Raw genomic sequence first — 57671 nt, 5'->3', positions numbered from 1 at the left:
TACCGTTGGGAACTCCAGACCTTTGGCGCTGTGCATCGTCATCAGGACTACAGCGTCACTACGGTCCTCTTCATCATCATTCACACTATCAATATCTGCGATAAGTGCAAGATCCGTGAGGAAGGAGACAAGCGACTTGTCCTCGTTATTCTTTTCAAACTCCATCGTCACGGACAAGAACTCATCGATATTCTCTAGTCGCGAGCGAGATTCGAGAGTGTTTTCATTTTGCAGCTCCAAACGGTACTGTGACATCTCCAGTATTTTTTCCGTCAGTTCTGTTACGGACAAGAACTCCACCATACGGTGCAGAGCTTCAATCATATCGTAGAACTCTACTAGCATATTCCGCGTCCGTCCGGCAAAGCCCAAATCATCTACAGTTTGCAGTACGCGGAAAATAGAAACACCACGCTCACCAGCCGCAGCTGCCAGCTTACCAACCGTTGTATCCCCTAATCCCCGCTTAGGTACATTAATAATACGCGTCAGGCTGATATCATCATCAGGGTTAGATAACAGGCGTAAATAAGCGAGCAGATCTTTGATTTCTTTACGATCATAGAACTTAATCCCGCCTACGATTTGATACGGAATATCAGATTTAATTAGAATTTCCTCGATTACCCGTGACTGGGCATTCGTACGATACAGTATCGCATGATTCTGGTAGGCTTGACCCTGTTTCACATTTTTGCTGATTTCTCCGGTTACAAAGTAACCTTCATCATGCTCGGAGTCCGCCCGGTACACCTTAATCTTGGCGCCTTCCTCGGAATCGGTCCACAGCTTCTTCGGCTTACGTCCACTATTGAGTGCGATCACACCATTGGCTGCATTCAGGATATTAGCAGTTGAACGGTAGTTCTGCTCTAGAAGAATGGTCTTCGCTTCTGGATAGTCCTCTTCAAAATTAAGAATGTTCGTAATATCCGCTCCGCGCCAGCGATAAATCGACTGGTCACTATCCCCTACCACACAAATCCGGTGATGGCTATCAGCGAGCATACGGCACAACATATACTGCGCTCTGTTCGTATCCTGATACTCATCCACGTGGATGTATTTGAATTTCTTTTGGTAGAAATCAAGTACCTCGGGAACTTCCTTAAACAGTTCGATGGTCTTCATAATCAAATCATCAAAATCAAGCGAGTTATTGCTTCTTAGACGTCTTTGATACATCTTATATACCTTTGCAACTAAGCCTTCAAAATAATCGCCAACCTTCTGCTCATACTGCGCCGGAGTGATCAGTTCATTCTTGGATGCGCTAATGATAGCCTGCACAGCTTTTGGTTCGAATTTCTTCGTATCAATATTCAGTTCCTTCATACAGTTACGTATTACGGATAACTGATCTGTAGAGTCCAGAATGGAGAAGTTGGAGGTAAAACCAATCCGCTCGATATCCTTCCGCAAAATCCGAACACACATAGAGTGAAAGGTGGATACCCAGATATCTCTTCCCTCAGGTCCGACAAGCTTAGATACACGTTCCTGCATTTCCCGCGCGGCTTTATTCGTAAACGTAATCGCCAAAATCGCCCAAGGCGGCGCCTTTCGATTGGCAATCAGCCAGGCAATTCTATGAGTCAACACTCTCGTCTTCCCACTGCCCGCACCAGCCATAATCAAAAGTGGCCCTTCAGTAGTTTCGACAGCCTGTCTTTGTGGAGGATTCAGTCGACTTACTGCGTCTTGTATGCTAATAAGTTGCATGTGTAACATGCTCCTTTCTAAATATAAAATCACAAATCATAAGTAGTCCTAAAAATAACCACTAAGCATAAACGCCTTTGGCGTCATAAGGACGGTAAGTGTTTATGCGAAAATATAAGGATAATGTATCACGTGAAACTTATACTCTCTTATATTTTAATCGAATTGCTCTTGTACTGTCTTTTTTACAGCCGCAACTGTTAGCAGTGCCTGCTGTACATCACTATAAATAATATTGCCGACCACTACTGTATCACATAGAGCTGCTGCCTGCTCGGCTTCCGCCTCACAAGTAATGCCCCCACCATAAAAAAGTTGGGCTTGATCCACCATTTCGCGTACTGTCCGCACAGTCTCCATATCCCCGAACCTACCACTGTATTCAAGATAAACAATCGGCAGTGACATCAGCCTGTCCGCAACCTGAGCATAAGCAGCCGCTTCTTCAGCATCAATGGCCGTCTCAGCCCCTGTAATCCGTGCAACTGAAGAGTCACTATTCAGCACAATATAACCTTCCGTTAGAAGCGAATCCCATGGAATCATAAATCCATAGCGTTCAATAGCTCGGCGATGATGGCCTACAATCCAAGCTGGATCGGGCGTATTAAGCACCATAGGGATCATATAAAGATCAAATCCGGGAACAGCAGCTTCAAGTTCGGATACCTCAAGTGCACAAGGTAACTCAAACTGTTTTACTCTTGCTAGGAGATCCACTGTATTCTCATAGGTTACTCCTGTTGAGCCCCCTATCAGTATGGCATCCGTGCCAGATAAGCAAACGGCCTCCAAATCCTCATCCGAAATCATCCGGTCAGGGTCTAGCTTAAATACATGCCGCCAAGGTTTGATCATTTGCTGCACTGATTTCATGAGAATCATCCTTAATAGTCATTTGGGCAAGACAAAGACACTCCTGCCGCCGCAAAAGATATAGATCTAGTCTATGCCAGCACAGCAGGTGTGTCAATTTAAAGCGAACAAAAATGCGAACATTTTTTCGTATTTTTTAATGGTAAAAAGTAGTCTAAGATTTCAACGTACACCTGAGATGTTAATCAAATCCTCTTCGGGTACAAAATCAGTGTAAAAACCATCCACGCCCATACGGGCCAGTTCCCTAATTTCAGCTTCTTCATTTACTGTATGAACATATACACGAGCGCCAGCCTTCTTCAGCTTTTTAACAAAGCTCTTGGTGGCTCGGCCAACTGGCATGGTAATATCCACACCTGTTTTATTAACAAACTCAATAACTTGTTCATCCGTATCCTTGGATTGGTACAGAGTGTAAAGCAATTCTGGAAAAGAATACACCTTATTGATCTCATCAAGCATCGACTGATTATATATTTGTGGAACAATCCGATCTAATATGGCTGGATCCCGGCGCTGCGCCGCTTCTACCAACAATGTAAATTGTTTATTTATAAGTTCGGGTTTGATTTCTTTCGTATCGGTCACGATATAAGCATCTGGATAATGCTGCATCAGATCAAGCAACTTCTCGACATCGATCGGGGAGTATATATTCAGGATTGGGCTGTCCATGAATTCCTTATAATCTAGTACTACCCCTTGTTTATTAGCAGGAAGAACATCCAACTGACCTAAAAGCTTACTCATGTTGCCTGACCACTCATGCCTACCTACTAGCTGATCATCAGCCGATAATAGCAAGTCTACTTCAAATACGCGAGTTCCCTGTGCATAATTAGCGACAAAGGCCTCCCATGCATTGGTGTACGTATGACCGTTAATGCCACCCATGGCATGTGCAACGATTTTGTGCGCTTCAAAACCGCTCGCGGATTGCTCTTCCTCTTTGTTCAACGTTATTACAAGAGTCATTATTAGTGCGACAATCATTACTACGGTTGCAATAATCTTTTTCTTATTCATAGTTGTGAGTTTCCTTTGCAAAGTTTAGATTAGAAAATTAATACCCCGCTCTGCCAGTGGCAAAACGGGGTATTATTAAAATCTAAATAAGCTCAGGTCTCAATAAGCGTTTTTGTTAACGAAGCCGTTGCGAATCGTTTTGAAAATAATTCGAATGTCAAACAGTAAAGACCAGTTCTCGATGTAGAAAATATCGTGTTTGATCCGCTCCTCGATGGAAGTGTCCCCGCGGAGTCCGTTACTCTGAGCCCAACCTGTAATTCCAGGACGTACATGGTGTTTTACCATATACTTTGGAATTTCATCACGGAACTGTTCTACATAAAATGGTCGTTCTGGCCGTGGGCCAACTACACTCATATGACCCAGTAACACATTAAAAAATTGCGGAAGCTCATCCAGACTTGTCTTCCGGATAAAGGTCCCAAATCTGGTTCTACGAGGATCTTCCCGCGTACTCCATCCTGTATCCTCTTCACCATCCTGCTGCATCTTCATGGAGCGGAACTTATACATCATAAAATTACGACGGTTCAGCCCCACACGTTCCTGCCGGAATATAATCGGCCCGGGAGAGGTCAGTCGGACACCAAGTGCCACGATAAGCATCACAGGGGAAATCATAATAATTGCGAACAATGAGAACACAATATCAAACAATCGTTTTGCCATCTTATTACCCGTCATATCTAGTGGAATATCACGAACATTAATCATTGGCATGCCTGCAAAGTTATCAAAGTAAGGGCGCGCTGGTAAGTAGTCGAAAAAGTCAGGGATAATCAATGTGCGTACACCTGCTTTTTCACAGGCCGCAATAATTGAAGGATACTTCGAATGGGCATCAAGTGGCAGCGCAAGTATAACCTCATCCACAGGCAGCATCTCTAGCATTCCAGACAACTGGTCAACTGTTCCAAGAATCGGTTTATATCGTTGTTCTTCAATTCCATCCCAAGTATGATAGTCATCCAAGAAGCCAATCGCTTCATATCCAAGCTCAGGGTATTGCTCTAGATTATTGTAGAATCTTTTGCCTAGCGTACCTGCACCGATGATAAGTACAAACTGTCGGTTGAAGCCTTTTTCGCGAAAAGACTTAAGCATCTTCTTCAGTACATAACGGTACAGCATAATAGAAAGAATGTTCAATCCCATGTAAAGAGCTAGATATGTTCGGGAGATATTTATTTCTTTCACGAAAAACATCAGACCAAGCAGAATGAAAATGCCCATGATATGCACTTGGAAAATCTTAATGAATTCATCGACAAACCGTTTCTTACGCTTCGGCAAATACAGCGACAGCAGTATACCGATTAACACTGCAATTCCGCCATAAATCATACTCCAGTAAGCGTACGACTCTACAGGCAACGGGTTTTCATACTCCATCCAACCACTTCTAAACTTTAGCCACCAAGCCGCTAAAAAAGAGATCTGAATGATAATAAAGTCAGCAACCATATAGAGCTGTGTCAAAAAATTCTGATTACGCCGAATCATAAATTCACCTCAGTATTCTTTTCGTTACGTGCACCTGTTTCATTAGCGGAGTTAAGACTCTGAGCAGGTGATGGGACTGTTTTAGGAGAAGTTAAGGCATTCCGCAAAAGCGAAAGTGCGAACTTCACACCTACGCCGGCATATACTGTTCCATTTATCATACTGTTGTACTTCTTACTATAATGCTTACGATGAAATAAAATCATTGCCCGGTGGAATTCATAGACGATCTTAAACGGTCTTCGTCTGGCGCTGCCGCCTTTAAGATGTACGATAGCAGTCTTCGGATAATAATAAATCTCCCAACCAGCCTCTTTAATACGATAACACCAATCTAAATCCTCACCGTACATAAAGAACTCTTCATCCAATCCACCCACCTGGTTAATCGTCTCCCGCCGCAGCAGCATAAACGCACCAACCAGACAATCTATCGGGTAATCAAGATCAGGGTCCAGATAACCTAACTGGTAACCGTTAAACCTCGGACGATCCGGAAATAGCTTACTAAATCCAAAAGCATAATAGAACGAAGCAGACGGTGTAGGAAACCCCCGCTTGCAAGCTTTATCCAGCGAGCCATCCGGTAAAATAATCTTGCACCCTGACGCTCCTACATCAGGCCGACTATCCATAAAGGAGATCATCGTCTCTAGCGTATCCTTACGTACCACCGTATCTGAATTCAGCAGCAGCACATACCGTCCGGATGAAGCTTCCATCCCCTGATTATTAGCACGGGCAAAACCGACATTGTCGTTATTTGCGATCAACATTACACCTGGAAACTCTCTACTAATCTTCTCTACCGAATCATCATTGGAATTGTTGTCTATTAAAATAATCTCATAGGAATAGTTCGTTGCTGAGTCATACACCGACCTGAGACAATCCATCGTCAGGCGACACGTGTTGTAATTAACAATAAGTATGCTTACATCTACATTCACTGCGTAACGCTCCTGACAAATATAGTAATCTACCGACAATAATTATAACATAAAACCTCCCTGAGAAGAGGTGACGTTTCAGGGAGGTTTTTCCATATGTGGTTTAGCTTTCGTGTTTCTTTCTCTCTTTTATCGCGGCTTGTATATACTCCCGCTTCTTTTTTAACGCTGGAAGCTGAGTGAAAAAGGACTTCCACGCTGTAATTAACTGTGGCTCTCTCAGAAGCATATAGCCATGTGCGGCAAGCTCATAGGGAAGAGAAATGAAGATTGTCTTCAGCATAGTTCGAGTCTGTTCATTCTTGTAGATCATTTTGTAGCGGTTAATGTAAGATATTCGTCGGATGAACAACGGCTTCGTGTTACGACCAGACGTTTTCCAGCCACGTTCGTGATACCCGATCGCCTCAGCATCATAATATCCCCGCCAGCCGAATAACTCCGCCCTCCAAGCCACATCCACATCTTCCTTATAAGCAAAAAAGTCGTCATCAAAAAATTCGCCATCAACAATTATGTCGTTGATCATCCGCCGAGAATACATCGCAGCCGCTCCAGATACACCGAATACAGGACCCGATTGCGTCCATTGGTCAGCTGGCTCACCCGCACCGCGATCAAATGCACGGCGTGCTCTGTTCATTCGGAGACCTGTGCTGTCTACCAGCCCATGATCCGCCTTCAGCAAAAGCTTGCCTGTGGCGCTGCCGATCTGTGGATTATTCTCCATCTGTGTGATTAGTCTGGAGATATAGTCTGGAGCAAGCGTTAGGTCAGGGTTAAGGACGAGCACGTAATCTGTATTCGTGGCCGAAATGGCCTGGTTGTGGGCTGGGGCGAAGCCTGTGTTAAGCTCATTCTCCAGAAGGTCAATTGTTGGATATTGCTTTATCTCCCTTGCGGAGTTCATAGCTTCATGCCCCACCAAGAATGCAGCGGGTGAGTCCGAGTTAAACTGGTGATAGAACGTTCTGACCTTATCCGCCGAACCATCAGTTGAAGCGTTGTCCACTACGACAATTTTTTTGACCAAATAATCCTGTGCCATTACTGCCTCTATACAATCTATGATGTCGTCAGCACTGTTGTAGGTGACGATATGTACACTTACTGTTTTGTTATTCATGAGTATCCTCGACTTTGTAATTTCTTGTTAACTACACACTCCCCTCTTATTATAACGAAAGAATACAAAAAACTCCCGTATCGTTATAAACGATTTGGGAGTTTCAATTGCTACTATCTTATTCTTTTAGCTCTAACAGGAAATCTCTCAGGCCCTCACGCCAAGGTCGAATATCCTCAAATCCATTCGTACGTATCGACAAATGCTCCATCACCGAATTCCGAGGACGCGGTGCAGGTCTTGGGAACTGTTCCGTAGCACAAGGTTCAAGCTTTGCGGTGAATTTCAAACCCAAAATATCCTCAGCCTCTGCAAAGATCGCCTGTGTAAATTCAAACCAAGTACATGAGTCGCTATTTGACGCATGGTATACACCATACTTCTCAGTTTGGATAAGCTCAAGCAAGAAACGAGCTAAATCAACTGTATAGGTAGGCGAACCCTTTTGGTCATCGACTACTTGAAGCATTGGCTTTTCTTGACCAAGCTTTATCATTGTTTTGACAAAGTTATTCCCGTATTTACCATACACCCATGATGTGCGTACGATGAAATACTTAGAGGAAAGGGATTGAACTAACACTTCACCCGCACGTTTCGATTTACCATATATACTCTTAGGGTCTGTATTATCATACTCATGGTAAGGCTGTACTCCCAAACCATCAAATACGTAATCCGTACTAATGTACACCAGCTTAGCTCCAGCTTTTTCAGAAGCTAGCGCTACATTTCGACTGCCCATTGCATTAATTAAATAAGCTGCATCGATGTCACTTTCTGCCGCATCTACTGCTGTATGCGCAGCACAATGAATGACAGCATCCGGTCCATACTCACCAATAACCCGGATACACTGATCCAGATCGGTGATATCCATCTCTTGACGGTCGCAGCCCATCACTTGGTGACCATGATGCTGGAGTAGTAAAACAACATCCTGACCCAATTGTCCGGCCGCACCTGTAACAAGTACCTTCAGTTGAGCCATTACAGAGATTCTCCCAAACGATCGCCATATTGTAATTCAGCGTACTTCTGGTATTCCCCAGATTGAATGCGAGTCCACCATTCGCGGTTATTGAGATACCATTGGATGGTTTCTTTAATACCTGTTTCAAACGTATGTTTTGGCTTCCAACCCAGTTCGTTCATAATCTTGGTAGGATCAATTCCATAGCGGCGATCATGACCCGGACGGTCTTGAACATAAGTAATCAGTGAATCAGGTTTGCCAAGTTCCTGCAATACTGTGTTCACGATATGCACATTTGTACGTTCGTTATTGCCACCAATGTTGTATACTTCACCGTTCACGCCCTTGCGGATAACCAAATCAATCGCGCTGCAGTGATCCTCAACATACAACCAGTCACGGATATTCATCCCATCGCCATATACAGGCAACGCTTGATCCGCAAGTGCGCGGGAGATCATAAGCGGAATAAGCTTCTCAGGGAATTGGTACGGGCCATAATTGTTCGAGCAGCGGGTAATGTTCACTGGCAGTCCGAATGTCTCATGGTATGCACGTACAAGCAAGTCGCCACCAGCTTTACTTGCCGAATATGGACTGTTCGGAGTCAAAGGAGTTTCTTCAGTAAACAAACCGGTTGCTCCAAGTGATCCGTATACCTCATCCGTAGAAACCTGAACGAATTTAGTAACACTGTATTTTTTCGCCGCATCCAAAAGTACTTGTGTTCCAAGCACGTTCGTCTTCACAAACACTTCTGGCTCCAAAATACTCCGATCCACATGCGATTCAGCCGCGAAATTTACCACTACATCAACACCTTGGCTAAACAAAGCATCCATTGCCTGTACATCTGTAATGTCTGCTTTTACGAACTTGTGGTTCGGATGATTTTCAATTGACTTCAAATTCTCCAAATTACCTGCATATGTCAACGCGTCTACGTTAACGATTTGATAATCAGGATGTTGTTGCAGCATGTATAATACAAAGTTGCTGCCGATAAATCCGGCTCCACCGGTAACTAGCAGTTTCATTTATAGCCCACCTTTTGTTCAATGAAATGTTATGTTTATAATTCGAAGTTAAGTTCCGCGTCCATCAGTACAGGATGACGTTGATCTTTATCCGATAATATCGGACTAGAAGTCGGCCAATCAATACCTAACGCTGGATCATTCCATAATATGCCGCGATCATTCTCAGGGGAATAATATTCGTCCACCTTGTATAACACTTGGGTATTAGGGACCAACGTGCAGAAGCCATGCGCGAAGCCTTTAGGTACAAGCAGTTGGCGTTTGTTATATTCGCTAAGTATTACTCCGACCCATTGACCAAATGTAGGAGAATTACGACGAATATCTACGATTACATCATAAATAGCGCCGGTTAAGACACGAATTAACTTTGTTTGGGCCTTTGGGTTCAACTGGTAGTGTAGACCACGCAGGACACCAACCTCTGCAGAGAGGGATTGATTGTCTTGGATGAATTTGTTGTTTACGCCGAGCTTATGCATAATTTCTTCGTTATAGCTTTCCATAAAAAAACCTCGAGTATCACCGTGGGTCACCGGTTCCAATAAGCTTGCACCTTGTAATTTAAAAGGAGTGACCTTCATAACTTATAGCTTCCTCCTTACATTTTAATTTCCTGAATTTTTAAGATTATTTTCATTAAGCCTAAATAATAATTTGTAATAATTTAATATAATGTATTCAAAACCACCATTAAAGGATCATAACAGAAAACTATTTTGATTTCCCTGGTAAATATCCTTTTATAATTCCTTAACCGATTGTCTAGTATTTTGATGGGCGTCATATTTATTCATATATAAATTCAAAAGAGTTTTAATTAATAGCAAATTCCCTCGTAAAGGACTTATTTTAGTAGGAACTTTCCCTTTTGGATATGACCGTGACACTGGAATTTCTATCACCTTATACCCTAGTTTAGGGGCTTTTACAGATAAATATCCTAACAATTCATAAGTGTCAAAAACATCCCTGAACGGTTTTAATCTGTCATCTAAAAGGAGCCTTGTAGAATGTGCCCTGAATCCATTCGTCGTATCAGTATAATGAAATCCAGCCATTAATGAAATAAAAGGAGCATGCATTAGTTTAATAGCTAATTTTCTTGAGAGAGGTGTATTAACTTCAGTGCCTCCAGGCACATATCGAGAGCCCTGAACAAAATCATAACCTTCATCAAGTTTCTCAATAAAATCAGGAATACTTTCAACGCCATCCTTATTGTTGCCATCCACTGTGATAATTCCTTGATATTGTTCGGTTATGGCATATGCAAAACCCATTCGTAACTGAGCACTCAGTTTTCCTGTGTCCTGTTTTGTTAAAAGCGCTCTTACATTCATATCTTTTAAAAACGCATCATCTAAGGAACCATCTGTGCTTCCCCCATCCAAGATAATTATATCTATAACATCTGAGACAAGTTTAATTTTCTCTAACTGCTTTTTAATTTTATTCCCTTCATTGATAACTGGGATACAAACACAATACTTACTAGCCTTGGGTTTGAATTCTGAAAGTGTAAATTTCGGTATTTGCCAATCTATCTTATCCACGGTAAAATTCGCCCCCTCTTTTAGGAATAAACTTCCATAGCATATATTAGTGCTTTCTCAACACTTTTAATATTGCTTGAAGATAAATCACTTCTCATTTCAATCGATATCCAATTTTTATAATCTTGCATTTTCAAAGCATCTGCTATTCTTTTATGTTGTGTATCCTCTGAACCTATTCTATTAAGATAAGGTTCACTAATATGAAAATGATTCAGATATGGCATGCTTTTTTCTATAACTGATGAAACAAGTTCATTATTTAGTAAGAGTGCGCCCGCATCTAAATGTAGCTGAAATCCAGAGATCCCTACTTCCCTAACAAGAGCGATTCCATCTTCAGTGTTTGTTATAAAATCACAACCATACTGTGTTGGATTAGGTTCGATGCACAAAGTCACATTTTCCTTAGCAGCTATAGTCCCCAACTCATAAAAAAACGGAATTGCTATCTCAAACTGTTCCTTTTTAGTCAATGAACCAACAAGCCTATTCTTTGGAGAGCCAAAAACAAGAGAACGAATCCCTAACTGTCCGGCTAGAGAAATAATACCAGTTAGATATTCAATCATTTCTAGACGTGATTCTGAATTTGAGAATAATTTCAAATGATTCTGACCGAATAATAAGGATTGCATAGCTACTAACTCTATTCCGTTAGATTGCCAATAAGTCTTATATTTTTCAATTTCTATTGATGTACACGCTAAAGGGTTCTCCCATATTTTAGTCGGAGCAATCTCAATACCATTAATGCCCAATCTCTTAAGAAGAGTTTTAATTTCATTATCTTCTTCAACATTCCATGCAATATTGGAAATAGATAGATTCATTGGAGCAGCCTCTTCTCACATTCAATAAATACGGATATCTCTCGAATAATTTCCTCTTTCGACTTCATATATCCCTCTTCAGCTTCAGAATTAAATAAATTCGCATATTTACTTTTCATATTATAAAAAACGGGGTTTTTAACCGTTTCATTTAAAAATAAATTCCCTGTTGAATTCCGAGCAATTTCGGAGGCACTTACTGGTTCAGTGCTGAAATTAACTAATGATAGTGAGTTATTCAGAGCAATCTGAATATCATTCCATAAATTACACATATTATAAAATTGAAACTCTGACTGGTAATGTGTTAATTCCAAAGTATTAGAGTTAATTAAATCATATATAAAGTTTTTCTTTAATCCTTTGCCAAATAAGCCAGGAAGTCTAATTATTGAATAATTTTTAAAATTATCTCTTACAAACTGTTCCAAATAATATCTATGGCGACCATAAGGGTCTATAGTTTCCGGATCAATTTTCGAATCCTCATCAACATTAATAGGATTCATATACACATCAACTGTAGATATAAGGACAAACATCTCTGCTTTTACTTTTTTTAAAGATTCAATTAAACTATTGATATTATCAAGATCTTCAAGAGGAGCCTGATTAGCTTTCCATTTCACTGCAGGTGCAGCAGCGCAGACAACAAGACCATATTCTTTATCTTCTATAGATTTAATATTTGAAGAATTATATAGGTCATTAAAATTAGTCTGTGTAAGCAATGTAGTGCCAACAAAGCCTGTGTACCCCAAAAGACAAGTTTTATTCATGAAAACCCTCCTCGTTAACTAATTTGAAGTATTTCCTAAATCTTTTACTAATTCCAAGCGAGGTTTCTTTTCTTTAAACATTTCCACAGATTTTGTGCTGTAAAAAGGACGATTCTGAATTTCAATTAAAATACGTGATGTATACTCACCTATGATCCCACCTATAAAAAACAAACCAGCAAAACCAAGCGAAATTAAAATCATTAAGGTTGTCCAACCTTCAACTACCGACTGATTAAAGAAGTAGTTATACATTGCATATCCGCCCATAAACAATGAAAAGAGAAAGAACACACCCGTTAGTAAATGAGCAGCCCTCAAACCAAAGTGTGAGAACGAAACTAACGCATCCATTGCAAGTGATACATTTTCACGATTCATTTTCCTTCCTCGAGCCTTATTTACAGACTGATATTGAATCAGAGTTTTTGAATAACCGGTAAGTTCATAAAGTGCTTTCCGATACCTTACCTTCTCTTTTAGGTTCTGCATTGCATTAAGTGCGCGACGAGTAACCAATCTAACCGTTTCAGTAGAAAGTGATAGATTTAGATAGGATACTCTATTTAATAGTTGATAAAATACTTTAGACTTCCATCCTACTTGGCCAGATGAAGCTACAACAATATCAAATCCTTTATTAGTTGAGGTTTTGAACATGTCGTATAAAAGTTCCACATCAAAGTCGATTGTTAATGACTCTATTTCAAAAACAAAATCACCCATGGATTTATTTAAACCAGCCATCATAGCACGTTCTACACCATGCTTTCTTGACAAGTTAATGATAGTAGTATCAGCATAAATTGTTCTAATTGCATTGTGGGCCTTTTCCAATGTGCTGTCATTACTATAATCATTAACCAATATAATTTCGTAATTCTTAAAATGACTCCTCATTATGCGATCAAATTGGATAAGTGATTGTTCAATTTCTCGTTCGTTATTATACGCATAAAGAACGACTGAAACAAATACCTGTTCTTTCATAGTACTTCCTCCAAATCATAAATAGTATTAAACTTCCCAGAGAACACTGATATGAATCTTGGACTCTCTGAGAACTCCTTAATCACAGTCGGACGAGAGTCATCAAGTTCAGATGCACTAATTAGGGCCTTAACAGCGAATAAAGATTTTCTTTGAGTTAACTTAATTTCTGGAATTAAATACTTTTTAGCGAGTTGATGCATTCTAATCCAAGCAGAATCAGGTTGCGCTAAACAAAAGTTACAGTTTGATAATTGATTAGGAGTACAGTTAGGGTTATGTTGCTGGCAAGAGAACTCCGGAAGAGCACTGAAAGAAGACTCATGCGGAGTATGTCCTACAGAAGTTAATGAATGATAGGAACTCTCTCCAAAAGGCATTAGAGAAAAAAACGGACCATCCATTACAGTTATACCGACATTTTTAATGTTATCCGTCACTTCAGTCATAATCACTTCGCATATTTCATACTTTGTTGTAAATAATTCGAAATCAAACTTACGGAGAATTTGATTTATACTAGCATAAGTTGCATTTAAGATATTTGCGGTAGTGCTAATTGTCTTATCGGAAAATCTTAGAACAAACTGACCATTCGATTCACTAACTGTATCTAAAATCTTACTAAACATAATCTCAACATTTTTGAATTTGCTTAACTCATTTATATACCACTCACGAATCAAATTTGCATCATAGCTATACTCTAGCGTCTCAAACGTTGCTTCAACTGTCCCTGGATTAAAATAAGCATTACTATTCACCTCAATTGCAGGAATATCCACATAGTTACAAAAATTTAAGAACTGTTCAGAATTAGTCAATGAATCATTAGCAGAAATTGCGTAAATCTTCTTAAATCTATCATTAATAGCGAAAGAAAAATCTTGCACAAAGCGTTCATAATAATGCGCTGATTTCGTTGCAGTAGATACACTTCGTGGATAATGATATCCGTTATGAACTCTTGCCTGATTTATATAACTTGCTCTTTGTAGAGGTTTGTCATCAATTTCAATTACCGCGATCTTTAATTCTCTTTTAGCTAATAAATGAGCAGCATATAACCCATAGATTCCGGCACCAAAAACAACATAATCGTAATCCAACAAAGTCAATCCCTTTCTAAAAAAAGTTGAGTCCCTTACTTCACTTAAATATAACAATAGTTCCTGCGATTAATAACAGAACGCCAATCACCTTAAATCCAGTAAGTGGTTCATGAAATATTACAATGGATGCTGTAACTATCCCAACTGTCGTAAGTGCCTGGGATATTGGTGAAATCCGCCCAAGCTCACCACGAGATAAAGCAAATATATAAAACACAAAGCTTACTCCATACATAATAGCCCCTGACCATAGATAAGGAGAGGATATCATTTTATATAATGAGTTTAAATTTAGACCATCAAGACTTATTAGGTTAATCCCATACTTTAAAATAATTTGAGCGAAAATATTAAAAATCATGGCCAAAACTAACAATATAAGTAACATTATTATCTCCTATGATTTGATTTTCATTTCAATTCTAGCATTATTACGATCCATTTGCATTACACTTAATTACTTCCTCAACGTAATATTATTCTACTATTAACTATCATAGATTACTCTTTAGTATTATAAAATTTATTTTGTCCTTCCATATAAAAAGATGATTTATTAATTGTTACAGCCCCATCTGCTAAAAACTTAATTTCCTCTATTTCGTTATTCCACCATTTATAATCTGTACTTAGGCGAATTGCATAATCGTGACTCCCCTTTAACACATTAAATACATATATCCCCTTTTCTTCACTACCATCAGATTCAAGTTGAATTGAAGCACTACGGTCTTCTTCGCTTTTTATTTGTAATATTAAATAGGTAGTTTGATTCTTTATTATGTCCTGCGTATTTAATGAAAAATATGTGGTATTTATAATGGGTTTATTAAGGTATGGTGCATTTTGATAATTTTCGTTCCCATCTCTTTCTGCCCAAAGAATAGGTATATTCCCGATATTTCTAGTCCAAATTTCAGGTTGCTCATTTATAATTTCTAAGCCCTGAGAGATGTTTAACTTTTTTAACATAACATCTGTGTTATTAATATCAAGCCTAAGTTTAAAAGGCATTGATGGAAGATGGATTTCCATATTATTCTTCCCGATACTATTGATATAATAGGTCTGCGATTGAACTTCAGAAAAATCCTCATCGCTTTTCAACGTATAGAACAATTGTACATTTCCTGATTTGTTCGCATCGAAATCAATCTTGATACTTGTTGGTTTGCTCGCATCATATTTTATATCTGCAGACTTAATACCAATTAAACTTGATAATTGTCCAACTATATAAGGATCGTCTCCAGTACCCTGAACTTGCAAAAATTCTCCGTTTTCTTTTTCCGTAATAGCATTGTGATTCGATATTCCCTCTAAATTCGCATTTGCGAAATCACTAGAATATATCAGATTCCTAATTACACTACTTTCTTCTAATTTGCTGAGAAAAGTTTCTTTTTTAGATTTCAAAGAATAAATATCAAAATTAGATAACCTTATTAAAGGCTCATAATTTTCATAGATATACTCTGATATCATATAGTATTTAAAATCTACTGCTATGTTATCAATATGGCTCCACAGTTTTCCCGCAATGGGCATCAAAACAAGCGGAGGTTGTTTAGTCTTAATATCATTTAAGGCTAATTTTTGTGTTTTATCATCGCTAATCATAAGTGGAGATTGATTTGCATAAATCGGATTCTTACGTCCGACTAAAGCATAGAAATAATTAGTTGATGAAAAATCAAAGTATGTTTCATCTTTACTTAATGTCACATCAAGTATTCCTTTCAGTTGCTGAGCGTCTGAGGGTAGCTCACCATTAACGCGTGTACCATCAAATGAAATTGAATTGTCATATTGCTGTTGGTAGCTTTTAGACAGAAGTGCTTTTGATGCAATAGAAGCACTACCACTAAAATCGGTTAAATTTATATTTATTATTACTACTGTAACAATTGATGAGATTAAAAATCTCCCCACCCTGTCGATACCATTCTTGCTCATAACCACAAAAGATAATGCTGCCAAAGAAAACGTCCCTACGGTGTAAATTAAGCTACCTTCTGCAAGAGAGTGTCGTACGATGCCTCTCGAAATATTAAATAGAAAGAATATTGAGAAATATATAAACATTATAAAGTTCTGCTGATTCACTTGTAACAGATTTTTTTTCAATAAACTATATTTCAAAACAGAATATAGCACAATCACTGCTATAAATAGAGGTAAAATGTAATAACTTATTGTGTACGCTATTAGATTATTATCCCCAACATTCGCATATGCCCAATTTTGATTAGATTGGCATAGTTTAATAAACTCAATAATTCTTTCTTTTGGATTTATCCCTTTGAATAAGCATAACATCGCAAATAAAACTATTGCCGTAAATCCTGATATTATTCCAGACCATAAAAATTTAAAAATCGCTGAATATCGTTTATATGTGAAGGATATAATAAGGAACGTTGCTAGACCTCCGATTATTGCAGCCATACCTAAATCTAATCTATATAAGCACAATGCTCCAGCTGTTAACCAAAACCCAAAGCTATTTTTAAGTGAATGAGTTTCTCTAAAATATTTATATAAGCTAAACAGTAAAATTCCTGAAAGCAAATACGTTTCGCTGAATAAATAATCTAACAAAGGAAAAGTTAACACGAAAAAAAATGAGTTGATTTCTCCGATGAGAGACTTCAATAAGTAAAACATGACCAAAATCCCGAATATTTGTATATAACCATTATAGAGAAATGCTCCCCACGGCTCATAACCATTCAATAAAGAATAGATATATGCAAAAATTTGATTAGATAGCATATGTGCATCAAAGTTCTCAATTAAAGGTATACTCCCATATCTAAAAAGATGATCCACCGAAAGCCCATGATTCGACATTTCAAAATATTCATTACCTACCGTCGCCATGCGATATGGCTGCACAATCATAAGTATAAACGTAACCAATATTGCTGGAATATATAGATTATAAAGAGTTTTATTTGTTTTAGCCTTTAATTGACCAGCCTTCTGTCTTAATAGTTTAGTAGAAATAATCCACATTATTGTTAATGCGAAAATTATTACCGCTGAATACATAACAATTGGTTTATTAAAAACAATATCGAATCTCTTATTCAATATATTTAGCATCTCAAGCATAATTGATTGTACAATCCCTGAAAATATGATAGGTATGCTAGCTAGAATAAATATATTTCTACAATCATTGACTGTTATATTGTATTGTCCACTAATTAATCCTATGACTCTTTGGAAAATAAAAAGTAATATAACACACAGTAAAAACCATATAAATACAAAATAAAAAGTATCTATTTCTATTCCTAATTTCTGCATGAATTTACTCTCTAATAAATGCTCTATAATATGGAGCTTATTCGAAATCACAGTCACAAAGAGACTTAATGGTATCGAAATCAACATACACCATAGTAAATTAGTAATATCAAAATCATTGGTACCATTAAACCTTATATATATGTATCCTAATATGACTGCTCCACCCAGAAAATAAAGGGAGGAATCTTGACTAGCCGATAAAACACTTCCCACCACTCCTGCTATACCAATAAATGAGAGGTGTTTAATATAAAGAAATAGATGCGATGATTTTTCATTGTATCTTCCGGAGAACATTTTACAGGTTATGAGAAAAAGTAAAGCTGACATAACTAGTATGCCTATAATTAAGGAATAATAACTATTAATGCGAGTTGATATATTAAGATCAGACGCTGTTGCCCAAGACATTATATGATTAGAAAAATCTTTAATTTCAGGTGAATATGTTAATATTCTTTTAATAATAGGGAGTACTAGCAATAAAGAAATCAGGATACTTGAAGCACCCGCTGATGCCGCTAATTCTTTTTTATTCTCAAATAAGTTCTCCATCTTTTTGATTAGCATCTTTATAATTATCCCCTTCGACTAACTTGATAAAATTCCAAGTCAACAATCCTTAGGCTTAAATAAATGATTAATTCCCCAAGTAAGTGGAACTAGAATTTACCTTCTTTTTAGTGAGAGCTTAGATTTAAGAAAATAACCTGTATTCTCGCTATATCTACTACATTGGATTATTAAAAAATGAAAATAAAGTTTAGCTGCAGTTTAGTCGGTAGTATTAATAATAATTATGTTACATCGCAGGCGTAAAACTCCCACCTCAACTGAGAGGGAGTTTTCACTCGAATCATGTAACCCTTTTTACTATTTTACAAATTTTAAAAAATCCATAAATAAATCCTTTTGAAATAAGCCAACCCTGAATTTCAAAGTAATTAAAACAATGTCTAAACTCGAATTTTCTTTTGTTAATCAATCTTCTCTTTTCAAATCCTTCTTTAATTCCATCTATATATTCGTTTTGAAAACCTATTTTTTTATAAAATCGATATTTAAATATATGTCCTATAATTAAGAAAGGAGCATTTAAAAGCAGCTGAATCCCTAACATATTTTTATAGAGCAAGTACACATTATTTCTAGCGGATAATCTTACCTTCACAGAGTTGTATCCATTTCCAGTTGTAGCACTGCCTATGTGATAAATAATCGAATCCGCACAAAATAAATTATCATAACCTTCTATACGAGCTCTATAACCAATGTCTACATCCTCTAAATAAGCAAAAAAATGCTCATCGAAATATCCTATTTTATCAAAAGCTTCACGTCTATATATTGCCGCACCCGCACAAGAAGTGAAAATATGCCTATTATTTTGATATCTGCTAATATTGCTACCATGTCCCTCTTGATATGCCCATCCAAAAAGAGTAAGCGCATCACCCGCATTATCGATGAGATTATTAGCATGAAATTGGAGCATCTTACTTGAACAAGAGAAAGCATTTTCATTACTTTCAATACAAGTAAGAAGATTTTCAAGCCACGTCTCAGTTAAAAGAGTATCATTGTTTAATAAGGCAACATATTTACCTTTACTATTTAGAATCCCCTGATTTACCGCTGCGCTGAATCCTTTATTCTCTCCTAGTAATAAGCAAATAATATTCGGCATTATATCACGAGCGATCTTAACACTATTATCAGTAGAACCATTATCCACCAATATAGTCTCATAATCCTGATATGATTGTTTTTTTAAAGTAGTAAGACAGTCAATTAAATATTTCTCGCCATTATAATTAGGAATAACGATGGATACATTCATAATTTATTCCCTTAAAAACTTGTCGCGTTCAGACAACAGTTTTCTTATTCCCTGATCAACATTAATTTTGGACTCGAATCTCAGATATTCTTTAGCTCTCCTTGGATCAAGTACATTCCGCTTTACATCAATATCTCTCATGCTTTTGTAATCCACATGTGCTTTTACGTTAGTTATCATCTCAATCTGTTTGATTATCTCTAAAATGCTTGTACCAATTCCTGTCCCCACGTTAAAAATCGGTTTAACACTATGTTCTGTATGAATATATTCCACAGTAGACATAATTGCTTCAATCACATCTGATATTTCAATGTAATCTCTTACCGTTGATCCATCGCCCCAGACGGTAATAGTATTACCAGTTAAGATGGTATCTAAAAACACTGAAATAGCGCCAATCTTCTTCTCTGGATCTTGTCCAGGACCATACGGATTAGCTACACGCAAAATAATATTATTCATATCATAAAGTTGATTATACATTAATAGGATTTTTTCAATTGTAAGTTTCATTATTCCATAATGATTCAAAGGGTGAGAATTACTATCTTCATTTAGAAGATCCACTTCATTAAAATCTCCATAAACAGTTCCCCCCGAGGACAAGAAAATCACTTTTTTTATCCCCTTCCTCTTCACTGCTTCAAGCAACGCTAAGGTTTTTATAACATCATTCTTATAGGAGTCTGATATATTTAGCATGGAAGAGTAAGGAGATACCGTACTTATCAGATGTATAACAACATCTTGGTTCTCCAATAAATTATCAAAGCGTTCTTCCGTCAAAAAATCCCCTTCTATTGCATTGAATTCAACATCAGGTAAACTTTTATCGGTGATGTGTCGATCGTACACAGTAACATTATAATTACTTTCACACATTTTTTTTGTTAGATGCGCTCCAATAAATCCAGCACCGCCCAATATAAAAACATTCATAAGTTAAACAACCCTTTCGTTGGTTTCCCTTTCTATATAAAAAGGAAAAAATCAGAACAATCTAAAGTACGCAGACGCAAAATTGCTCATTTTAAATTGTTCGAATAATAACTTCGTATTTTTTCCATACTCAGAATATTGCTCTAAATCAGTAACCATCACTCGCATTGCATCTGTAAGTTCTTGAACTTCAACTTCTCTTTCCTTGTTAAGTTCAAGAATAATACCAGCATATTTATTCTGGTTTTCAGAGTATAACATCTTTGGAATTTCGCCAATATTAGTAGAAATTACAGGTTTATCATAAGCTAGATATTCGATAATAGAATTCGGAAGACTTTCAGATATAAAGTAACTCGGAAGGATTGCCACATCAAATACTTTTACCCATCCGATCCATTCAGATGGTTTCTTCAAGTCCATGATAAAATGAATGTATTTATAATCTTTATATTTCTCTCTCATATCATCTGCATATTGGCCATGTCCTACTAAAATTAAATGAGCCTTTTTTTCAAGTTCTTTGTTTAAGTTGATGATAGCTTTAATGCTCTCTTCCCAACCCTTTTCTTTTATTGCACGAGAAACTAGACCAAAAACGAAATCATCTTTACCAATACCAAGTTCCGTCTTATCTTTCAAACCGATATTTTGTAGTTGGTATCCATAGTAAACGTTGTGTAGCTTATTTATATTATTCACAGTAACTGATTCAAACACTTTTTTGTTTTTGTTAGTTGCATAAATAATACTAGTTGCTCGATCAAGGACAGGTTTAACCATGGCTAAAAAGTCATTATCCCAATCAGGATTTTCTATTAATGCCTCATAGCATCCGTGCATAGCCAACACCCAATTAATATTTTGATTTCCTTGAATTGCCTGATAGGTAATTTTGTCGGACCACCAAATATGGCTATTTATAACCTCAATTTTCAGGTCATCAATATAGGATCTTAGTTCATCCGGGTTGCCATTACTATTTAGAACATTTACATTTCCAGAAATCATTCCTGACATCATAGAATCTTCTAACCAGGGCCTAGCATTATACACATATACCTCTTGAAAAGAGGCGAAAAAATTGGCTAATCTAACGACCAACATTTGTCCTCCACCCACCTCAAAATCAGGAGCAACAAATAGTATTCTTTTTTTGATGCGTAAATAATTAATAGAATTAACTTTCTTTCTAGCTTCATTTTCTAAGTTCAAGAACTTGTCAGCTAACACATCGTTTTTCAATATATTTTTACTTTCATAGCCTTTACATCCTAACCTTGCATATTCATTTGAAATATGTTGAAGAAATCTATCTACTATAAATCCCGGGATCTCAAAGTTCTCTAAAATAAATAATTTAATAGCTAACATTTCTTCAAATAATTCAAGTTTCTGCTCATTTCTACTTACAATGCTACTAGAGTGTCTTCTATGATAATTCAATATATCGGAAACATAAGAGATCTTCCCTATTTTTAGCGCATATAAATATGCTAACCAGTCTCCTCCAATTTTATAATCACGTAGCATTTCTTCCAGTCCCTCAAGTGCAGATGATCTGAATAATACAGCGCTAGCGTTAGGTATGGTATTCTTAATAGCCAATCCCTCGACTACTTCTTCTCTACCTTCAATGCAATAAGAAGAATCCCATTTAGTTATTGACAGATCCTTTGTATACTCAGAATAAACATAGCCAACTTTATTAGAGTTTCCATCTATAATTTCAGATTGGCAATATGCCAAGTTCACCTCGTCATCATCAAATGATGGGATTAACTTCTCCAACATATTACTTTCACATAAATCATCAGCTTCAGCAATCCATATCAGGTCTCCAGTAGCCTCTTTAATTCCTCTGATCCATTGACCAAAACAACCCACATTCACTTCATTTTTTATGATTTTATATGGAATATTAGATCTCTTAAGTATCTTCTCTGCCACTTGTACACTATTATCGGTAGACATATCGTCCAGAAAAATAATTTCTTTCGGTTTCACTGTTTGATAAATAATAGAGTTCAATCTATCTTCAATATAATCTTCATAGTTATAATTGGGGATAATTACGGAAACCTCGTTGCTAAATGTCTTCTCACCTTGTGTCATATGTAACAATTGGTCTACATAATCCGAAAAATTCAATTCTTTTTCGATTAATTCCAGCCCAAGCTGCTTTATACTTTCATATAACTGCTCATCGCTTAAAATCCTGTAAACCTCTGACGCAAAATCTTTAGTATTCAAGTATGGGGCTGGTCTAACTCCTAACCTTTTAATAAATTCCCCCATGCCGCCGTTCCCCTCAAAAGTAACTGTAGGCGTACCATTATCAATTGCCTCTAGTACAATAGAAGGAAACGGATCTTCCCGTGAAGGAAGTAAGAATAAGTCAGCTCCCTGTAAGATCGGGGAAAGATTAGTTTGAAAATCAATTTGGTGGATATATGAGTCTACCTTTAAGATTTCCGCATCATGTTTCATCCACTTTTCGAGTATTGGTTCAACTTGCCCAACCCATACAAAATGTAGTTTCTCTCCATTCCCCCCCACAATCATTTCTTTCGCTATAGAGAAGAAAATATCAAATCCTTTACGAAGATCACCGTATCCCCCGCCTAACAGAATAGTCGAATCTGATGCAATCTTCAAATTTTCACAAAGTTTCTTTTTTGCAGTCAGTTTATCCAAAGTACCTCTACGTTTGTTATATATACCTTGAGGTCTTATATGTACCTTTTTCTCATCTACTGGAAAACAATCTGCGAAAGAATCTCTAACAAAATTATTTGGAAAAACGACCTTGTCAGAATATTGAACAGCATATTTTGCGGCTTCTATAAAATCATACGTCTTTATAGATGTGGGTAATTCATGAACAAGTGAAATAACCTTTATACCATGTTCAAACATTAATTTAGTAAGTATATTTGAAACAACAGAGTTAGAGATACAAATGTTTATTCCCTTTTCTTTAATCTCAGTAATTATTTTGCTAACTTCTTCTTCATTCTCCAAGTAGGAAAGGGAATTCTGATTGAAATTTATTATGGTAGCATACTTGGAAAACTCACTAACAAGTGGACCGCCTTTTAGTAACAGAACGATAACATCCTTATTAAAAACCTTCTTTAACGTTTTTACAATGTTAAGAGATAGGATAGATGCCCCCGCATTTTGCGCATCATGAGAAACAAATAAAACAGTATTACTTTGTTTTAACGAGATTTCGCTTTTAAAATCCTGGCCGCTCACTTGAATATTATTGTAGCTATCCACGTTCTGATAAAGTTTACTCTTCGTTTTTTGAATAGCTTGCTTTATCCCGTTTTCCTTCAATTCTTTGAAGAATTTCGCTCTCAAATGTGGTTGTTTACTAACAACCCTTCGTAACTTAGCGGTATATTGCTTCAATTTTTTCGCCTTGTACTCAGGATTGGATATTTGAATTAGTTCCAACTGACCGAGAGTAAAAGACGATGTCTCTGCTATTTCCAACGTAATAATTTCTGCATCGAAATCGCACTTTAAGAAATAAACAATAGGAGTCCCATGAAATGTTCCTAAATGATACTTTTCATGCCTTTGATTATTGCCTTTCACATGTAATATAACTTCTCCAGTAGTCTCTAGATTTGAAATATTATATACTAATTTATAATACTTTTTACTGGTTTTAAGCTTGAAGTTAATAAATACGGAGTTATTATTTTCCGAAACTAATACTCCGTGCGTATTTACAGATGCATTTTCAACTTCAAACGAATTTAGCAGAGTCGTTTGCCTTAAAATATTTTTCTTGATATGATTTCGTTCGATAATATTCTGTACTAAATTTGTAGCTTCATTCAACTTTTATCACACCAATCTCGTTTATTTAATCATTCTAGCGATTAGTTTTCCTAGAATAGTTGAATATATTTTATTGAGTTCGTTATCTTTCAAATTCAATTCTTCAGTTTTCATATTCAATTCTTCAGTTATTTGTCTAACCTTCAATTCTTCTTGTTCCCTCAAGATTAATTCTTTGTCTGACCTTTCTTCTATACTCGATATTCTATGCAATAATTCATCTATGTTTTCTTTATTCTTTCTCAGGCCTTCTTCCATAGCATCTTCTAATTGTCTATTTTTTACCTTTAAGTTTGAAATATCTAATAAAAGATCTGTATTTTCTTTCTCTATTGTCTGTATTTTATATTCAAAATCTCTTTTCATATTCTCTTTTTCTTTCTTGCCTAATCCGGTAAGTTCGATAAGTTTTCCCAATAACCAATCCGGCTTACTAAATTCATAATCTATACAACTCAGTCTAACGATAATTCTACTTAATTCCATTTGGGGTGAATCAAAAAGAATTTGTGGGTCTTCATGAAGAAACAGGAAAGTATTCCCATCTGAAAAATCTGCATTATTACTATATTTGTCTATTATTAGTTGTTCCCTATTTTTATCAATACAAACGATTTCCTCTATAGTAATGATACAATTCACATTCAATGGATCAAATCGCAATCTTTCGATCCTCTCAAATCCTATTAAATCAAATTCATATTCTCGAGAAGAACCATTTGCTCTTATCGTTAAGCTTTGTTCTTCTGTGATACCATTACCGCAATCAATATATAATTGTGAATAATAGTAATCTCCCTTAGTTACAATATTCCTTCTTGTTACAGAATTTTCTTGCTGGGGTTGTAGTTCCATAACAAATTGGTATAGATCACATAAGGGTCTATTTTTAAGGAATTTGACAACACCATTTGGTAATCCATCAAAAAAATTACCCAATTCTGTTTCACCCACGCGTTTTATAATTGCATCTTCCCACTTAACCATTAAATTGCAGGTAGATATCATATTTAGTAAACTGGTATATGTGAAAAAACGTATATGAGTATCGTCAAGTAGACCCGTTTTTCTGTATTCAAATTTGTTGTGCAACAAATCAATAATGACACTATTATGGGCAATATTGGGTACTGAAATCAATAAAGAACCTCCTATTTCTAGAAGTTCTACGCATTTATTCATAACAATCTGAGGATTGTAGAGATGTTCTAATACATCAGCAAAAATAATGTGATCAAACTTCACATTTTCATACTGCTCCAACCATTTAAAATCTTCGATATTACCTATTACTACACCTTCAGCAAAAATTGAAGCTTTCTTTGCAGCAACTTCGTCTATCTCAACAATATAGACTTTACAATTCAGTTGTTCCTTTAAATACTTTGTCATTCTTCCAGCAGCAGGACCAAATTCTAATACTGTCGATCCTGGTCTGATTTTTTTTATAATAAGTGACAAAGAGTTTTTAGACGAGATATCCAAATCGAAATCATATTTCACTATTAATCACCATCCATTTTCCATTTATGCGGAAGAACACAAATACCTTCACCTATATACGCAGCTCTCACAAAAAATTCTTTAATTCTTGCTCTATAATCAATAGGTACATGAGCATTGTTTTCAAAAATTGCTACATCAAAATAATAGCTACCACCTAATAAATTAAATTCTTCATATTCCAAGTAAATTGTATTCATACCTTTTTTGTAAGAAATTTTTTCTTTATCTAATAAAGTATTAACACCGCAGACGTAGATATCATCGATAGTATGAATGGCTACCCCGATAACTATATCTAAATCATCAGTATTCATTTCAAAATCAATCTTCAAATTAAAATTGGAGTTATATTCGATTTCATCAATTTCCTTACCATTAGTATCAATAAGCTGAAACCCTTCAATAACACCGATCATATCATCATTCAGTTTTAATTTTCCTTTATTCCCCTCATCTTCATTAGACTTTGAAGATTTTTCGCCATATTTCAGATAATCGGTATAACGATCACATATTAAGTCGGTGTCACCCTGTGCTTCGATCCTTCCTGAATTCAACCAAATAGCTCTGTTGCAATAACGCTTTATACTATTTATATCATGAGAAACAAATAAAATAGTTTTGCCCTTATCTCGAAACTCACTAAACTTTTCCATACATTTTATTTGGAATTTCAGATCACCAACTGCCAACGCTTCATCAACTATCAATATTTCTGGATCTACATTTATAGCTACTGAGAAAGCTAACCTTGCGAACATACCGCTTGAATAGGCTTTAACTGGTTGATAAACAAAATCACCTATATCTGCAAATTCCAAGATACTATTTAATTTTGCATCCATTTCCTCTCGACCAAACCCCATCATCATACCGTTCAGGTATATATTTTCAATACCTGTATACTCCAAGTTAAATCCTGCACCAAGTTCTAATAATGCAGAGATTTTCCCATTAACATAAACCCCTCCAGAGGTAGGTGATGACACTCCAGTAATAATTTTTAGAATCGTGGACTTCCCAGATCCATTTTTCCCAATTATACCAACTACTTCACCTCTATAAATTTCCATGCTAACATCGTTAAGTGCATAGAAAGGGCGATGGTAAGTCATTTTCCGAATACTCAATGACTCCTTCAAACGATGTATAGGCTTCTCATAAAGCTTGTACACTTTTGTTATATTCTCAGCTCTAATAGCCAACTCTTTGCTCATATCCCTCACCTTTTCTAAAGCACATCTGCAAAATGTGGTTTCATTCTCTTCATAATTGTAATACCAATTAAGAACAATATTGATGTGAGTAACCAAAAATAAATGGATTGGTTATATCGCTCCCAAAACCAAACCTTATTAATTAGGGCGTCACGATATCCTTCGACAATATAATATACAGGATTCACTTTAAGTATCCAACGATAAGAAGCCGGAAGCATAGTGGAACTCCACAAAATAGGGGTTAACCACATTCCAAACTGTAATATCAAGCTAATAATCTGTCCTAAATCTTTAAAGAAAACTATGAGGGAACTCGAAATGAGCGATAAACTAAAGACAAAACAAATCGTACACAATGAGTAGTACACTACCTGAGTAGCGTACATTGAAGGATTAACACCATATAGCAAAAAGATAATAAAGGTCAAGATAACAAAAAACAAATGCACAAAGAAAGAAGATGTTATTTTCACCAAGGGGAGTAACCTAATTTGAAAAACTATTTTTTTCACTAAGTAACTGTACTCCATCAGACAATTTGTCGCGCTTCCCCAAGCCTCAGCAAAAAAGAACCACGGAACAATACCTGCCACTAGCCATAGTATAAAAGGAACACTGTGTACCGAACCTGATCTAAATCCAACTTCAAAAACAAACCAATATATTAAAACAGTAACGACCGGCTGTACGAATGCCCAAATCACACCTAGATATGAACCTGCATACTTTGTTTTAAAATCATTTACAGATAAAAAATAGAGCATTTTCTTATTCCGATACAACTCTTGAAACAAATACTTAATATCAAAACGTAATTTTACATACACCAAAAAAATAATAGTTGTGAATAACGCTATACCAAAAGCAATAAACTTCTGAATAATTTGATTATCTTCTATTATCTTTCCTTTTATCTCATTTGAAGGAACAAATTCAATGTAAGGATCTTCTCCTAAAACTGAGACAGACAAATCCCCCTGATAATATTTCAAGTTTTCTACTTGATGACTGTTTTTTAAATTAATGTCTTTCATGTTTATTTCATAAGAGTGTAAGGGTGAACTAATAGATATATTGCTTATAAATACATTTCCAGGTTTCGTACCTAAATCTAATCTTAATTTTTGCACATCATCATCTAAAGGGAACTTGAGTCGTTCAAACTCCCCTACTTTATTATAATTCGCAACTACCGACTGTTCCTCACTTAACTGCTCATTATTCTGCATAAAATACACTTGGAAATAATCTTCTTCTCCACCCTTTACAGTTAGATCCAATTCCATTTTGTTAGATGGTTGAATAAAAACCATGAAAAATGCGTAAAAAATAAATAGAGCTAATAGACCAACAATTCCGAATTTCGCAAGTTTTTTTTTATTAAATCTCACTATATAGTGCCCCTCTGCTAATTATATAACAATCTCAGACATTACCTTCCGCAACATCAATTAGGTATTTTCCATAATCAGTTTTCAAAAGAGGCTCCGCCAATGCAATTAACTGTTCTTTCCCAATATATTTCATGCGAAACGCTATTTCTTCAACACAAGATATATAAAGACCTTGTCTTTTCTGAATGGCCTCTACAAAATTTGAAGCTTGTAGTAAGGAGTCATGCGTTCCTGTATCTAGCCACGCCATACCCCTTCCCATTAGTTCAACCTTTAATTTATCCTGCTCCAGATATTTTTCAATTACAGAAGTTATCTCTAATTCCCCTCTTGCAGAAGGTTCGACATTGTGAGCGATCTGCACAACATCTTTGTCAAAAAAATAGAGTCCAGGAACTGCAAAATTCGACCTTGGGTTTTGTGGTTTTTCTTCAATTGAAATAACTCTCTTATCCTGATCAAACTCGACCACCCCGTATGCTTTAGGGTCGTTTACGTAACAGCCAAATATTAAGGCTCCATCTTCTAGTTTAGAGGACTCTTGCAATATCTTAGAGAAATTAAGACCATAAAAGATATTATCTCCTAACACAAGAGATACGGCATCACCATCAATAAAGTCTGCACCTAGAATAAATGCTTCTGCTAATCCATTGGGTTCACTTTGAACTTTATACATCAACTTCATTCCTAAGGCTGAACCATCTCCTAGTAAATTTTCAAAAAAAGGTAAGTCTCGAGGAGTCGATATAATTAAAACTTCTTTTATACCAGCTAACATCAAAACTGATAGCGGATAATAAATCATAGGTTTATCGTAAATTGGAAGCATCTGCTTTGATATAGCTCTTGTTAATGGATATAATCTAGTACCTGAACCACCTGCTAATATTATGCCTTTCAAAATTGATCGCCTCATTCATTAATTATTGTTAATATTCTTTAGGAATAACTGTTACTGTTTACTAGTCTTGTAGTAAAATACTACATGTATGCTATTAATACTCATGTAATTACAGGAAAAGGAGATAATAACGTGTCGAAACCAGTATACGGTAAAAACGCCGCTCAGTCGAGAAATGTTGAAAAGATAGCAAGTCCGATATGGGCCTTGGTTGTTGCTTTTATTTTATTTTTGTGTTGGGCCCCATTTCAAGTGGGATTATTTAACGGACAACAATTAGACTTCGAGAAGCCAATCTATGTATCAGCACTACTAAGCGGCCTTTTGCTGCTAGTCTGCCTTGGCTTATACTACAAAAAATTCAAATTAGATGAACAGAGGAACTTAGTAGCTTCATCTTCTATCTTACTGCCTCTGACCTACGCTTTATCATTGTTTGTCGCAGTTTCGCAATATACGGCGATGAATATGCTGTTTATTCAGAGCATGTATGTTGCAGTCTTCATTATAGCCTTTTATCTCTTGAAGCAAAAGCAAGTAAATGTTGTCATTCAAAATGCTATATTGGTGATCGCATATTTCATTGTAGGTTTTGGACTCTTAAATTGGCTAGGCAGCAGCAAATTAGCTGGCGCTCTTGTGGGCTGGTTCTCAAACACTGTACGGAACGATATCTATTTAGATGCAGTTATGACTGATTCTAATGGACTTCGTTTGACTTCGATCTTTCAATATGCGAATACATACGCTGCATTCTTGATGGCTTTTCTATTTGTAGCAATATTCGCGCTTATTCGCTCTAAAAAATGGTATGGAACCTTGACTCATGGCTTTATGTTAGTACCGATCATTGTGTCGATCTTGTTAACATTGTCTCGCGGTGGCTTGGTCCTGCTACCTGTAGTATTCATACTTCTGCTTCTATTCCTAAAACCTGCACAGCAAATCCTTTGGATTCTGCATTTAGGAGTTGCCGGTATTGTATCTTTGCTCATTACGACACCCGTAACTAATCTAGGAATAGAGTTAAACGCAAATTTCACTTCTTCTTCCGCTTTAAAAGGTTGGGCATATCTATTAGGAGCTTCACTAGTTGTGGCTGGCCTATCTTGGGTCATTCAGCGTTTTGTCGCTCCATGGCTGCATAAGAAGCTGAGTAATTGGTCTTCACGTAAACGGACAAGCCTTTGGATTCCGCTCGGATCTGTCGCTCTAGTAGCAATTTTAGCTTTCTTACTTATCGGTACGAGTGCAAAAAGCATCTTGCCTGATAATATGGAGACTCGTCTTGAGAACATCAATTTCCAACAACATAGCGTACTTGAACGAATTACTTTTTATAAAGATGCCATGAAGGTAGTTAAAGATTATCCCATCCTTGGTGCTGGTGGTGGAGGCTGGTCCTCACTATATGAGCACTATCAGAACAACCCTTATACTAGCCGCCAGGTGCACAACTTCTTTCTTCAATTTTTGATCGAGGTTGGGATTCTTGGCTTTATCGTATTTATGGGCTTCATTTTATATATTTTCTATAAGTATATTCGTGGGTATGTTAAACGCGATAAAAATGATTTTGAGAATGGTTTCTTTTACCTAATTATTGCTCTATCCATTCTTGTGCACAGCCTGCTAGATTTCAATATGAGTTATGCCTTTATGGGAATACTCGTCTTCCTTGGACTGGCGGGCATGGCAGTTGTCATGGATAGTAAACAGCTACGTAAAAGTTGGAATAAAGCTGGACTACGGATTGGATATTCCGCTATTCTCACCGTAGGAACGGTATTCTTGATATTCCTCTCGATCAGCTATATTGGCTCCAGTAATGCTGCTCTTAAGGGTAAGAATCTAATTAGAGTAAGTACTTCATACGAAGAAATTAAAGCTCCATTGGTTGAAGCTTTAAAAACCCGTCCTAATCATCCTGAATCCGCCATCTCCTTATCTGCTTTGGATATGACGGTATTCAATCAAACGCAAGATGAGCAATTTCTTGAAGAGGCTCATAATGTATTAACTCGAGCACTAAAAGATGAGCCTTACAACAAATATCTTTTAGCTCAAATGGTGAGCTACTATGATTTAAAGGAGCAAAGTGACCTTGCATATAATGTTTACCTGGACAATGCTGACAAGTTCAACTGGGATATCAACTGGTATGATACTCTCATCAGCCGTTCCTTTGCATTAGGTCAGCAAGCCCTTAACCAAAAGGATGAGACAAAGAAACAAGAGTATTTCAATGAAGCTCAAGAAGCATACAATCACGTTCTTTCTGGAATAGAACATCTGAAGACTCTTCCACCAGAACAACTGCAAGGGCGTCCTTTCTCAGTAACGCCAACTATCGCTTTAAACGTTGGTAGAATGCAACTTTTATCCGGACAAGAGGATGCAGCCAAGACAACTCTGAAGCTTAATTCGGATCCTAATTACACGGATATAATGAACGGTGAAACTCCGTGGGATATAAATTGGTACAGTTCACTAATCAGCCGTTCATTTGATTTGGGGCAGGCAGCTTATGCACAACAAGATAATCCAGATAGAATAGAAAACATGAAAGCGGGCTTTGTCGTTGGGCTTTTGGCCTATAATCAGGTACTTGCGGATAATGATCCTTCGAAAACATTTACTCCGGATGTGACACTGAAGATAGCAAAAATGCAGTATATGTCTGGACAGATACAAAAAGCAATCTCCATCTTGAAACCGGCCTTAAGCCAAGATTTCGCAGATGCAACCAATCGTGAGATTGCTCGTTGGTACCTTGCTGCACTGACGAAAACTGGTGGCGAAGATCAGGCGATATACAATTCACTGATTGCAGCTGATCCCGCGGAAGCAGCACAAATCGAGGCCATCGCAAATTCACAATTCTAAAAAAGGAAGAAATCAAAAAAGCGTGCCGCTGTAATTACAGCGGCACGCTTTTTTCAATGATATGAGTTCTATTTAAAGCCCTGCCTTAGCAACTTCGCTATCTATAAGCTCTTTCATATATCGAAGTAAATCATCTTTAAGCTCTTCATGCTGAAGTGCATAATGAATGGTGGTCTGAATGAAGCCCATCTTCTCACCAACGTCATGACGTTTACCTTCAAAGTCATAAGCAATAATCCGCTCCACTTCACTTAATCGGGAGATGGCATCCGTAAGCTGAATCTCTCCACCTACACCTACCTGCTGCTCGCCAAGCATATCGAAGATACGTGGAGTTAAGATATATCGTCCCAAAATCGCTAGATTTGAGGGGGCTTCTTCTCTCTTAGGCTTCTCTACTAGACGATTTGCCTTGTAGACACGTTCTGCCAAAGGCGAAGCGTCTACAACACCATAACGCGATACTTCTTCCCATGGAACGGGTTGAACGCCTACAATTGAAGATTTATATTCATCATAAACATCTATCATCTGTTTGAGGCATGGTTTATCCGCTTCAACAATATCATCGCCTAGCAATACAGCAAACGGTTCATTGCCTATGAATTTACGAGCACACCAAATCGCGTGTCCAAGACCTCTTGGTTCTTTTTGACGGATGTAATGGATATCAGCCATTTCGGAGGATTTACGAACGGATTCAAGAAGTTCCCACTTCTGTTTCTCAGCTAAGTTAAATTCCAGTTCAAAAGAATTATCAAAATGGTCTTCAATCGCTCGTTTACCTTTCCCCGTCACGATAATAATATCCTCGATTCCTGAAGCAACTGCCTCTTCGACAATATATTGGATCGTCGGTTTATCTACTATCGGTAGCATTTCTTTAGGCATTGCTTTGGTCGCAGGCAAAAAACGGGTACCAAGACCTGCAGCGGGGATAATGGCTTTACGGATCTTCATCACATTAACTCCTTCTGTCGGTTACTCTTCCATCTTAAATACTCTGTATAGTAAAATGGCATATTTCCTTTAATTATAGCAGTTATAACAGATTAATGTCAGAGTGTTTGTTATATTTGTATATCTATTCCAATCAAATCGGAGAGGGAGAAATTATATAAGTCTTTTACAAGATCCCCCCCCTTTGCTAACTCTCACCTATATATTATCTAGTATATGCAAGTAACAAAGAGGACGAGATCGTATCTATAAAAAAGGGCTAAGCACTCCAGATTTACTCTGGTAGTCACCTAGCCCTATTCCTTTAACCTTTATTACTTCGCGTTAACCAATTGTCCCCGTGTAACCCCCAACTGGTTGGTAGCCTTCAAGCTCTTCCATACCTGCGTACCAGAGATCTCACCACGCAGTGCGCGACTATAGAGGCTAATTACCTCAGCCACTTGCTCTGGTGTCTCTTCCAGGAACTCCACGCGGTACGAGGATACGCCTAGATCACGGAAATTATTCAAATACTCCGCACCGGACTGTTCAACAGCATTATAGACGGTATTACGGCAGCCTTCATCCACACGAACTGGATGTGACATTCCAATACGGTCTTGCAGGGAAGCGCGATGCTCTTCACATGGACGGCCACAGTTCGTAAAGTCTGTGCCTTCACTCATGAAGGTACAGTATACACAGTGCTCTGTGTGGAACATCGGCAAATGCTGATGGATTACGATCTCCATACGAGAAGTATCGCTATGCTCAAGCAGGTCGACCATCTGTTGAATGTTCAAGTCATAGGACGGTGTTACCATGTCACAGCCTGCCTCAAGGAACAGATCCACTGCCTTATGATTGGCAATATTCAATGAGAAATCACCGATCAGGCGTGGATGCACGGCATCAGGCTGCTCTTGGCGGCGGCGCAGATAATAATACAGCGCGCCGGTGTTTCGTACTAACACGGCATCCGGCTGCAAGCGCAGGATATTGGCGTGGTAGCCATTCTCGCCCGGCATATGAATGCGCGGTGTGGCCAGCGCGATGCTGGCCCCTGCAGCCCGTACCGCATCTACCGCTGCCGGGAACTGCTTGATAAACTCGAAGTCGGCGTAGATGTTTCTCACGCCGGCCTCGAGCGCAGCCTGCACCTGCGGCAGGCTGCGGCACAGCGCGGTGAGCTCCGCTTCACCAGCGCGCTGTGGAGCGACGCCCCTGCGGGTAGCGTCGCCGTAGACCTCGATCGCCCGTTTCACGTACACGGGCGGTTTCGGGCGCTCGCCCGCAAGCAGCTCCACCGCTTGGCGGCGGATGCTGTTCAGCTCGCGCATAGGGACGATGACGTCGCCTTGCAGATGCGACTCTAGCGCGTCAAGCTGGAACACGGTTCCGCCCAGGCGGCCGAATTGTTCTTCCAGCAGCGCGGTATCCATCGGACGCTTTTGTGCTGCTTCCAGCGCAAGCTCCGAGTCCACACGGACGGTAACGTTCTTCTGAACGTCCGTCCACCAGGTGGTCAGCTTCTCGCCGACGCAGCCCTGCACTCGCACATGTACCGGGAATACCCGGTACGGCTTCTCTGTCTCATAAGTCTGGCGCAGCGCCTTGTCTAACGCAGGGTCATTCGTCTTCCAAATACGGTCACCGACATTTAGACGACGCAGATCCACATCATTACGACCGGCTACGATGTCGATGATCCAGCCTTCTCCGGCTTCACCTTCGAGCTTCACACCTTTACGACGAAGGTCGTAAACGCGTCCGCCTTCTTCTTTTTTCGTCGGATCCCCTGCATCAAACACGATTCCGTCTCCCCGCTTAAGAGGTGCATGAATACGGCAGACAACTCCATCACGAAGAATTTGTTCAACCGTTCCGAGATATACACCACGACTTTTCGGGAAAGTGCCGTCTACGAGCTTTTTATTGTTCGTTCCATCTAGGAAACCATGCGTGAAACCGCGGGAGAAGCTTTGTTGCAGTTCACGAACTTCTTCCTTCGATGGTTTGGACATATCGCCATCAAAATACCGATCAATTGCCTTACGGTACTTACTAACTACATTCGCAACGTATTCCGGGCTCTTGAGGCGCCCTTCGATTTTGAAAGAAGTTACACCCGCCTCGATCAGCTCAGGCATAAGATCAATAGCTGCCAAATCCTTAGGGGAGAGCAAATAAGTTACATCACCCATTGGTTTAACTTCTCCATCCACCATCAGATCATAAGGCAGACGGCATGCTTGGGCACATTCTCCACGGTTGGCGGAACGTCCACCCCACATTTCCGAAGTTAGACATTGACCCGAATAAGAGACACATAAGGCTCCGTGCACGAATACTTCCATCGGCAGACGGGCTTGTTCCCCAATCGTCTTAATTTGCTTCAGATTGTTCTCACGACCGAGTACCACACGTTCCAAACTGAAAGGCTTAGTGAACTCGACCGCCTCCGGGGAAGTAATCGTCATCTGTGTCGATCCATGAATCGGGAAGTCTGGTGAGATTTCACGAATCATTTTGACCAAACCTAAATCCTGAACAATCACTGCATCCACGCCAGCATCTACACAAGCGTCAATCAGTTCTTTTGCATCGGACAATTCATTTTCAAAAACCAGTATATTAAAGGTCAGGAAACCCTTCACACCATAGCTATGCAAAAACGCCATAATTTCCGTCAGCTCGTCCATGCGAAAGTTGTTCGCTCTCGCCCGTGCATTAAACTTCTCTACGCCAAAAAAGATAGCATCCGCTCCGTTCGCTACCGCCGCACGCATGCAGTCCCAGTCACCTGCAGGTGCCAATAGCTCCACGTCTTCTCTGCGTATTTGTTGCTCTTTCATTTATATCCTCCCAAACCGCCATGTGGCGGGTCATTTCTAGTTGATTAACTTGATAATTGTATCAAATATCACATCTCAGCGCCATGTGTTTACCAACATTTATATAAAGAAAAGAACGCCCCACGCCATTTTGGCTACAAAGACGTTCTCATCTAATTGAATTACACTCTACTATTAGTTAGTCATGAACTCCAATCACCTCTAAACTACTCATTCCCTGTAAACCGAAACGACTGCAGCGTTTTATCCAACAATGCTTGCTGTTCTGCAGTAGCATTGGCATCATTCAGCGTAACAGTAATCGTGTAGACCACCTCATTTTTACCAAAAACAACGTGCTTACTGCGGACAGGAACACCATTCTTGATTTGATGCACAGTAAGGATCGTAGCAGGAGCACCGGCAAAGGTAGACTCCACTATACTTTCAATGCGAGGACCTTTAGGATCATTATTTTTATTTTGATAAGAATCTTTGAGCATATTCACCGCATAATCGACTGAGCTTTCAGGTTTCGAGTTAATCTGGAAACGTCCTCCGATGAACCAATACTCTACCAACTGTGTCTCGAATACATCTTGATTGGGTGTCCATAAACGTGGAATGTCGATGGCATAGCCGTATCTTTTGGATACTTTGGTTATCGTTTTATTCTTGATTGTCTTATAGTCATCGCTAGCGAGTCGCCCGAAGTTCTCCTTCAACAGATCAAAATCAATATCAATGGAGGATATAATAGCATTGAATTTGGTCTTATCGTCTTCTTGTCCAGGAGGTGTCACATATTCAAAATAGTAACGGTACCCATTCTTGAGCACGATTGCCTGATATTCTGTCGCCCAACCGTTGCCGAAATTCAGCTGTGTCTCACTTATTTGCGCAGGTACGCCGGAGATTTCAGACTTCATGCTATCCTTAAAAACATAAGCGTCCGCTACAAAGTTCTCCTGCGTTTTTGTCTTCAACTCTTCAGCCCAGCTCTCTAGTGTAGAACCAGCAGGTGCCGATGTAATCGCCACACTCAAATGACTTCCATGTTTGCTTTCATAATAAAAATGCTGGTCATCCTTAGTCCAAGCGGCAGGAACCTGTAGTGAGATACCATAGTCCTCATTATAGGCTTCACTTAAGCCATTCTTTACGGTAGAGAGATCACGGATTTTGTTATCTTTAGTGTCAAAAGAGGGCCGAAAAGAGCTCAGTAACCCCGCATATTTGGCTAAATCCTTATAATTAGTGGCTTTCTCATCCGTCAAATAAATCTCGTAAAGTCTACCTTCAGCATAGATCAGCCTGTTTTCCCAGAGTGCTCCGCTAGAATCTTTACTGACCAATCGTGCATAGGGTACAGAGGCTTTCGGGAACGACTCCCGGTCTAATATCAGTTCACTGCCTAACTCGACTTCCCGGACTAGTTGTTCTAATAGCCCATCTGCATCAACAGCAACTGCCTGATCACTTGCATGAATCTCCAAATAATAAAGATTGTCCGCACTGGAGAAGGTAGCCACACTCTCATCACCACCGCTATTTCCAGCAATCAGTCCAGACGGATAATTTAGTGTCCATCGATAATAGCTGTTCCCAATTTGCGTCTTCCCCACATCGCTATCAATACCAGTATCCACTGGCACATCGCCTTCATTGTCAGCAGGAGCTAAGGTAATGATCAGCTCACCACCGTTACCCTGGGAGAGGGTTGCACCCAGTACACTCGCCACAAAACGCAGCGGCACCATCAACACACCTGAAACCATCCGAGGCGCGGAGGTGAGTTTAACTTTAGTCGCATCCTTCCAGGCACTAATACTACCAATCGTCATTAACCCTGTATGAGAGCCGTACGTTACTTTCACTACATCATTTCCTTCTAAGGAAACCGTGCTGCCAAATGTCTTTTTAAAAACCCCGAGCGGTACCATAACCGTTCCGTTCTCCATATAAGGCCGCTCGATAGTCACCTTCTTGCCATTCACCGTAGCAGAAGTACTGCCAACTTTAAGACTCAGCTGCAGCTTGTCTGTTTCTGCTGCCCGTGCGGTTGGTATCGGTAATATAGAAAATAGCAATAATAAGGCCAGCATCGCACACAATCCTTGTTTTAAAACTTTAAAGCCCATTTTCCGTCCCCCTCTCGAGTTTTCTGATCACTCTTCCGTATGCTCGTCTCCATCTGCTCCTGCACCCTCTTCACTTAATAGGGGATCACCCTGAGTGAGCACCAGCTTACGGATGACGATATCCCCATCACTTTGCATAACCAGTCGTACCGTTGTACCTGGAGAATAGCTTTTAAACAATTCATTAATCTCAACTAGTGAGACCACACGGTGGCCGTCAATGCTGTACAAGACGTCGTCTTCGGCAACACCCGCCTTGCGTGCTTCAGCAGAAATCACTTTGGTTACAGTCAGGGGATCAAGCGTTGGCAAGCCCACAATCGAGGACCAACTCGGCTCTAACTCCAATCCAAGACTCGGGTGTTTTACTTCACCGTACTTAAAAAGCTGGTTCATAATATACTGCACGGTATCCGACGGTATTGAGAAGCCCATATTCTCCACGCCCACCGCTGAGTATTTCAGGCTGTTTATTCCCAGCACTTCGCCCTTCATATTCACTAGCGGCCCCCCGCTATTCCCGGGATTAATCGCTGTGTCACTTTGGATCAGACGATAAGCCGCAGCTACTTCACGGTTAAGGCCACTTATAACCCCTACGGTCGCTGAATTCCTTAGAGAAAAGCTAATCGGTGTTCCGACGGCCACTACCTTCTCACCAACAACGGTTTTGCCGGTCGATGGAATAAACTTTGCAGGTTTAAGGGAGGTTGCATTGATTTTGATCAGGGCCAGATCACTAACTTCATCTAGATATGTTTCTTTAATGCTGTAGGTTTTGGAGTCCGACGTCACTACCAAGGCATTCTGCAGATCTTTGATGACATGTGCATTGGTTACAATCCATCCATTCGATTTCACAATAATGCCAGAACCATGCGTCAGATTGTATCGATCATCCGGTCCGCTAGTCCCCCCACTATCGTCTTTGCCGATAATGCCCACTACGGAGGGGGTGATACTTTTAATAATCCCTGGTACGGGGTCTTCCGCTGCTGTTGAATTTTTGATTTTGTCTCTCTGGGTTGTGGTCGCCGCGCTAACCGTCTTAGTCGGATCACCCAACGCATAAACCGACTCACTCCATACTCCTGACAGCAACACACCGCACAGCAGCAAGCCCATTCCTTTCTTCACCAGCTTCTCCACAGTCCTCATCAACCTTCACCAGACCCTCTCTCTGCGAATGGATAAATTTTACATTATATAATTTGAAAAAAGACACCTTCAATGCGCCCACGGCGTTAAAGGAGTCTTTTGGTGCAAAGCTGTTCAATTTAATTCTTCCGTTAACTTAACCAATGCATCACCATGGCATAGTCAGAGATTATAAAAACCAACAAACTAACCGCTCCAAAAGCAATGGCGAACTTGTTCTTCTGGGGAGCTCTCAGTAACCGAACGACTCCAACCAAAATTAGGATAGTGAATAAAATCATAAAAACATCAAAGGTATGAAATTTAGACGGTCCTTGCGCGGCAACTTCTGCAAGTAGCATTACCTTACCTCCTCAAAAATGTTGTCAAGCAAGATCCAGTATTCCCCATATCCTCTTCTATGTTATCGCTACCATTTGGGCGATGCAATAGGTTTTGTAGAAAAATTATGTATTTGTCGCAAAAAAAATATTTTATTACTGCAAAATCGGATAAATTTTTGATTTTGTTCATTGACGTTTGATGTTTTCCGGCAAAAGCGATACAAACCTAACGAGTAATGCTCTATTTTTTGAAGGTGATGAAATGAAGTATCAGTTATGGATTAAGCCCCCTCAAATTAGCCGATTATCGGTTTGATTTTAGTTCTAAGGCTGCTTCCCCAATCTAGTAGCTGAAGCCTTTAATAGAACAAAATGTATATTACAATTAGTTATTTATTTTTCAAGGAACCATCGAGCCTACAGTTATTCTATTACCCATTAAGTATACTTACAGTAACAGCATGTTCCTCATTAAATCTTACGACGGACATGCCCTACATATGCCTATCCCGTCTATTATTTAGTATTCTTTTTATAGGAGTCATATAACGTTTACTAGAAAACTCACATCAGAACGGATAAAGGCTCTAATTTACTGGTGACTACCAGCAATTGTACCGATCAATTGTTTTCCCAAAATAATAATTTTGGACAATAAATAATAAAGGCCACGGCAAATTGCCGCGACCTTTATTATTTAGTAGTTATACTATCCAGCTATTTATAGCTTAGGTAGTTTCCGCCGTCTCAAGCATAAGCGCTTCAGTACGCTCTGTATCACGAATCAGAACTGGCTTCAGATACTTACCTGTGTAAGACTCCGTAACAGTAATGATCTTCTCTGGTGTTCCTGTTGCCAGTACGGTTCCGCCGCCACTGCCGCCTTCTGGTCCCATATCGATGATATAATCAGCAGTCTTAATAACGTCCAGATTATGCTCAATGACAAGAACCGATTCTCCGGAATCCACCAAGCGGTGCAATACTTCAAGTAAACGACCAATGTCGTCCACATGCAGACCTGTTGTAGGCTCATCCAAAATATAGAGTGTCTTGCCTGTACTACGGCGATATAGCTCAGAAGCCAACTTCACACGCTGCGCTTCACCACCGGATAATGTTGTACCTGGCTGACCAATCTTAATGTAGCCAAGACCCACATCCATCAGCGTTTGCATTTTACGGTGAATACGAGGGATATTCACGAAGAACTCTGTAGCATCCTCTACAGTCATCTCCAGTACGTCGGAAATGTTTTTCCCTTTATATTTCACTTCTAGTGTTTCCCGGTTATAACGTTTACCTTTACATACCTCGCAAGGAACGTATACGTCAGGCAAGAAGTGCATCTCAATCTTGATAATTCCGTCCCCACGACAAGCTTCACAGCGTCCGCCTTTTACGTTAAAGCTAAAGCGTCCCTTTTGGAACCCCCGTACCTTTGCCTCATTTGTCTTCGAGAACAGATCACGAATGTCGTCAAATACGCCAGTATAGGTTGCTGGGTTAGAGCGTGGTGTACGCCCAATTGGTGATTGGTCGATCTCAATAACTTTATCGAGATTTTCCAAGCCACGAATTTCTTTGTGCTGACCCGGACGCACCTTCACAGCCTTATTCAGCTGCCGTGCCAAGCTCTTGTACAGAATTTCGTTAATAAGTGAAGATTTACCGGAGCCCGACACACCAGTCACCGCCGTAAACACACCTAATGGAATCTTCACATTCACATTTTTCAGGTTATTCTCTTTAGCGCCACGAATTTCTATCCAACGATCATCGGTAGCACGACGCTTAGCGGTAACTGGAATAAACTTACGACCGCTTAAATATTCACCGGTTAAGGAATTCGGATCTTTCATAATCTCTTCCGGTGTTCCTTGCGCCATAACTTGTCCACCATGAATACCCGCACCCGGTCCGATATCAATAATATAGTCCGCTGCCATCATCGTATCTTCGTCATGCTCTACAACAATCAACGTATTGCCTAGGTCACGCATATGAGCAAGCGTAGAGATCAGGCGATCATTATCCCGTTGATGCAGACCAATACTTGGCTCATCCAGAATGTACAGAACACCCATCAAACTGGAACCGATCTGAGTTGCCAACCGGATACGCTGTGCTTCACCACCAGATAGCGAGCCTGCTGCGCGGCTAAGTGTCAAATAGTCCAATCCGACATTCACCAGGAATCCCAGACGATTGCAGATTTCCTTAAGAATAAGATTGGCAATAGCTGTCTCTTTCTCACTTAACTTTATTTCTTCAAACCAATGCTGACAGTCACCAATTGAGAGATCGGTAATATCCGAAATATTTTGTTCGTTGATCGTAACCGCCAAAATTTCTTTCTTCAGACGTTTACCCTTACAGACATGACAAGGCTTAGCACTCATAAATCCTTCAATAAATTCACGAATACCGTCAGATGCGGTCTCCCGGTAACGACGCTCCAGATTCGGAATAATCCCTTCAAAAGCAACCATCGCATCTTTCTTTTGTCCAAAATCATTCTCATATTTGAAGCGAACCTTCTCACTACCTGTACCATGCAGTAGTTTATTCATATGATCAGGTGTTAAGCTGCTCACTGGAACGTTCTGTGGAATATTAAAATGCTCACACACGGACTTCAGAAATTGCGGATAGTAATTAGATGTACTTCCAGTCCAAGCTAAAAAGGCACCTTCTTCAATGGATTTCTCAGCATCAGGAATAAGCAGATCTGGATCGACCACCATCTTCATTCCAAGTCCATCGCACTCTGTGCAGGCTCCAAACGGACTGTTGAAGGAGAACATACGTGGTGCCAGCTCTTCAATACTGAAACCACAAATCGGACAAGCAAAATTAGAGCTGAACAGAAGCTCTTCCTGACCGATGATATCCACAAGGATTTTACCGCCCGAAAGTTTAAGTGCCGTCTCCAGTGAATCCGTCAGCCGGGTCTCCACATCGTCTTTAACGACGATCCGGTCTACAACAACTTCTATGGTGTGTTTTTTATTCTTCTCAAGTTCAATATCCTCAGACAGATCTCTTAGCTCACCGTCCACACGCACACGTACGAACCCTTGCTTAGAAATATCTGTGAAGAGTCCTTTGTGTTCACCTTTACGTCCTGAAATAATAGGCGCTAGGATTTGCAAACGAGTCTTCTCTGGATACTGCATAATCCGGTCTACCATTTGTTCAACGGTCTGGGAAGTAATCTCAATTCCATGCTCAGGACAATGAGGGTGACCGATTCGAGCAAAAAGCAACCGGAGATAGTCATAGATCTCAGTAACCGTACCAACTGTGGAGCGCGGGTTGCGACTTGTTGTCTTCTGATCAATAGAGATTGCCGGGGATAATCCGTCTATCGAATCCACATCCGGCTTCTCCATTTGCCCCAAGAACTGACGAGCATAAGCTGACAAAGATTCAACATAACGCCGCTGCCCTTCAGCATAAATCGTATCAAATGCAAGCGAAGACTTACCCGAGCCGCTCAGCCCCGTCAGCACGACGAAACGGTCACGTGGAATCGTCACATCGATGTTTTTGAGATTGTGCGCCCTCGCGCCTTTAATTACAATATTATCGTTCGCCAACGGAACCTCTCCTTAATAAATCAAATATCAAAGCTGTTTTCTATTTATTCAAAAAGAACGGCCAGGACAGCACCGTTCAATTACTTATTTTAAATATCGGTGATGCATTTAAGGTTTATTACTCGGCCCGAAGCTCCAACAATGCGTCACGCAGCTCTGCCGCGCGTTCAAATTGCAGGTTCTTCGCTGCGTCCTTCATTTCAGCTTCCAGACGCTGGATCAGGCTTTGTTTCTCTTTCTTATTCATCTTGCCACCAACACCCATGAGGTAATCCGCTTTAGTCTCGGCAACCTTCGTAGCCTCGATGATGTCACGCACCTTTTTATTAATGGTGGTTGGGGTAATGCCGTGTTTCTCATTATGGGCGATTTGGATGGCGCGACGACGCGACGTTTCGCTCATCGCCTTCTCCATCGAATCAGTGATTCGATCACCGTACATGATTACACGACCCTCGGAGTTACGGGCCGCACGACCAATCGTCTGAATTAGGGAGCGTTCGGAACGAAGGAAGCCCTCTTTATCAGCATCGAGAATAGCGACCAGCGATACTTCTGGGAGGTCGAGACCTTCTCTTAGCAGGTTAATCCCTACTAAAACATGAAATGTACCAAGACGAAGATCACGTAAGATCGCCATCCGCTCCAGCGTTTTGATATCAGAGTGCATATAACGAACCTTAATCCCAATTTCCTTAAAGTAATCCGTCAGATCCTCCGACATCTTCTTCGTCAACGTTGTGACGAGTACACGTTCGTCTCGTTCCACCCGATCACGAATTTCACTAATCAAGTCATCGATTTGTCCCTCTGTAGGACGAACCTCAATGATCGGATCCAAAAGACCTGTAGGCCGGATAATCTGCTGCACCATGGTGTCGCAGTGCTCCATTTCATAGGGTCCAGGTGTCGCTGAAACATATACGATCTGCTTCACTTTTTCTTCGAATTCCTCGAACTGGAGTGGACGGTTATCCAGCGCAGACGGCAAACGGAAACCATGCTCTACCAGTACCGTCTTACGCGCCCGGTCACCATTATACATCGCCCGAATCTGTGGAAGTGTTACATGGGACTCATCAATAATGATCAACATATCATCTGGAAAATAATCCATTAATGTATACGGAGTTGCCCCTGGTTCACGGAAGGTGAGCGGACCGGAATAGTTCTCAATCCCAGAGCAGAAGCCCACTTCTTTCATCATCTCAATATCATAACGTGTCCGCTGTTCCAGACGCTGAGCTTCAAGAAGCTTTCCTGCGTCACGAAGAACCGTTAAGCGGTCTTCCAGCTCTTTTTCAATGTTGACCAGTGCCACTCGCATCGTTTCTTCCTTGGTAACAAAGTGAGACGCCGGAAAAATAGCGACATGATCGCGCTCCCCGATCAGTTCACCCGTCAGTACATCAATCTCAGTGATTCGCTCAATTTCGTCACCGAACAATTCGACCCGAATGGCATGCTCACCCTGAGATGCCGGGAAAATCTCAACCACATCACCACGTACACGGAAGGTTCCGCGTACAAAATTGATATCATTACGCTGGTACTGGATATCCACTAGCCTGCTCAAAATCTCATTTCGAGGCTTCTCCATCCCTACCCGCAAGGACAAAAGCAAGCTTCCGTATTCCATCGGCGAACCGAGGCCGTAAATACAAGACACACTCGCCACAATAATAACGTCACGCCGTTCGAACAAGGAGCTCGTTGCGGAGTGGCGCAATTTATCAATCTCTTCATTAATACTGGAGTCTTTCTCGATATAAGTATCGGAGGAGGGAATATACGCCTCTGGTTGGTAATAGTCGTAGTAGCTGACGAAATAGTCTACCGAATTATGCGGAAAAAACTCCTTAAACTCACTCGCCAGTTGGGCAGCCAAAGTCTTGTTGTGCGCAATAACTAACGTCGGGCGGTTTAATTTGGAAATAACTTGTGCAACGGTAAACGTCTTACCCGTACCCGTCGCGCCCAGCAGCGTCTGGTGCTTCTTGCCCTGCCGGATGCCTTGTAGTAATTCCTCTATGGCATGAGGCTGATCGCCCTGGGGTGTATACTCGGACTCCAATTCAAAAGTCTTTGTACTGACGACAATATCACTCATTTGCCCGTCTCCCCTCTATCGTCTAAACTAGATTAATATATTATAATTGTTGTCTGAATGTTCTCTCTCCATACGATGGCAAGCTAAAACGCCTTTGGCGTCTCTAAAAGACGTTAAGCTGTTGTGCGAGAATTATAAGGATTAAAGTATAACGTGAAACTTATACTTTCTTATAATTAAAAAATATGGAAGATAAGAATATGTGTTCCCGTTCATTATACAGTGTTGCCTAGATCGTTGCAAACCATAATACATAGAAATGTTAGGAGCTTGAAGCATGGATATTACCTCAATAATCGGCCTATTGGCTGGACTGGCTGCGTTAATCGGCGGCTATCTCTGGGAAGGCGGAAGCCTCTCAGGACTGCTGCAGCTTAATGCAGCTTTGATTGTGTTCGGGGGTACGTTTGCCGCCGTTATGATCAGTTTCCCGGCATCTAAGCTGCGCTCCATTCCAACAGCATTACGCATGGCTTTCGGTAGCAACCCTGATCGTGATGTAGAAAAAGCAGAAGAACTTATTGCAATGGCAACCGTGGCCCGTCGCGGCGGCGTTCTAATGTTAGAAAAACAAGCTGAAGAACATCCGGACCCTTTTACACGTGAAGGTCTACTTCTTATTGTCGACGGCACTGATCCTGAGCAGGTAAGACAGATCCTTGAATTAGAAATGGATGCTAAAGAATTGAAGCATGAGAACTATGCTAAGATTTTTGAAGCTGCAGGTGGATATGCACCAACGATGGGAATTATCGGGACGGTGATGGGGCTCATCCGTGTACTTGGCAACCTTACAGATCCGTCAAATCTGGGCACATCTATCGCAGTGGCATTTACCGCAACATTGTACGGTGTTGCCATCGCTAATTTAATATTTTTACCCATCGCTTCCAAAATCAAATCCCGCAGTCAAAGCCAGCTACATAGTATGGAAATGCTGCTCGTCGGCATTCTTTCTTTGCAGAACGGGGATCACCCCTTGCTGGTGCGTAAAAAACTGAACTCATTCATCTCAGACACGGACACGAATGACCGTGCGGAAACTAGAGGTCTTCTATGAGACAAAGAGACCGGCGCAAGCGGCGTGTAGAGGCTCGGGAAAGCCGCGACCGTTGGATGATTACTTATGCTGATCTAATTACACTTTTACTTATTTTTTTCGTTATATTGTATGCGATGAGCAGCCTGGATACTGACAAATATAACATCGTGACAGGCTCGTTATCCGAGACCTTCAAATCTGGCAGCACTGTCCTTGAGGGTGGGAACGGCATTTTAGATGCTGGGAAATCAACTGAGAACAAACCGGAAAGTACAGACGGGAATGGGAATGCAGCTGCAACTGCGAGACCGAATGATGGATCTGCTGAACAAACGGAGAACGAAACACCTTCGGCACGTGAACTTGCTTTTCGAGAACAAGAGGCTAAACTTGCTGAATTAATGGGTGTGATTACGAACTATGTAGAGGAAAATAATCTCGGAGAACAAATTTTTGTTGCCGACAAACCGCAGGGGATAGAAATCACACTCAGTGACCGTTTTCTCTTCGATATAGGTAAGGCAGACCTGAAGTCTCCAGCCCTGCCTGCTCTTCAGCAGTTATCTGGCTTATTCAGCGATATCGGCGCAAAGATCAGCATTGAAGGACATACCGACAATACTCCAGTATCTTCGGCTTCTCACTATAACGACAACTGGGAGCTATCTGGTGCTCGTGCGCTGTCAGTGCTTCGCTTTTTCTTAGATCATGAAGGGTTGAACCCCGACAATTTTCAATATGCAGGGTATGCTGATACCCAGCCCACCGCGGAGAACACATCAGCTGCAGGTAAGCAAAAGAACCGCCGTGTAGAGATCATTGTGCTGCGGCAGCTTCAAGAGGGTGCCTAAAAAATGTTTTACTCAGAGCTAGTTACAATAGCTAGGCCTGTGCGGGAGCGAATCTGCTTATCAACATACCAAAATGGGCTCGCCACTATTTATTACGGAAATACTCCCTGATTATCTGCCTATTCCCTTGTCCAGGCGCAGAATTAGGGAATTCCTCCCTGATTAATACCCTATTTAGTCAGAAATAGCGCTTTTCACTGAAATTTTAGGGAAGAATTCCCTAAAACCCTTAGTGTCACGCTATATTCGTCTAAAATAAGGGAGGTTTTCCCTAATTCCACAATCAGTAGATTCGCTTTTAAATAAAATCCCATAATTCCAAACAGTCCCAGGATTTAACTCAAAGATCCCGACCGCTATTTATATAGAAACACCAAAGAGCAAGTCCCCAAAAACAGAAACTTGCTGCTACAAATATCACATGCGGTGAAATTAATATTCAGAAAAAAATTAGAATTACTCCCCTACCAATGCACGATATCCAGCTGCATCTAGCAGTCCTTTTACAGCATCAGCATACTCTCCGTCCACTTCAATTTCAAAAATCCAACCTTCACCATACGGCTTATCATTAATTAGCTCTGGACTAGCTTCTAAACCATCATTAATCTTGGTAACCTTCCCAGAGACGGGTGAATAGAGTTCCGATACGGTCTTAACGGATTCGATACTGCCTACGCTGTCGCCAGCTGAAATGGCCGAACCCACTTCAGGAAATTCCACAAATACGATATCGCCTAACAAATGCTGAGCATGATCCGTAATCCCAACACGTACTACGCGTCCTTCCACTTGCTGTGCCCACTCATGCTCTTCGCTGTAAAGAAGGTTATCTAAAACCTCACTCATTTCAAGCCGCCTCATTTCCAAATTGGAATTCTAAATTTAGTTATAGCCTAAGTGATCGCGGAGCATAATGTCAATATTACTAAAAGTAAAATAAATTTGTCGTTTTTTTGACTTTTTCTTGTTGACAGCGCCCTCCTATACCCGTTTAATGGAGACATAAGAAACAAATACAGTTGCGGATGATGGCATAGGGAGAGACTGTCTCACTTGAAGACGGCGCCGAAGGAGTAAGCCCTAACAGGGGTGAATCTCTCAGGCAAAAGGACCTTTGTCGGACGTACCTCTGGAGAGCATCAGACGCGAGGCTGAGTGCGTCAGGTCACCAACGGGGAAACTTGCATGTTAGTTACGCAGGGTAACTCTCAGGTACAAAGGACAGAGCAGAAAGCGATTAGTGCATTTATGCATGATTGCTTCTGCCTGTCCTTTTTTTCGTATGTAATCAGACTAGGGGAGTGACGACATGGATGCTTTGAAAAGAACGCCTTTTTATGATCTCTATTCCGCTTATGCGGAGTCCAGGTGCATTGATTTTGGCGGCTGGGAGCTGCCAGTACAGTTTACAGGTATCGTGAAGGAGCATGAGGCTGTTCGCCAGCAGGCTGGACTGTTCGATGTATCGCATATGGGTGAATTCATGGTGATCGGAAGCGGCGCTGAAGCCTTCTTACAAAAAATGACGACCAACGATGTCAGCCGCCTTACCGATGGTGCGGCACAATATACGCTGCTCTGTTATCCAAACGGCGGGGTGGTCGACGATTTACTCGTGTATCGACTAAGTGAAGGCCGTTATATGCTTGTCGTAAATGCCTCCAACATCGATAAGGACTTCCAGTGGCTGCAAGAACATCTGACCTCTGAATTCGGTGAAGTCACACTCACTAATGTCTCTGACGAGACGCTTTTGCTCGCCTTGCAAGGTCCGCTGGCAGAGACCATACTCGCAGAAGTTACTGATGCACCGATCTCAACGCTCAAGCCTTTCCACTTCATCGAACGCGCAACCGTCTGCGGTGTAGAAGTACTGATCTCCCGTACGGGTTATACCGGTGAAGATGGCTTCGAAATTTACGCTCCGCTGGATGTGGCAGCAACGTTATGGAACGGCCTTCTCGCAGCTGGCTCTCCTCACGGATTAACACCTGCTGGACTGGGCGCACGGGATACGCTTCGTTTCGAGGCAAAGTTGCCACTGTACGGTCAGGAGCTGTCGGCTGACATCACGCCTCTTGAAGCTGGAGTACAGTTCTTCGTGAAGCTGGACAAAGCGGATTTCATCGGACGCGATGCGTTGATACAGCAAAAAGAAGCGGGTCTCCCCCGCCGTCTTGTCGGTCTAGAAATGATTGATCGAGGCATTCCACGCTCCCATTACCCAGTCTATGCGGACGGCATCAAAATCGGAGAGGTCACAACCGGAACCCAATCTCCAACGCTGAAACGCAACCTGGGATTAGCTTTGCTTGATACAGCTTACAGTGAAATAGGCACAGAGGTTTTCGTAGAGATACGTGGCAAGCAGCTTAAAGCTGTCGTGATTAAGGCCCCTTTTTACAAGTATAAACGCCTTAGCGTCCATATTAGGACGGTGAACTTTTAAGCGAGAAATAAAAGGATAAAGTATAACGTGAAAATTGTACTTTCTTATATTTTAAAAAAGCCAAGGAGTGAAACCTTAATGAAGCACCGTTATCTGCCCATGACAGCACAGGACCGCGTAGAGATGATGGAAACCGTCGGGATTCAGTCCATAGATGAGCTGTTCTCCGATATCCCTGAAGCCGTCCGTTATCAAGGCACTATGCCGATGTCTGAACCGCTCGATGAGTACGCCCTGCTACGTCACATGAAAGGTCTCGCTGACCGAAATGCTGACTTCGATTCGCACGCCAGCTTCCTCGGCGCCGGATTATACGACCATCACATCCCCGTGGTGATCAACCATGTCATTTCCCGTTCGGAATTCTACACTGCTTATACTCCTTACCAACCAGAGATCAGCCAAGGCGAACTGCAAGCGATCTTCGAATTCCAATCCTACATTTGCGAACTAACCGGTATGAAAGTTGCCAATGCCAGTATGTATGATGGCGCAACCGCATTATCCGAAGCAGCAGTCCTTGCAGCTGGTGCCACCAAACGCAAAAAATTAATTGTCTCCCGCACCGTTCATCCTGAAGCGCGCCAAGTGTTACGCACATCGGCTAATGCTTGGGGTCTTGAGGTAGTGGAGATTGACTATAGAGACGGTGTTACCGATCAGGCTAAGCTTGCTGAGGCCATTGATGGTGATACGGCTGCAGTACTGATGCAATCGCCTAACTTTTTTGGCAGCATCGAAGATCTTAGCTCCGTTGAGCCGCTGATCCATGCCGTTAAAGGATTGTTCGTCGTCAGTGCAAATCCGATCGCTCTTGGCATTCTAGAAACACCAGGTAAGCTCGGAGCCGACATCGTAGTCGGTGACGCTCAGCCACTCGGTATTCCAGCTTCCCTCGGCGGTCCAACCTGTGGTTTCTTCGCTGTAGCAGAGCATTTAATGCGCCGCATGCCAGGTCGTATCGTTGGTCAAACTGTTGACCGTAACGGTAAACGCGGCTTCGTTCTGACACTCCAAGCTCGTGAGCAGCATATTCGTCGTGAAAAAGCGACATCGAATATTTGCTCCAATCAGGCGCTGCTCGCACTCTGCGCATCCGTCTACCTGTCCGTAATGGGTAAAGAAGGGATGCGTGAAGTAGGCGAGCTGAACATTCGTAAAAGCCATTACGCCGCTAATAAACTAAGCGAACTAACAGGGGCTGAACTAACCTTCTCCTCCCCATTCTTTAACGAGTTTGTCGTGAAGCTTCCGGAAGGAAGCAGCGTAAGTGCAATTAATTCGAAGCTGCTGAAGGAAGGTTATCTAGGCGGTTATGATCTGGGCCGTGATTATCCTGAACTTGCTGGACATATGCTGGTAGCCGTTACGGAAAAAAGAAGCAAAAACGAAATCGACCAATTCGCTAGCGCACTGGAGGGCTGTTTATGAAACCGGAGCAAAGTCTAATTTTTGAATTAAGCCGTCCCGGCCGTTCGGCCTATTCTTTGCCACTATGCGATGTGCCGCAGGAAGAAAGCTTAGAATCTCTGATTCCATCAGGTTTACTCCGTAGCGAACCCGTCGTGCTTCCAGAAGTATCGGAAGTGGATGTCATTCGCCACTACACTTCCTTGTCACGCCGTAACTTTGGTGTAGATAACGGCTTCTATCCACTCGGTTCATGCACGATGAAATACAATCCGAAGATTAACGAAGATGTTGCCCGCATCGTAGGCCTAGCTAAGATCCACCCTTACCAGCCAGAAGAAAGCATTCAAGGTGCACTGGAATTAATGTATACCCTGCAAAATGACTTATCCGCACTAACCGGCATGGATGCTGTATCTTTACAGCCTGCCGCAGGTGCTCATGGTGAATGGACCGGCCTCATGATGATCCGCGCCTACCATGAAAGCCGCGGCGAGACCCGCACGAAGGTTATCGTGCCGGATTCCTCACACGGCACCAATCCTGCTAGTGCTTCAGCAGCAGGACTTGAAACGATCACGATCCCTTCCACAGATAAAGGGATGGTTGATCTTGAAGCACTCAAAGCAGCTGTTAGCAGTGACACAGCCGCATTGATGCTGACCAATCCAAGCACACTCGGCTTGTTTGAGACCCAAATCGTCGAAATTGCTGAGATCGTGCACGAAGCAGGCGGCTTACTCTATTACGATGGAGCCAATTCCAATGCTATTATGGGCATTACCCGCCCTGGCGACATGGGCTTTGACGTGGTGCATCTGAACTTGCATAAGACAATGAGCACCCCGCACGGCGGTGGTGGCCCTGGAGCCGGACCTGTCGGCGTAAAATCAATCTTGATTCCGTTCCTACCACAACCAACTGTGGTGAAAAACGAAGATAGCAGCTTCTCACTCGACTTCGGCGGTCCTGAATCGATTGGACGCGTGAAAGCTTTTTACGGCAACTTTGGTATTCTCGTTCGTGCCTACGCCTATATCCGCACCTATGGTCCAGACGGACTGCGTGAGGTATCCGAAAATGCCGTGCTGAATGCGAACTATATGATGCACCGTCTGGCGCCGTATTTTGAAATCCCATATCCGGGCGTATGTAAACATGAATTCGTAATGTCCGGCAAAAACCTCAAGCAGTATGGTGTACGCACCTTAGACGTTGCTAAACGATTACTCGACTTCGGCTACCATCCGCCAACCGTGTACTTCCCTCTGACTGTTGAGGAATGTATGATGATCGAGCCGACGGAAACGGAAAGTAAAGAAACGCTCGACGGCTTCATTAATACGATGATCCAGATCGTAAAAGAAGCGCAGGAGACACCGGAAATCGTAATCAACGCACCTCATACCACAGAAATTAGCCGATTGGATGAGACACAGGCTGCGCGTAAGCCGGTATTGAATTGTTCTTGCGGTTAACAGCTAATGAGTAGTATTAAAAACGCAGGCCACGATACCAAGTATCATCGGCCTGCTTTTCGCACTGTTCAACTACACGAAAAGTTCTCATCCTCTAAATCATCAGGCCCTTCCCAGCATCATTAAAAATGTCTGAGAAAGGCCTGTTTCAGTTGTTTATCACTATAACTTTTTGATATTACGCACCATGCGTCGGAGTTTCTACTTTCACTACGCCCTTGCGCTCCTTAGCCGATTTACGGAAGTAGAACAGCTCGTAAATCGCTGGAACTACAACCAGCGTAAGCAGCGTTGCCGCGGTCAAGCCACCGATGACCACAATCGCCAAACTTTGCGAGACGATGCTGCCCATCTCGGCATGGCCGAACAGCAGTGGAGTCATGGCACAAATGGTAGCAATAGCCGTCATCAGAATCGGGCGCATCCGTGTTCCGGCCGCTTCCAGAATGGCTTCGCGAATACCCATATTCGTTTCATTCTGCTTAATACGGTCGATAAGCACAATCGCATTCGTGACGACGATACCAATTAGCATCAGAGCCCCGAACAGGGCAGTGAAATCAGGTGTTACGCCGGATACGATCAGTCCAACAATCGCCCCAATCGCAGCCAAAGGCAAGGAGAACATGATTGCCAGCGGAGCACGAAGGGTTTTGAAGGTGAGGACCATGATCAGATATACCAACCCGATGGAGATCAGCGCTGTCATACCAAGGTCAGCGAAATCCTCTGACTGATCAACCGAGGCTCCGCCTGCAAATAGAGTCACACCCTTTGGAAGGGTAAGACTATCGGTTTGCTTTTTAATATCCGCTCCGATTTCAGACACCTTCTTCGGATCCACTTCCGCTGTAATTCTCGCATATGGCTTCCCATCTTTATGGAACAACAGTGCTGGTTCATTCCGAACCTCATAGGTTGCTAGTTGTGACAACGGCTTTGGACCTTCAGCAGTCATGAGCGTCATTGCCTTTAAATCTTGCTCTGTCTTAGGCTCAGCCATAGGATCTAACACTACTCCTGCAGGTGTACCGTCCAGTTCGATTTGCCCCATAGGGATCGGATTCAGCATAGCCGACAATTGCATGGTAATTTCTTGTGCATTGGTCTGTGCTGGATCTACCTTAAATGTAAAGACAGGTTTGGTATCCTCCATATTACTACTGACCTTCTGAATACCCTCCACAGTCTTCAACTTATTCGTAACTTCTGCTGCAACAGCAGTAATATCTGTAAGATTATCACCCACGATATCAATATATTCGCTAGTGGAGCTTGAACCCATCATACTCATTTGATTAGCAACAAGTGTTGCCCCAGCGTAGGAATCCTTCACATCACGGACATGATCGATGAAGCCTTGTGCATCCGCACCTTTTTTCATCACAACGGTATAGTCCACTAAGGTCTCCGAGCTGACGGACCCCCACTGCGCCGCATCTGCACTGTTCCCTGATTGCATGATCACCGTTTCCGCTTCAGGCTGTTTCATCAAATCTTGCTCTAACTGCTTTCCTTTTTCTAAAATCTCTTTGACAGGAACATCCTTCGGATAATTCAACTGAACAGAGACATAGCTGGCATCTGAAGCATCAAGCGCACCTTTTGGCATAGTCACATAAGCAGCGATAGAGCCAATCAGAAGGAGAAGACCTAGCGATAAAGTAATCCATTTCCGGCGCAAATTCCAATCGAGGAATCGGGTGAACCATTTAGACGGCTCGTGTTCTTTCATTGAAGTTCTTCTCAGCAGCCATGAGCTTAACAGCGGAACCACCGTCAAAGCTACAACGAGTGAAGTTAACAGTGAATACGTGACCGTTAAGGCAAACGGAAGTAGGAACGCCTGTAAACTACCACGCAGAAGACCCATCGGCAGAAATACCGCTACCGTTGCAATCGTAGATGAAGTAATCGCTCTAGCCACTTCCCCAGTTGCGCTTATAATCATTTCACGTGAGAAGGGTTCTTTTTGCAGCCTACGGTAAATGTTCTCAATCACTACGATACTATCATCAACCAAGCGACCTACCGCAACGGCCACACCTCCGAGCGTAATAATATTCAGACTTATGCCGGATATATCAAGCAGATATAAGGTAACTGCTAGAGAAAGCGGGATAGAAACCGCCGTAATCAGGGTTGCCCGCAGGTTGCGTAGGAACAGTAAAATTACGATCGTCGCGAACAATGCGCCCAGCAATACTTCACGCATCATACTATTCACAGAGGTAACCACCATATCTGATGTGCTGAAAACGACCGCTGCCTCTGCATTTGGAATGGTTTTGTTAATATGTGCTACGGTATCCTGTATATGATCTCCGACACTTACTGCATTCGCATTAGCTTCTTTGGTTACTATGGCGAAAAGAACATCTTTCCCATTCGAGCGGCTAACGCTCTCTTGATCTTCCTTCAATTCGATGACAGCAATATCCTGTAGCTTAACACCCGAGGATACGGGTAGCTTTTTTAGAGTATCGATACTATCAATTGTAGAAACCACATTAACGTTACCTGTCTGACCACCAATCGTCTGCTCTCCAAGGGATGCCGATACATTACGTCCCTGAAGTAACCCTAGTACTTGAGGTGTCGTAATTCCTTTCTCAGCCATTAATTTTGGATCTAGCTTCACCCGCACTTGCGGAGTTACTTTCCCATATAAGGCGACGTTGGCTACACCTTCTGCTTGTTGCATCTCTGGAATGATCGTTTCTTCCGCAAGCTTAAGGTTTTCTTTAGTCAGACCTTCGTCAAACGAAAGGGTGACCTGCGACACAGGAATCATGGAAGTATTCAGTTGAAGTACAAAAGGGGCCATCACCCCTTCAGGGAACTGCAACGAATCTACAACCTTTTGCACCTCCCCAGCTGCATCCTTCATATTTGTTTTTGAGTCATAAAAAATATTCACCTGTGCGTATCCGTCTCCGGAAGTGGACAGTATTTCTTTCTTTCCCTTAACAAATGCGGCCCCAGCCTCAATCGGCTTCGTAACCTTCGTCTCCATCGCATGGGCATCCTGACCCGGACCGAGCACCGTTACAGTCACTTGCGGATTATCTGCCTCTGGCATAAATTCCATCGGTAGCGAAGTGTAGCTCAGCCCTCCCACTACAAGCGCCATTACCACTAAAAGCCCTACCGCCGCCTTGTTACCGAACGACCATTTGGTTAACCATTTCATTATCGTTTCCCCTTCCACCCCGTATATTTCTGGTACTCCTCTTATGACTGCCCCATTATGTATTATTTTCCATCCCGAGATTTAGTTTAGACATTTTTGGTCGAAGTCAAAACAGCCCTACGGCTGGTTTTATACTCAGTCTTAAGACGGGGGGCTTTCTCCTTCCGAAGGATAGGGAATTAGAGCAAACAAAAAAAGAGCACCCCAAAAGCCATGTAAAATGGCTTTCGAGACACCCTTTTGCTATGATTATTATTTTTGTTTAGCGCGCACTGGATCGCGGAACATATATTTTAAGAGTGGTGGTGTTACAAGTGTAGTTACAATGACAACAATAATTACGGAAGTAAAATACTGCTGCTGCAACAATCCGCTTTGCAGACCTGTTGCCGCGATGATCAATGCAACCTCACCCCGCGAAATCATCCCTGAACCAATAATAAGCGATGAATGGTTATTAAATCCTGTAAGACGCGCCCCCAGACCGCCACCAAACAACTTGGTCAGAATGGCAATCACCGTCAACAAGAGGACGAATCCTAGTTGACTGCCAACCCCTTCAAAGGAAACATTAAGTCCGATACTGACAAAGAAGACTGGAACAAAAATCGAATAGGCGATAGGCTCAAGCTTAGATTCCACAGTGTGCTTAAAGGAGGTTTGTGAAATTGCAATCCCAGCTGCAAAAGCACCGATGATGCCTGCCATCCCCATAATTTCAGCAAAATACGCGAACGCAAAGCAAATCATTAGCGCCGCTGCAATAACAGCCTCTGTCACCTTTAACGGAGCCATCCATTTCATAACCCGCGGCACAACGAACCAACCCACAACAAGCGCTACAGCGAAGAACAACACTTTTTTCGTAATTAAAAGACCAATGGACACTGATTCTCCTGTGCCGAAAAAGCTCATTAATACAGCGAGCAAAATAACAACCAGAATATCATCGACTACAGCGGCTCCCAGAATGGTAGAACCTTCACGTGTATTCAACTTATTCATATCCTTCAGTACCTGAACCGATATGCTGACTGAAGTTGCACTAAGAATGACACCCATAAACATAGCATTATGATAAGCAAAACCAAACATTTCTCCGATGGCGAATCCACCTAGAAAAGGTAAAATAATACCTCCGACGGCTACTGCGAAAGCTGACTTCCAGTTCTTGCGCAGTTGATCCAGATCAGTCTCAAGCCCTGCTATAAACATTAACAATAGAACACCGATCTCCGAAAAATAATGAATAAACTCTCCATTTTGAATCCAACCCAGTACCGCAGGTCCTAGTATAATACCGACAATTAACTTACCCAGTACCGACGGTTGTCCCAGTCGTACAGATAAATCACCAGCTAGCTTGGTGAATAGTATAATCAGCATAAGATATAGAACAAACTCCATGTTTCATCCACTCCCTTGTTGTATATAAGAACTGTCAACTAGGGACTTCTCCAAGCCAAAAAAAGACAAAGAGGAGCCCTTGTTGACAGGCTCCTCCAAAAAACAAAAAATTATTCAATTAAACAATATTAAATATATTATAACCGTAATATAAAAGACTGTAAACAAAATACGCCGATATTTTACCTTATGCAAATTTTAGTTAATAAAGAATCAGCTTCACTATTTTAGATAGAACACTTCACGTAAAGGCAACATTGGCACCTCATCATTGAAATCAAATGACCCTTCAACCATCTTTGAAGTAATGGCATTCCATCGGTTGCAGGCATCACTTTTAGCAATGTAATCGAAAGCCGCTTCTG

The 57671-nt window shown here is 40.9% G+C and carries 40 protein-coding genes and 1 riboswitch (2 of these 41 only partly in view); of the genes, 6 read left to right on the top strand and 34 right to left on the bottom strand.

Going from position 1 to position 57671, the window contains the following annotated elements:
• The 23 genes from pcrA to rfbA all read right to left on the bottom strand — a co-directional run.
• On the bottom strand, positions 1 to 1722 hold the 5' portion of the coding sequence (gene pcrA / locus NSQ29_RS29970; RefSeq protein WP_339243652.1) for a DNA helicase PcrA. It extends 618 nt beyond the left edge of the window; the window shows 1722 of its 2340 coding nt (coding positions 1-1722); the start codon lies at positions 1720 to 1722; the stop codon falls past the left edge of the window.
• A gap of 156 nt (positions 1723 to 1878) precedes the next feature.
• The gene (locus NSQ29_RS29965) at positions 1879 to 2598 is read right to left on the bottom strand and encodes a heptaprenylglyceryl phosphate synthase (RefSeq protein WP_445739181.1); all 720 of its coding nucleotides are present in this window, start codon (positions 2596 to 2598) and stop codon (positions 1879 to 1881) included.
• A 162-nt stretch (positions 2599 to 2760) separates the two neighbouring features.
• Complete coding sequence (locus NSQ29_RS29960; protein WP_341126703.1) at positions 2761 to 3627, bottom strand: phosphatidylinositol-specific phospholipase C/glycerophosphodiester phosphodiesterase family protein; 867 nt, start codon at positions 3625 to 3627, stop codon at positions 2761 to 2763.
• Between the two features lie 99 nt (positions 3628 to 3726).
• Positions 3727 to 5133 (bottom strand): undecaprenyl-phosphate glucose phosphotransferase, encoded by a 1407-nt coding sequence (locus NSQ29_RS29955; RefSeq protein WP_341126702.1) that lies wholly within the window; start codon positions 5131 to 5133, stop codon positions 3727 to 3729.
• Positions 5130 to 6029: a glycosyltransferase family 2 protein gene (locus tag NSQ29_RS29950; RefSeq protein ID WP_371916453.1), complete on the bottom strand. Its 900-nt coding sequence runs from the start codon at positions 6027 to 6029 to the stop codon at positions 5130 to 5132. Before NSQ29_RS29950 ends, NSQ29_RS29955 begins: the two co-directional genes overlap by 4 nt.
• A gap of 157 nt (positions 6030 to 6186) precedes the next feature.
• Positions 6187 to 7209, bottom strand: a complete 1023-nt coding sequence (locus tag NSQ29_RS29945; protein ID WP_341126701.1) for a glycosyltransferase family 2 protein — start codon at positions 7207 to 7209, stop codon at positions 6187 to 6189.
• A gap of 118 nt (positions 7210 to 7327) precedes the next feature.
• Positions 7328 to 8191, bottom strand: a complete 864-nt coding sequence (gene rfbD / locus NSQ29_RS29940; protein WP_341126837.1) for a dTDP-4-dehydrorhamnose reductase — start codon at positions 8189 to 8191, stop codon at positions 7328 to 7330.
• Between the two features lie 8 nt (positions 8192 to 8199).
• Positions 8200 to 9222 (bottom strand): dTDP-glucose 4,6-dehydratase, encoded by a 1023-nt coding sequence (gene rfbB / locus NSQ29_RS29935; RefSeq protein WP_341126700.1) that lies wholly within the window; start codon positions 9220 to 9222, stop codon positions 8200 to 8202.
• A 35-nt stretch (positions 9223 to 9257) separates the two neighbouring features.
• The gene (gene rfbC, locus NSQ29_RS29930; protein ID WP_340973086.1) at positions 9258 to 9809 is read right to left on the bottom strand and encodes a dTDP-4-dehydrorhamnose 3,5-epimerase; all 552 of its coding nucleotides are present in this window, start codon (positions 9807 to 9809) and stop codon (positions 9258 to 9260) included.
• 159 nt (positions 9810 to 9968) lie between these two features.
• Complete coding sequence (locus tag NSQ29_RS29925; RefSeq protein WP_340973087.1) at positions 9969 to 10781, bottom strand: glycosyltransferase family 2 protein; 813 nt, start codon at positions 10779 to 10781, stop codon at positions 9969 to 9971.
• Between the two features lie 20 nt (positions 10782 to 10801).
• Positions 10802 to 11614 (bottom strand): sugar phosphate isomerase/epimerase family protein, encoded by an 813-nt coding sequence (locus NSQ29_RS29920; RefSeq protein ID WP_340973088.1) that lies wholly within the window; start codon positions 11612 to 11614, stop codon positions 10802 to 10804.
• Complete coding sequence (locus tag NSQ29_RS29915) at positions 11611 to 12393, bottom strand: NAD-dependent epimerase/dehydratase family protein (protein WP_340973090.1); 783 nt, start codon at positions 12391 to 12393, stop codon at positions 11611 to 11613. Before NSQ29_RS29915 ends, NSQ29_RS29920 begins: the two co-directional genes overlap by 4 nt.
• An 18-nt stretch (positions 12394 to 12411) precedes the next feature.
• Positions 12412 to 13383, bottom strand: a complete 972-nt coding sequence (locus NSQ29_RS29910) for a glycosyltransferase (RefSeq protein WP_340973091.1) — start codon at positions 13381 to 13383, stop codon at positions 12412 to 12414.
• Positions 13380 to 14492 (bottom strand): FAD/NAD(P)-binding protein, encoded by a 1113-nt coding sequence (locus NSQ29_RS29905; protein ID WP_340973093.1) that lies wholly within the window; start codon positions 14490 to 14492, stop codon positions 13380 to 13382. The genes NSQ29_RS29910 and NSQ29_RS29905 overlap by 4 nt, the downstream gene beginning before the upstream one ends.
• A gap of 40 nt (positions 14493 to 14532) precedes the next feature.
• Positions 14533 to 14883: a hypothetical protein gene (locus tag NSQ29_RS29900; RefSeq protein WP_340973094.1), complete on the bottom strand. Its 351-nt coding sequence runs from the start codon at positions 14881 to 14883 to the stop codon at positions 14533 to 14535.
• A 113-nt stretch (positions 14884 to 14996) separates the two neighbouring features.
• Complete coding sequence (locus NSQ29_RS29895; protein WP_340973095.1) at positions 14997 to 18383, bottom strand: hypothetical protein; 3387 nt, start codon at positions 18381 to 18383, stop codon at positions 14997 to 14999.
• A 286-nt stretch (positions 18384 to 18669) separates the two neighbouring features.
• Positions 18670 to 19653 carry a glycosyltransferase family 2 protein gene (locus NSQ29_RS29890; RefSeq protein WP_340973096.1) on the bottom strand — a complete coding sequence of 328 codons (984 nt, stop codon included), beginning with the start codon at positions 19651 to 19653 and terminating at the stop codon, positions 18670 to 18672.
• A 3-nt stretch (positions 19654 to 19656) separates the two neighbouring features.
• Positions 19657 to 20595: an NAD-dependent epimerase/dehydratase family protein gene (locus NSQ29_RS29885; RefSeq protein ID WP_340973098.1), complete on the bottom strand. Its 939-nt coding sequence runs from the start codon at positions 20593 to 20595 to the stop codon at positions 19657 to 19659.
• A 51-nt stretch (positions 20596 to 20646) separates the two neighbouring features.
• A complete protein-coding gene (locus NSQ29_RS29880; protein WP_340973100.1) occupies positions 20647 to 24453 on the bottom strand; it encodes a glycosyltransferase in 3807 nt (1268 codons plus the stop codon).
• A 21-nt stretch (positions 24454 to 24474) separates the two neighbouring features.
• Positions 24475 to 25956, bottom strand: coding sequence for a class I SAM-dependent methyltransferase (locus tag NSQ29_RS29875; protein WP_340973102.1), 1482 nt, complete (start codon positions 25954 to 25956; stop codon positions 24475 to 24477).
• Positions 25957 to 25958: 2 nt separating this feature from the next.
• Complete coding sequence (locus NSQ29_RS29870) at positions 25959 to 27176, bottom strand: ABC transporter ATP-binding protein (protein WP_340973104.1); 1218 nt, start codon at positions 27174 to 27176, stop codon at positions 25959 to 25961.
• Positions 27177 to 27190: 14 nt separating this feature from the next.
• Positions 27191 to 28570 carry an ABC transporter permease gene (locus tag NSQ29_RS29865; protein WP_340973106.1) on the bottom strand — a complete coding sequence of 460 codons (1380 nt, stop codon included), beginning with the start codon at positions 28568 to 28570 and terminating at the stop codon, positions 27191 to 27193.
• Positions 28571 to 28604: 34 nt separating this feature from the next.
• Entirely contained in the window at positions 28605 to 29477 is an 873-nt protein-coding gene (rfbA, locus tag NSQ29_RS29860; protein ID WP_340973108.1) for a glucose-1-phosphate thymidylyltransferase RfbA, read from the bottom strand.
• Positions 29478 to 29609: 132 nt separating this feature from the next.
• Here rfbA and NSQ29_RS29855 point away from each other — a divergent pair, with 132 nt between their 5' ends.
• Positions 29610 to 32363 (top strand): O-antigen ligase family protein, encoded by a 2754-nt coding sequence (locus tag NSQ29_RS29855; RefSeq protein ID WP_341126699.1) that lies wholly within the window; start codon positions 29610 to 29612, stop codon positions 32361 to 32363.
• A gap of 72 nt (positions 32364 to 32435) precedes the next feature.
• Here NSQ29_RS29855 and galU read toward each other — a convergent pair whose 3' ends face one another.
• The 7 genes from galU to uvrB form a co-directional block, all read right to left on the bottom strand.
• The gene (gene galU / locus NSQ29_RS29850) at positions 32436 to 33323 is read right to left on the bottom strand and encodes a UTP--glucose-1-phosphate uridylyltransferase GalU (RefSeq protein ID WP_149645276.1); all 888 of its coding nucleotides are present in this window, start codon (positions 33321 to 33323) and stop codon (positions 32436 to 32438) included.
• A gap of 314 nt (positions 33324 to 33637) precedes the next feature.
• A complete protein-coding gene (locus NSQ29_RS29845; RefSeq protein ID WP_341126698.1) occupies positions 33638 to 36160 on the bottom strand; it encodes a U32 family peptidase in 2523 nt (840 codons plus the stop codon).
• A gap of 206 nt (positions 36161 to 36366) precedes the next feature.
• On the bottom strand, positions 36367 to 38280 hold the full coding sequence (locus NSQ29_RS29840; RefSeq protein WP_340973116.1) for a stalk domain-containing protein: 1914 nt from the start codon (positions 38278 to 38280) through the stop codon (positions 36367 to 36369).
• A 27-nt stretch (positions 38281 to 38307) separates the two neighbouring features.
• Positions 38308 to 39438 carry a S1C family serine protease gene (locus NSQ29_RS29835; protein ID WP_341126697.1) on the bottom strand — a complete coding sequence of 377 codons (1131 nt, stop codon included), beginning with the start codon at positions 39436 to 39438 and terminating at the stop codon, positions 38308 to 38310.
• Between the two features lie 131 nt (positions 39439 to 39569).
• Positions 39570 to 39779, bottom strand: a complete 210-nt coding sequence (locus NSQ29_RS29830) for a hypothetical protein (RefSeq protein WP_042192275.1) — start codon at positions 39777 to 39779, stop codon at positions 39570 to 39572.
• A gap of 710 nt (positions 39780 to 40489) precedes the next feature.
• Positions 40490 to 43363 carry an excinuclease ABC subunit UvrA gene (uvrA, locus tag NSQ29_RS29825; RefSeq protein ID WP_042192277.1) on the bottom strand — a complete coding sequence of 958 codons (2874 nt, stop codon included), beginning with the start codon at positions 43361 to 43363 and terminating at the stop codon, positions 40490 to 40492.
• Between the two features lie 118 nt (positions 43364 to 43481).
• Positions 43482 to 45473 carry an excinuclease ABC subunit UvrB gene (gene uvrB, locus NSQ29_RS29820; protein ID WP_340973121.1) on the bottom strand — a complete coding sequence of 664 codons (1992 nt, stop codon included), beginning with the start codon at positions 45471 to 45473 and terminating at the stop codon, positions 43482 to 43484.
• A 277-nt stretch (positions 45474 to 45750) separates the two neighbouring features.
• Here uvrB and NSQ29_RS29815 point away from each other — a divergent pair, with 277 nt between their 5' ends.
• A complete protein-coding gene (locus NSQ29_RS29815) occupies positions 45751 to 46533 on the top strand; it encodes a flagellar motor protein (protein WP_076286986.1) in 783 nt (260 codons plus the stop codon).
• On the top strand, positions 46530 to 47366 hold the full coding sequence (locus NSQ29_RS29810) for a flagellar motor protein MotB (protein ID WP_340973123.1): 837 nt from the start codon (positions 46530 to 46532) through the stop codon (positions 47364 to 47366). Before NSQ29_RS29815 ends, NSQ29_RS29810 begins: the two co-directional genes overlap by 4 nt.
• A gap of 456 nt (positions 47367 to 47822) precedes the next feature.
• On the opposite strand, the gene gcvH is transcribed toward NSQ29_RS29810, so the two are convergent.
• A complete protein-coding gene (gene gcvH / locus NSQ29_RS29805; RefSeq protein WP_076286985.1) occupies positions 47823 to 48215 on the bottom strand; it encodes a glycine cleavage system protein GcvH in 393 nt (130 codons plus the stop codon).
• Between the two features lie 179 nt (positions 48216 to 48394).
• Positions 48395 to 48493: riboswitch (glycine riboswitch) on the top strand.
• A 185-nt stretch (positions 48494 to 48678) separates the two neighbouring features.
• On the opposite strand from gcvH, the gene gcvT reads away from it, so the two are divergent.
• The 3 genes from gcvT to gcvPB all read left to right on the top strand — a co-directional run bounded on the left by gcvT (position 48679) and on the right by gcvPB (position 52706).
• Positions 48679 to 49818: a glycine cleavage system aminomethyltransferase GcvT gene (gcvT, locus tag NSQ29_RS29800; RefSeq protein WP_341126696.1), complete on the top strand. Its 1140-nt coding sequence runs from the start codon at positions 48679 to 48681 to the stop codon at positions 49816 to 49818.
• 78 nt (positions 49819 to 49896) lie between these two features.
• Positions 49897 to 51249 carry an aminomethyl-transferring glycine dehydrogenase subunit GcvPA gene (gcvPA, locus tag NSQ29_RS29795; RefSeq protein ID WP_340973129.1) on the top strand — a complete coding sequence of 451 codons (1353 nt, stop codon included), beginning with the start codon at positions 49897 to 49899 and terminating at the stop codon, positions 51247 to 51249.
• Complete coding sequence (gene gcvPB, locus NSQ29_RS29790) at positions 51246 to 52706, top strand: aminomethyl-transferring glycine dehydrogenase subunit GcvPB (protein ID WP_341126695.1); 1461 nt, start codon at positions 51246 to 51248, stop codon at positions 52704 to 52706. The genes gcvPA and gcvPB overlap by 4 nt, the downstream gene beginning before the upstream one ends.
• Before the next feature lie 178 nt (positions 52707 to 52884).
• Here the strand turns inward: gcvPB and NSQ29_RS29785 are convergent, their stop codons facing one another.
• From NSQ29_RS29785 to NSQ29_RS29775, 3 genes are all read right to left on the bottom strand, one after another.
• Entirely contained in the window at positions 52885 to 55899 is a 3015-nt protein-coding gene (locus NSQ29_RS29785; protein WP_341126694.1) for an efflux RND transporter permease subunit, read from the bottom strand.
• A gap of 252 nt (positions 55900 to 56151) precedes the next feature.
• Positions 56152 to 57306, bottom strand: coding sequence for a cation:proton antiporter (locus NSQ29_RS29780; RefSeq protein ID WP_042192295.1), 1155 nt, complete (start codon positions 57304 to 57306; stop codon positions 56152 to 56154).
• 222 nt (positions 57307 to 57528) lie between these two features.
• Positions 57529 to 57671 carry the 3' end of an L-rhamnose mutarotase gene (locus NSQ29_RS29775; RefSeq protein WP_042192298.1) on the bottom strand. Its footprint extends 181 nt past the window's final position, so the window shows 143 of its 324 coding nt (coding positions 182-324); the start codon falls outside the window, past its right edge; its stop codon occupies positions 57529 to 57531.

The sequence above is a fragment of the Paenibacillus sp. FSL F4-0236 genome (genome assembly GCF_038000135.1).
GTDB lineage: Bacteria > Bacillota > Bacilli > Paenibacillales > Paenibacillaceae > Paenibacillus_AQ.
This window is presented reverse-complemented; position numbering and strand designations above follow the sequence as displayed.

Bases quoted from the DNA above. Each gene is read 5' to 3' on its own strand.
- gcvPA (WP_340973129.1), top strand. From the start codon at position 49,897: ATGAAGCACCGTTATCTGCCCATGACAGCACAGGACCGCGTAGAGATG.
- NSQ29_RS29910 (WP_340973091.1), bottom strand. From the start codon at position 13,383: ATGAAAGAACAGGTATTTGTTTCAGTCGTTCTTTATGCGTATAATAAC.
- NSQ29_RS29920 (WP_340973088.1), bottom strand. From the start codon at position 11,614: ATGAATCTATCTATTTCCAATATTGCATGGAATGTTGAAGAAGATAAT.
- NSQ29_RS29895 (WP_340973095.1), bottom strand. From the start codon at position 18,383: ATGCTAATCAAAAAGATGGAGAACTTATTTGAGAATAAAAAAGAATTA.
- NSQ29_RS29960 (WP_341126703.1), bottom strand. From the start codon at position 3,627: ATGAATAAGAAAAAGATTATTGCAACCGTAGTAATGATTGTCGCACTA.
- NSQ29_RS29840 (WP_340973116.1), bottom strand. From the start codon at position 38,280: ATGGGCTTTAAAGTTTTAAAACAAGGATTGTGTGCGATGCTGGCCTTA.
- NSQ29_RS29810 (WP_340973123.1), top strand. From the start codon at position 46,530: ATGAGACAAAGAGACCGGCGCAAGCGGCGTGTAGAGGCTCGGGAAAGC.
- NSQ29_RS29955 (WP_341126702.1), bottom strand. From the start codon at position 5,133: ATGATTCGGCGTAATCAGAATTTTTTGACACAGCTCTATATGGTTGCT.
- NSQ29_RS29830 (WP_042192275.1), bottom strand. From the start codon at position 39,779: ATGCTACTTGCAGAAGTTGCCGCGCAAGGACCGTCTAAATTTCATACC.
- NSQ29_RS29845 (WP_341126698.1), bottom strand. From the start codon at position 36,160: ATGAAAGAGCAACAAATACGCAGAGAAGACGTGGAGCTATTGGCACCT.
- NSQ29_RS29870 (WP_340973104.1), bottom strand. From the start codon at position 27,176: ATGAGCAAAGAGTTGGCTATTAGAGCTGAGAATATAACAAAAGTGTAC.
- NSQ29_RS29950 (WP_371916453.1), bottom strand. From the start codon at position 6,029: ATGGATTGTCTCAGGTCGGTGTATGACTCAGCAACGAACTATTCCTAT.
- gcvPB (WP_341126695.1), top strand. From the start codon at position 51,246: ATGAAACCGGAGCAAAGTCTAATTTTTGAATTAAGCCGTCCCGGCCGT.
- uvrB (WP_340973121.1), bottom strand. From the start codon at position 45,473: ATGAGTGATATTGTCGTCAGTACAAAGACTTTTGAATTGGAGTCCGAG.
- NSQ29_RS29965 (WP_445739181.1), bottom strand. From the start codon at position 2,598: ATGAAATCAGTGCAGCAAATGATCAAACCTTGGCGGCATGTATTTAAG.
- gcvH (WP_076286985.1), bottom strand. From the start codon at position 48,215: ATGAGTGAGGTTTTAGATAACCTTCTTTACAGCGAAGAGCATGAGTGG.
- NSQ29_RS29915 (WP_340973090.1), bottom strand. From the start codon at position 12,393: ATGAATAAAACTTGTCTTTTGGGGTACACAGGCTTTGTTGGCACTACA.
- NSQ29_RS29785 (WP_341126694.1), bottom strand. From the start codon at position 55,899: ATGAAATGGTTAACCAAATGGTCGTTCGGTAACAAGGCGGCGGTAGGG.
- NSQ29_RS29885 (WP_340973098.1), bottom strand. From the start codon at position 20,595: ATGAATGTTTTTATATTGGGCGGTGCTGGATTTATTGGAGCGCATCTA.
- NSQ29_RS29945 (WP_341126701.1), bottom strand. From the start codon at position 7,209: ATGAATAACAAAACAGTAAGTGTACATATCGTCACCTACAACAGTGCT.
- NSQ29_RS29890 (WP_340973096.1), bottom strand. From the start codon at position 19,653: ATGAATGTATCCATCGTTATTCCTAATTATAATGGCGAGAAATATTTA.
- rfbC (WP_340973086.1), bottom strand. From the start codon at position 9,809: ATGAAGGTCACTCCTTTTAAATTACAAGGTGCAAGCTTATTGGAACCG.
- galU (WP_149645276.1), bottom strand. From the start codon at position 33,323: ATGAAGATCCGTAAAGCCATTATCCCCGCTGCAGGTCTTGGTACCCGT.
- gcvT (WP_341126696.1), top strand. From the start codon at position 48,679: ATGGATGCTTTGAAAAGAACGCCTTTTTATGATCTCTATTCCGCTTAT.
- NSQ29_RS29900 (WP_340973094.1), bottom strand. From the start codon at position 14,883: ATGTTACTTATATTGTTAGTTTTGGCCATGATTTTTAATATTTTCGCT.
- rfbB (WP_341126700.1), bottom strand. From the start codon at position 9,222: ATGAAACTGCTAGTTACCGGTGGAGCCGGATTTATCGGCAGCAACTTT.
- NSQ29_RS29815 (WP_076286986.1), top strand. From the start codon at position 45,751: ATGGATATTACCTCAATAATCGGCCTATTGGCTGGACTGGCTGCGTTA.
- NSQ29_RS29780 (WP_042192295.1), bottom strand. From the start codon at position 57,306: ATGGAGTTTGTTCTATATCTTATGCTGATTATACTATTCACCAAGCTA.
- NSQ29_RS29835 (WP_341126697.1), bottom strand. From the start codon at position 39,438: ATGAGGACTGTGGAGAAGCTGGTGAAGAAAGGAATGGGCTTGCTGCTG.